The sequence below is a fragment of the Streptomyces sp. NBC_00207 genome, from assembly GCF_045160965.1.
Taxonomy (GTDB): domain Bacteria; phylum Actinomycetota; class Actinomycetes; order Streptomycetales; family Streptomycetaceae; genus Streptomyces.
The window spans coordinates 3,618,289-3,674,755 of sequence record NZ_CP130715.1; the positions used below are offsets into that span (position 1 = coordinate 3,618,289).

Consider the following 56,467-nt stretch of genomic DNA (forward strand, 5'->3'; position numbering starts at 1 on the left):
ACCTCGGCCGGCGCGTACTGGGTCGGCAGTTCGGAGTTGGGGCTGCTGGGTGTCTGCGTGTTCTCGGTCACGGAGCACAGTTTAGGGCCGTAACAGTCCAGTCATGAAACCGGTAATGAGGGGGCCCGCTGCCCCGGGTGTCACCGGCTTCCGCCAGGATGTGTGGAACGGATAAGCAGACAGAGAAGCAACCTCATTGGGGGACGCGGGATGAGCTACAACCAGCCAGGGCCCTACGGGCAGCAGCCTCAGCAGCCGGGACCGTACGGGCAGCAGCCCCAGCAGCCCGGTCCGTACGGGCAGCAGCCCCCGCCGCCGGGTCCGTACGGCCAGCCTGCCCCCCAGCCCGGTTACGGCTACCCGCAGCAGCCGGGCGTGCCGCCGCAGGGCTACCCGCAGCAGCCCCCGCAGCAGCCGGGCTACGGCTACCAGCAGCAGCCCCCGTACGGCGCGGTGCCTCCGCAGCAGCCGAAGAAGTCCAAGGCCGGCGTGATCATCGGCGTGGTCGTCGCGGTCGCGGTCGTCGCGGGCGCCGGCTGGTACTTCACGCAGGGCGGCGGCGGCGCGGGCGGCGACATCGCTGCCGACACCAAGGGCTACAAGCTGGTCGCCCCGGAGTCGGTGGACGACTTCAAGAAGGACCCGAAGCACAAGGAATCGGCTTTCACTCCCGCGGAGAAGAAGGAAGTCGAGGGGGTGGGCATGAAGGACCCCGCCAAGGTGAACATGGGCTACCAGTCGGGCGACCCGAGCAACCCGCTGGCAGGCAAGATCCTCAACTTCTCCGGCTTCTACGGCGAGCTCGCCGACCCGGAGAAGGCGGTGGACGCGTACTTCGCCCTGGCCAAGCTGGAAGCCGCCAAGGAAGAAAGCAAGATGACGGTCGATCTCGTCGGGAGCCCCAAGACGATGAACCCGGCCGGCTTCAAGGGCGGCGTGATGAAGTGCCAGGAAGCCAAGTTCACCTCGAAGGACCCGGCGTACAAGGGGCCCAAGGAGTTCACGCTCCCGATCTGCATCTGGGGTGACTACAGCACCCTGGGCACGGCCACTCCCATGGAGATGGCCTCGCTGATCTCCGGCAAGTCCGGCTACACCCTGGACCAGACCGCCGAGATCACCGCGAAGTTCTACAACACCGCCCGCGTCAAGAAGTAGCGGAACGGCAGGACATGCAGAAGGGGCGCCCCCGGCCGGGGGCGCCCCTTCTGTCTGCTGCTCTGCGGGCTACGCGGACTTCTCGTGCGGGCCCTGGTCCTTCGGGACGATCCTCGGGACCAGCGTCGGGTTGACGTTGGAGCGGACCACGTCCGAGGTGATGACCACGCGGGCGACGTCCTTGCGGGACGGGACCTCGTACATCACCGACATGAGGACCTCTTCCATGATGGCGCGCAGGCCGCGCGCGCCCGTCTGGCGGAGGATGGCCTGGTCGGCGATGGCCTCGAGGGCCTCGCGCTCGAAGTCCAGCTCGACACCGTCGAGTTCGAACAGCCGCTGGTACTGCTTCACCAGGGCGTTGCGCGGCTCGATCAGGATCTGGAGCAGGGCCTCGCGGTCCAGGTTGTGGACGGAGGTCAGCACGGGGAGGCGGCCGATGAACTCGGGGATCATCCCGAACTTCACCAGGTCCTCCGGCATGACCTCCTGGAACTGGTCGCTGGCCTCGATCTCGCGCTTCGAGCGGATCGTCGCCCCGAAGCCGATGCCCTTGGCTCCCGCACGCGACTCGATGATCTTCTCCAGGCCGGCGAAGGCGCCGCCCACGATGAAGAGCACGTTCGTCGTGTCGATCTGGATGAACTCCTGGTGCGGGTGCTTCCGGCCGCCCTGCGGCGGGACGGAGGCGGTCGTGCCTTCCAGGATCTTCAGGAGGGCCTGCTGGACGCCTTCACCCGAGACATCGCGCGTGATCGACGGGTTCTCGCTCTTGCGGGCCACCTTGTCGATCTCGTCGATGTAGATGATCCCGGTCTCGGCCTTCTTGACGTCGTAGTCGGCGGCCTGGATCAGCTTCAGCAGGATGTTCTCGACGTCCTCGCCGACGTACCCGGCCTCCGTCAGCGCCGTCGCGTCGGCGATGGCGAACGGGACGTTCAGCATGCGGGCCAGGGTCTGCGCGAGCAGCGTCTTGCCCGAGCCGGTGGGGCCCAGCAGCAGGATGTTGGACTTCGCGAGCTCGATCGCGTCGTCCCGGCCCTGCGCGCCGCCGTTCTCGCCGGCCTGGACCCGCTTGTAGTGGTTGTAGACCGCTACCGAGAGGGCCTTCTTCGCCGGCTCCTGGCCGACGACGTAGCTCTCCAGGAACTCGTAGATCTCACGGGGCTTGGGGAGTTCCTCCCACCGGACCTCGGAGGTCTCCGCGAGCTCTTCTTCGATGATCTCGTTGCAGAGGTCGATGCACTCGTCGCAGATGTACACACCGGGTCCTGCGATGAGCTTCTTCACCTGCTTCTGGCTCTTTCCGCAGAACGAGCACTTGAGCAGGTCGCCGCCGTCACCGATGCGTGCCACGAGGTGCTTCCCCTTCGCCTGGGAGACGCCTGGTTCAGCGCTCCTGGTGCCTCATATCCGACGGTACCTTGCCGGGGGCCCCGTGCGGGGCCCCCTTGACGTGGTTCACATCGCCGAATCCGGCGGCGGTTCCACGTCAACTGACGGCAAGGATCAGTGGGAGTTCTTGCGGGTCGAGACGATCTGGTCGATCAGGCCGTACGCGAGCGCGTCCTCGGCCGTGAGGATCTTGTCGCGCTCGATGTCGTCGCGGATCTTCTCGATCGGCGTCGTGGAGTGCTTGGCCAGCATGGTCTCCAGCTGGTCGCGCATGCGCAGGATCTCGTTGGCCGCGATCTCGAGGTCCGAGAGCTGCTCACGGCCGGTGCCGCCGGACGGCTGGTGGATCAGCACGCGGGCGTTCGGCAGGGCCATGCGCTTGCCGGGGGTGCCGGCGGCGAGCAGGACCGCTGCGGCGGAGGCCGCCTGGCCCATGCAGACCGTCTGGATGTCCGGCTTCACGAACTGCATCGTGTCGTAGATCGCCGTCAGCGCGGTGAAGGAGCCGCCGGGGCTGTTGATGTAGATCGAGATGTCGCGGTCCGGGTCCATCGACTCCAGGCACAGCAGCTGCGCCATGACGTCGTTGGCGGAGGCGTCGTCGATCTGCACGCCGAGGAAGATCACGCGCTCCTCGAAGAGCTTCGCGTACGGGTCGTACTCGCGCACGCCCTGCGAGGTGCGCTCGACGAAGCGCGGGATGACGTAGCGGTTGTCCACCTGCGGGCCGGTGTAGAGGCCGCTCGCGGAGAAGTTGTTCTGCATCTGGGTGTTCACCATCCTGGTGGCGTTCTGCGGGCTGTCGGCTGCGGGGTACTGACGGTGGTGCCGGGATCAGGCCCCGGTGCCGCCGCCGCCCGGAACGTTGGACGCGGCCGAGATGATCTCGTCGATGAGGCCGTACTCCTTGGCCTCCTCGGAGGTGAACCAGCGGTCGCGGTCACCGTCGCGGATGATCGCCTCGACGGTCTGGCCCGAGTGGAACGCGGTGATCTCGGCCATCCGCTGCTTGGTGCGCAGCAGGTACTGGGCCTGGATCTTGATGTCCGACGCGGTGCCACCGATGCCGGCGGAGCCCTGGTGCATCAGGATGTCGGTGTTCGGCAGGGCGAAGCGCTTGCCCTTGGCGCCACCGGTGAGCAGGAACTGCCCCATCGAGGCCGCCATGCCCATGCCGATGGTCACGACGTCGTTGGGGATGTACTGCATGGTGTCGTAGACGGCCATGCCGGCCGTCACCGAGCCACCGGGGCTGTTGATGTAGAGGTAGATGTCCTTCTCCGGCTCGGCGGCCAGGAGCAGGAGCTGCGCGGTGATCTTGTTGGCGATGTCGTCGTCGACCTGCTGGCCGAGGAAGATGATGCGCTCGCCGAGCAGCCGGTTGTAGACATGGTCGCCGAGGCCGCCACCGATGGACGGCTCACCCGCGGCGTAAGGCTTCAGATTCGTCACGTATCCACCTGCTCGTCTCCGACGGCCATGTGCCGTCTCAGCGTCTCGTTCTGGGGCGCGGTCCGGCCGGTGCGGACGAGTCCGCCGGCATCCGGGTACTCACGTGCCCTCGTATTCATGGACCCTAACGCGCAGGTCGGACAACGCCATCCCGCTTCCCGAACTGTTCGCTCGGAGCGCAAGGTGCCGGGGCCTTTCGGGCACCAGGCCGAAGGGCCCGGACGCGGCTGCGTCCGGGCCCTTCGGGGCACTGCTCAGCGGGCTTCGCCCGGGGTGTTACTTGGCCTCGTCGGCCTTGACCTCGTCGTCACCGTCGACGGCGGCCTCGACGGTCTCGGCGGCCTGCTCGACCTCGTCCTCGTCGTCGGACAGGTCCACGACGTCACCGTTGGTGTCGACGACCTTGGCGGCCTCGACGACGACCGCGAGGGCCTTGCCGCGGGCGACCTCGCCGACCAGCATCGGAACCTGGCCACCCTCGACGACCGCCTGGGCGAACTGGTCGGGGGACATGCCGGAGGACTGGGCACGGCGCATGAGGTGCTCGGTGAGCTCCTCCTGGTTGACGCCCAGCTTCTCCTTGTTGACCAGCGCGTCGAGGACGAACTGGGTCTTGATGCCCTTGATCGCCTGCTCGGAGGTCTCGGCGTCGAACTCCTCGACCGTCTTGCCCTGGAACTCCAGGTACTTCTCGATGGTCAGACCCATCTGGCCGAGCTGGTGGTGCTCCAGGTTGTGCTTGCGGGTCTGGACCTCGTCCGCGAGGAGCTTCTCGGGGATCGGGACCTCGACGAGCTCCAGCAGCTTCTCCAGGACGCGCTCCTGGGCCTGCGTGGCCTGGTCGTACTGCTTCATGTTCTCGAGGCGCTTGCGGCTGTCCGCCTTGAGGTCCTCGAGGGTGTCGAACTCGCTCGCCATCTGCGCGAACTCGTCGTCCAGCTCCGGGAGCTCCTTGGCGGAGACCTTGGTGACCTTGACGGTGACCTCGGCGTCCTTGCCCTCGGCGGAGCCGCCCTTCAGCTGGGAGGTGAAGGTGGCCTCGCCACCGGCCTCCAGGCCCGTGACGGCCTCGTCGATGCCCTCGAGGAGCTCGCCCGAGCCGATGGTGTACGCGACGTCGGAGGCGACGCCGTCGGGCAGCACCTCGCCGTCGACCTTGGCCTCCAGGTCGATGGTGACGACGTCACCCTCGGCGGCGGCGCGCTCGACGTCCTTGGTGGAGCCGAAACGGCCGCGCAGCTGCTCGACCGACTTCTCGACGTCCTCGTCGGAGACCTCGACGGCGTCGACCTCGACCTCGATGCCGGAGTAGTCCGGGATCTCGATCTCGGGACGGACGTCGACCTCGGCGGTGAAGGCCAGCAGTTCGCCGTCCTTCAGCTCCGTGATGTCCACCTCCGGCTGGCCCAGCGGGTTCAGGTCGGCCTCGTTGACGGCCTCGGTGTAGAACTTCGGGAGGGCGTCGTTGACGGCCTCCTCCAGCACCGCACCGCGGCCGAAGCGCTGGTCGATGACGCGGGCCGGGATCTTGCCCTTGCGGAAGCCCTTCACCGTGACCTGCTGGTTGATCTTCTTGTACGCCGCGTCGAGGCTGTCCTTGAGCTCCTCGAAGGGCACCTCAACAGTGAGCCGAACCCGAGTCGGGTTCAGGGTCTCCACGGCGCTCTTCACGGTTCGGTCTCCTTGTGGCTGACTTCTGGGGGATCTGCCGTCTCGCTGCGATTCAGCGGTTCAGCGGACTTCGGCCCGGTACATCAGACACACGGGCACGCAGCTTGCATAGTAGCCGCAAGCGGCAATCAGCCCACAACGCGATCTTGCGGTCCGCCCTCGAAAGATCCCGAGGAGGACACTGATGGTGGTCGGGGTGGCCGGATTCGAACCGACGACCTTCCGCTCCCAAAGCGGACGCGCTACCAAGCTGCGCCACACCCCGTCGGTGCGACACGTAGGGTACATGCCCGGAGACCCTCTGATGTGCGGGGTTTCCCGATGCGTTTCGGGGCAGTCCCGGGTGTGGGCGCGAAATGTGGTGTGCGCTCCCCCTGTACGACCCGCTAGGATGCTGTCCGTGCCGCGGTCCTCGACCTACGGCGCGCGCGTTGCGGGTGTAGCTCAATGGTAGAGCACTAGTCTTCCAAACTAGCTACGCGGGTTCGATTCCCGTCACCCGCTCTGAAGACGGAAGGGCCAGGTCAGAGGATGTTTCCTCGACCTGGCCCTCCGTCGTTTCCGGGGTGTGCAGGCCGCGAACACAGGGGTGGCGGAACGTGGGCAGGACGAGCAGCGGGGCCGCCTGGGCGGCTGCCGCGGGGGTCGCGGCGCTCGCGGGCGTCCTCGCCGTCGGCGGGGCCCTCCTGGCCCCGGCCGAGGAGGGCGCCGGGGACGGCTGGATACGCGAGCCGGCAGGTGCGAAGGTCCCGGCGCGGGCCGGGGGCGACCCCTCGCGCGGCACGGTCGCGGCCGAACTCGCCGCCGCAGCCGCGGCGGCCGGGCTCACTCCGGGCGTCGCGTCCCCCGCCGAGGAGGGGGAACTCGCCGACTGCATCGCGGACTGGACGGGCGACGGCCCCGCCGACGACGGCCGGCTCGCGGCCCTCGAAACCGCCCTGGAGGAACGCGGCTGGCAGGTCACGGCCCGACAGGGCGATCCCGTTCCGGCGGTGGCCCTGACCAGCGGCTCCTGGCGGCTGAGGTTCACCAACGGGGGTCTCGTGGACACCCTTTCCCTGGTGGCCACCCGCTCCGGCCGGACCTGCGACGAGGCCTTCCGCCGCGCCGAGGCGACCCGGGGGCCGCGGGGTTGACCACACCCCCGCCCGCACCGCACGCGGCCGGGGCCGGGCCGTTCAGAGCTTGATGTTCGCGATCATCGTCGCGAGGGAGTTGAGGAAACGGTTCACGTCGTCCGCGATGGAGCTGGACGCCAGGAAGAAACCGAAGAGGGCCGCGACGATGGCGGGGCCCGTCTTGATGTGGTTGCCGCGGATCAGCACCACCAGGATGACCGCCAACAGAACCACCACTGACAGCGAAATGGCCACTACTGATCACACCTTCGGTCGTCCCCTGGTCGGCCCGGGGCGCACGGCCAGGCACACCCCCACATGGACCATCCTCCCACCAACGGGCCCCGGCTATCCGTCCCGTGACGAATCGCCGTCGTTCCGTTTCCGCCAACCACATGTGCGCCGGGCATGTTTCGGGCGCGTCCCCGGGTCATGGAGCGGTGAGGCCCAGCAGGGAACGGACATACGCATACTTCGCGGACAGCCGCTCGCGCGTGGGGCCGTCCAGTACGGAAAGGCGTACGGGGTCGGCGTTGTGCGCGAGGTCGGCCTCCTTGACGAGGAGGGCGCCGGGGGTGACGAGGATCCGGGCCGTGTACTGCTCGACCGGTTCGCCGGGCCGCTTGGTGACCGCGAGGACCATGTCCTTCACCGACTGCGGCAGGGCTGCGGAATCCAGCCAGGTGAGGCTGAGGGCCTCGTCCTCGATGGAGTCGTGGAGCCAGGCCGCCGCCTGCTGTTCGGGGGTGCCGCCGCGCAGGCGGACGCCTTCGGCGACGGCCGCGAGGTGCTCGGCGTAGGGCCGGCCGGCCTTGTCGGTCTGGCCTTCGTGCGCGGTGCGCGCAAGGGCCTCCACCTCGATGAGGGTCAGGGGGCTGTCCGTCATGCGATCTCCCTTGCCGCCGCGCCGAGGGCCTCCGCGGCCCGGCGCACATCCGCTTCCGTCGTACGCCAGTTGGAGAACGCTGCGCGCAGGGCCGCGGTTCCCCCGTACACGGTCGGAGTGACGAAGACCTCGGCCGCCGCCGCCTCGCGCAGGGCGGTCAGCCGGGCCGCCGTGGGGGCTTCGGCGAGGGTGAAGCAGACGACGTTGAGGCGGACCGGGGCGAGGAGGGTGAAGGCGGGGTCCTCCTCCAGCGCGGCGCCCAGCGCGCGGGCGCAGGCGATGTCGCGTTCGACGATCTCCCGGTGGCCTTCGCGGCCGTACGCGCGGAGGGTGAACCAGGCGGCCAGCGCGCGCAGCCGGTGGGAGTTCTCCGGGGTGAGGTGGACGAGGTCGGGGTGGTCGCCGAGGGGGCCGAGGTAGGCGGCGGAGTTCTGGAAGACGCGGGCCTGCAGATCACGTCGGCGGGTGAACTGGACGGCGCTGTCGTAGGGGACGTTGAGCCACTTGTGCAGGTCGACGCAGACGGAGTCGGAGGCGTCGAGTCCGGCGGCGAGGTGGGCGTGGTCCGGGGAGAGGGCGGCGAAGGCTCCGAAGGCGGCGTCGGTGTGCAGCCAGAAGTCGTGCCGGTCGCGGAGGGCGGTGATGGCGGGCAGGTCGTCGAAGTCGACGGTGTTGACGGTGCCCGCGTTGGCGACGACGACGGCCGGGCCGGGGGTGTCGGCCAGCGCGCGGTCCAGGGCGGCGGGGTCCACCGCCTCGCGGCCGGGCAGCGTCGGGACCGTGACGAGGGAGTTCCGGCCGAGGCCGAGGACCGAGAGGGCCTTGCCGATCGAGGAGTGCGGGGCGCCGGACAGGACGCGGACCGTGCCGAGGGCGGCGACGCCGTCCTCGGCCGGGGAGACGCCGAGGCGTTCGCCGAGCCATTCGCGGGCGATGGCGAGGCCGGTGGTGTTGGACATGGTGGCGCCGGAGACGAAGGTGCCGGTGTGGGCGGCGGAGAGGCCGAAGAGGTCGCGGAGCCAGCCGGTGGTCTCGCGTTCGAGGTCCTGGCCGGCGCCGTCGAGGGCGGAGTTGGAGTTCTGGTCGTGGGCGGCGGTGAGCCAGTCCCCGGCGAGGGCGGCGGGGGTGGCTCCACCGGTGACGAAGCCGAGGTAGCGGGGACCGGCGGAGGCCGACAGCCGCGGCTCCCAGCGCTCGCGGAAGGCGGCGAGGGCGGCGTCCGCGCCGGTGCCGTGCTCGGGGAGCGCTTCGGAGTCGAGGGGCTTTCCGGAGGGCGGTACGACGGGCCGCTCGTCCAGGGACGCGAGGGCGTCGGCGGCGGCGCGGCGGGTGGCGTCGAGGAGGTCGGGAAGCCGGGCGAGGTCGGCGGCGAGCGTGCGGTCCATGGGGGCACGGTAGGCGGGCCGCGCCCTGCCGGGGCGGGCCAATCCGCGCGGATTGGCCCGCGTGTCGGTGCCGCCGCGCCGGCCGGACCGCGGGGAGCGGCCCGCCTGCCGGACCCTCTGGGGCCCGCCGGGTCACGGGTGCGGCCGACGCGGCGGCTCGCGGCGGCGGCGCGGGCGGGCCGACCGGGCCGGGTGGCCCGCTCCCGCCCCGGTGGCGGCACGCACCGCCGTAGGCTCGGCGGATGATCGCGAAGCGGTGGACGGGTGGTGTTGTCGGGGGCGTGGTCCTCGCGGGGGTGCTGGCGGGCGTGGCTGGGTGCAGTACGCCGCCGGCTCCGCGGGCCGCGCCGGGGCCGGCCTTCGGGCCGCAGGTCGGGTCCACGCAGCAGGGCGCGGAACCGGACGCCACGCCGGGCACGGGGGCCTGGCCGGACCGGAACTCACCCGCCCCGCAGGCGCCGCCGGACGAGAAGTGCCCCGAAGGCGGGGTCCGGCTCGTCGAGACGGGCGGGGACGCGGCGATGGGACTGCGGGTGGAAGGCTTCCGGCTGGTCAACTGCGGTACGGAGCCCTACGCGCTGGAGGGCTACCCGGAGGTGTCGCTGCGGGACGGCCGCAACGATCCGCTGGAGGTCGCGGTGGAGCACGGCGCGGCGGGAATCACCACGGGCGTGCCGGACATCGACGCGGCCCCGCAGCGGGTGACGCTGGCGCCGGGACAGGCCGCGTCGTGGTCGGTGGTGTGGCGCAACCTCGTCACCGACACGACGGTTGCGGCCACGACGGTGCCGGTGCTGGAGATCGCGCCCCGCCCCGGAGCGCCCCGGCTGTGGCTGCGGCTGGCCCGGCCGTTCGACCTCGGGAACACCGGGAAGCTGGGGATCGGCCCGTGGACGGCGGCGACCCGGTGATCGTCTGGCTCAACGGGCCCTTCGGGGGCGGCAAGACGCAGACGGCGTACGAGATGCACCGGCGGCTGCCGGGAAGCGTCGTGTGCGATCCCGAGCACGTCGGGTTCGGGCTGCACCGGATGCTGCCGCCCGCGCTGCGCGGGGATTTCCAGGACCTGGCGGCCTGGCGCCAGGGGGTGTTCGAGGTGCTGGACCTCGCGGCGCGGCGGCATCCGGGCGTGGTGCTGGTGCCGATGACGGTCACCGAGCCGGCCTATTTCGCGCAGACCGTGGGGCGGCTGCGCGAACACGGGCACGACGTACGGCATTTCGCGCTGCTGGCGCAGCGGGAGACGGTGCTGCGGCGGCTGCGCGAGCGCGGGCTGGGACGCGGGCTGAAGCGGGAGAGCTTCGCGGTGTCCCGGCTGGACGGGTGCCTGGAGGCTTTGCGCGCGCCCGAGTTCGCGCAGCACCTGGCCACCGACCGGCTGACCGTGTCCGCGGTCGCCGACCGGGTGGCCGCCTCCGCGGGACTGGACCTGGCCCCGGACGGCGACGGCCCGCTGCGGGGCCGGATCCGGCGCGCGCTGATCGGCGTACGGCACATCCGCTTCGACTAGATCATCAGGCCGCCGCGGGAGCGGGGGTGCGGCGGGCGGTGAGTGTGGTCATCCGGGCGGCGACGGTCGTGGCGGGGCTGCGCGGGAGCCGGTCCGCGATCAGGCCGTCGGCGAGGAAGAGCACCTGGTCGGCATGGGCGGCGGCGGCCGGGTCGTGGGTGACCATGACGACGGTGGCGCCCATCGAGTCGACGGCGTCCCTGAGGAGTCCGAGCACCTCGGCGGCCGTGGTGGTGTCGAGGGCGCCGGTGGGTTCGTCGGCGAAGACCACGTCGGGACGGGTGACCAGGGCCCGGGCGATGGCCACGCGCTGCTGTTGGCCGCCGGACAGTTCGGCGGGGCGCCGGCCGCCCCTGCCCTCCAGGCCGACGCGGGCGAGCAGGTCGGCGGCGCGGGCCCGGCCCTGGTGCGCCGAGCGGCCGCCGGCCAGCCGCATGGGGAGCAGCACGTTCTGTTCGACGGTCAGCGACGGCAGCAGGTTGAAGGCCTGGAAGACGAAGCCGAGGCGGCTGCGGCGGAGCTCGGTGAGCTCGTTCTCGTTCATGCCGGTGATCTCGGTGCCGCCGAGGCGGACGGAGCCCTCGGTGGGCAGGTCGAGTCCGGCGGCGCACTGCAGGAAGGTGGACTTGCCGGAGCCGGAGGGGCCCATCACGGCGGTGAAGCTGCCGCGCGGCAGGCTGAGGTCGATCCCGCGCAGGGCGTGCACGGTGGTGGCGCCGCGCCCGTAGGAGCGCCGTACGCCGCGCAGTTCCACGGCCGGTTCGCCGTGGGGCGCCCGCGCCGCCGGAGTGTCCTCGTGCCGCCGCCCGCTGCGCCGGAACCCCATGGTGTGCCGCCTTTCGCCGTCGCCTTGATCGTGGTTCCGACGCTACGGATCGGGGTGGGCGGCCGGCCATGGCGCGGCCCGGCGGAGCGGGGGTGGGGCAAACCCCACCCCGGTCAGGCGGAGCGGCGGATGAGCAGCAGGGCGCGGTCGTCGTTGACGTCCTTGGCGACCTTTTCGATGAGGTGCCAGGCGGCGCCCTCCCAGCCGGAGGCGACGTAGCGGTCGGCCTCGCCCGTGAGGCGGTCGATGCCCTCGCTGATCTCGCGGTCGGAGGTCTCGACGAGGCCGTCGGTGAAGAGCATCAGGACGTCGCCGGGGCGGAGGTTTCCGCGGGCGGGGATGAATTCGGCGCCGTCGTAGACGCCGAGCAGCGGGCCCTCGCCGGACTTCTCCTGCCAGCGGCCGGTGCCCGCGGAGAGCTGGAGGGCGGGGAGGTGGCCGGCCGAGAGGAGTTCGTAGTCGCCGGTCTCCAGGTCGAGGACGAGGTGGATGGAGGTGGCGAAGCCCTCGTCCCAGTCCTGGCGGAGCAGGTATCCGTTGGCGGCGGGCAGGAAGCCGTGCGGGGGCAGGGCGCCGAGCAGTCCGCCGAAGGCTCCGGACAGCAGCAGGGCCCGGGAGCCCGCCTCCATGCCCTTGCCGGAGACGTCGGTCAGGACGATCTCCAGGGTGCGGCCGCCGTTGGTGCGGGCCGCGACGACGAAGTCGCCGGAGAAGGACTGGCCGCCGGCCGGGCGCAGGGCCATCTCGCGGTGCCAGCCGCGGGGCAGGCCGGGCAGTTTGCTCTGGACGCGGATCCGCTCGCGCAGGTCGAAGAGCATGGTGCCGCCGCGCCGCCAGGGCACGCCGACGCGGCTGCGGAACTGGGCGATGACCAGTCCGAAGAACCCGCAGGCGGCGACGACGAGGACGGTTCCGGGGGTGACGCGCGCCGGGCCCTGGGTGTAGGGGCCGAGCACGACGGCCTCGACGATCAGTGCGGCCGCGGAGGCGGCGTACAGGCCGAGCAGGCTGGCGGGGCGCAGCAGCAGCCCGCCGGCCACGATCGGCAGGACGAGCGCCGAGGGCGAGAACCAGACCGGCAGCATCATCGTGCCGCAGGCGATGGCGGGGACGGTCAGGAGCAGCAGGGCGAAAGCAAGCCAGTCGGAGGCATCGCCGCGGAAGTAGTCGACCGCGGATTTGCGCAGGGCGGTGCGGCCCCGGTGCGACAGCATGCGCATCCGGGCCATGAGGGTCTCCACGCGTGCTCCGGCCATTGCTTCGGGACCTTATCCATCCTGACTGTGGATGCGCAGGGGTACCCCCGGACCCGGGGCCTCCGGACGCCCGAAAACGCTTCGACTGGGACGGAATGCCCTGATAGGGATGGCCGCATGGCTCTTGAGATGCGCGTATTACAGGCTGATGAGTGGGATGTCTGGTACGACCACCTGGAACTGGCGTTCGGTGGTGTGCCCGAATCCCCCGAGGAGCGGAAACTCTACAAGTCGCTGACGGAAGCGGAACGCTCCCTCGGCGTCTGGGACGGCGACGCGTGCGTCGGCTCGGCCGCCGCCTTCAGCTTCCGCCTCTCCGTGCCGGGCGGGGCGATCGTCCCCGCGGCCGGCGTCACGATGGTGGGCGTCTCCCCCACCCACCGCCGGCGCGGGGTGCTCAGCTCCCTGATGCGCCGGCAGCTGGACGACGTCCGGGCGGGTGGCGAACCGCTCGCCGTGCTGACGGCCTCGGATCCGGCGATCTACGGGCGGTTCGGCTACGGCACCGCGACGTACGCGCTGGAAGTGGACATGGACAAGACCCGGGTACGGCTCTCCGTGCCGCCGGGGACGGACGAGGTGCGGCTGCGCCTCGTCGACCCGCGGGAGGCGCTGGCCGACTGCGAGCGGGTGTACGCGGCGCTGGTCCCGAGGCGGCCGGGCATGCCGGCCCGGCAGCCGGGGTGGGAGGGGCAGTCGCTGCTGGATCCGGCCGAAGGGCGCTCCGGCACGTCACCGCTGAAGTGCGTGGTCGCCGAGCGGGCTGACGGCGAGGTGGTCGGGTACGCCCGCTACCGGGTGAGGGCCGACTGGGACCGGTCCGGCTCGGACGGCAAGGTCGAGGTGAGCGACCTCGACGCGCTGGACCCGGCGGCGTGCGCGGCGCTGTGGCGCTTCCTCTTCTCGATCGACCTGACCTGGAGCGTACGGGCGTCCCGGCGGCCGGTGGACGATCCGGTGCTGCACCTGGTCACGGACATACGGAGGTCGCAGCCGCGGGTCCGGGACTCGCTGCACGTACGGCTGGTGGACCTGGCGGCGGCGCTGGAGGCGCGGACGTACGCGGCTCCGATGGATGTGGTCCTGAAGGTGGAGGACCACTTCTGCCCGTGGAACGCGGGGCGGTGGCGGCTGGTCGCCGACGGCAAGGGCGCAGCCCGCTGCACGCGGACCGAGGAGCCGGCGGACCTGGAGCTGTCGGTCCGGGAGCTCGGGTCGGCGTACCTGGGCGGGTTGGTCCTCACCTCGCTCGCCGCGGCCGGCTTCGTGCGCGAACTACGCCCGGGCGCCCTGACGGAGGCCTCGCGCGCCTTCGCCGGGGACGTGGCCCCGTGGCTCCCGCACGGCTTCTAGCGCCGGTGCCGGTTCACCTGCCGGTGCGGGCCTAGCGCTGCTGACAGCCCGGGCACCAGAAGAGGTTGCGGGCGGCGAGATCGGCGGTGCGGATCTCGCCCCCGCAGATGTGGCAGGGCAGGTTCGCCCTGCGGTAGACGTACACCTCGCCGCCGTGGTCGTCCACCCGCGGCGGGCGGCCCATCGCCTCGGGCAGGTGCTCGTCGCGGACGGTGTCGATCCGGTTGTTGCGCACGCCCTCGCGCATCAGGGCGGCCAGGTCCGTCCACATGGCGTCCCATTCGGCGCGGGTCAGGTCCTTCCCGAGCCGGTACGGGTCGATGCCGTGGCGGAAGAGGACCTCGGCGCGGTAGACGTTGCCGATGCCCGCGACGATCTTCTGGTCCATCAGCAGGGCGGCGACGGTGGTGCGGGACCGGGAGATCCGCTGCCAGGCCCGGTCGGGGTCGTCGGCCGGCCGCAGCGGGTCGGGGCCGAGCCGCTCGCCTATCGCCCGCTTCTCCTCGTCGGTGATCCATGCGCAGGTGGTCGGGCCGCGCAGGTCCGAGAAGTACGCGTCGTTGGCCAGCCGCAGCCGGACCGTGTCGGTGGCCGGCGGGGCGGGTGCGGGGCCGAGCGCGTACTTGCCGAAGAGTCCGAGGTGGATGTGGATCCAGCCGCTCTCCGCGAACCCCAGGAAGAGGTGCTTGCCGTGGGCGTCGACGCCGTCCAGGATCCGGCCGTCGAGCAGAGCCGCGCTCTCTGCGAAGCGCCCCTGGGGGCTGCTGACGGCGACCTCCCACCCGGCGAACCGTTGCAGGTGGTCCTGGGCGAGGCGGTGGATCGTATGCCCCTCGGGCACGGCGGACTCCTGGGAAGAATGAAAACGGCCGTGCCACCCCCGGAGGGAGCGGCACGGCCGGAAGCGGGATCAGCCCTGCGGGTGGTGGGCCGGGATCGGGGGGAGCTCGCCGGTCTGCTCGTAGGCGGAGAGCATGTCGATGCGGCGGGTGTGCCGCTCCTCGTCGGAGTACGGGGTCTTCAGGAAGGCGTCGATGAAGCTGACGACCTCGTCCTGGGTGTGCATGCGGCCGCCGACGGAGATGACGTTGGCGTTGTTGTGCTCGCGGCCGAGCTCTGCGGTCTGGACGCTCCACGCGAGGATGGCGCGGATGCCCTTGACCTTGTTCGCGGCGATCTGCTCGCCGTTGCCGGAGCCGCCGATCACGATGCCGAGGCTGCCGGCGTCGGCGGCGGTCTTCTCCGCCGCGCGGAGGCAGAACGGCGGGTAGTCGTCCACCGCGTCGTAGATGTGGGGCCCACAGTCGACGGGCTCGTGGCCGTTGTTCTTGAGCCAGTCCACCAGGTGGTTCTTGAGCTCAAAGCCGGCATGGTCGGATCCGAGGTACACGCGCATGGGACGAGTGTGGCACGAAGGGGCACGGCGGCCCGCAGGGGGTGTCGCGTAAGTCACTTCTAAAGCTCAAGTAAACCCAAAGAGCCCAGATGGGACACGGCGGGACCTTGATCCGGAACGTTCGCCCGAACGCAACGATCCGGATTGAGGTCTTCCGTCCCGCGTTCATCTCAGGTTTGAATGCCGGGGCTCGCAACCCGAGAACCTAAGGATCCGTCCATGAGCTCCACGACGACCCTCCAAAAAGAAGGCGACCCCACCGGTATCCCCGGTGAGGGCCAGCCCTCCGATGGTCTGAAGGCCGGTCTCAAGAACCGCCACCTGTCCATGATCGCCATTGGCGGCGTCATCGGCGCCGGCCTCTTCGTCGGCTCCGGTGGCGGCATCGCCAAGGCCGGTCCCGCCATCCTGATCTCCTACGCGCTCGTCGGCGCGATGGTGGTCTTCGTGATGCGGATGCTGGGCGAGATGGCCGCCGCCAGCCCGAACTCGGGCTCCTTCTCCGCCTACGCCGACCGGGCGCTCGGCCGCTGGGCCGGCTTCTCCATCGGCTGGCTCTACTGGTTCTTCTGGGTCGTCGTGCTCGCCGTGGAGGCCACCGCCGGTGCCGCCATCCTGGAGAGCTGGATCCCGGCCGTCCCGCAGTGGGGCTGGGCGCTGATCGTGATGGCGGTGCTGACCGCCACCAACCTCGGCTCGGTCGCCTCCTACGGTGAGTTCGAGTTCTGGTTCGCGGGCATCAAGGTCGTCGCCATCGGCGCCTTCGTGATCGTCGGCATGCTGGCCGTCTTCGGCCTGCTGCCGGGCTCGGACAACCCGGGCGCGGGCTTCGCGCACCTGACCGACGCCGGGGGCTTCTTCCCCAACGGCTACGGCGCGGTCCTCACCGGCGTGCTGATGGTCGTCTTCTCCTTCATGGGCAGCGAGATCGTCACCCTGGCGGCCGGCGAGTCGGAGAACCCCCGCAAGGCGGTCACCCAGGCCACCAACTCCGTCATCTGGCGGATCGGCGTCTTCTACCTGGGCTCGATCTTCATCGTGCTGACCCTGCTCCCGTGGAACGACAAGTCGATCACCGAGAAGGGCTCGTACGTCGCCGCCCTCGACTCGATCGGCATCGCGCACGCCGGCACGATCATGGAGGTCATCGTCCTGACCGCCGTGCTCTCCTGCCTGAACTCGGGCCTCTACACCGCCTCCCGCATGGCCTTCTCGCTCGGTGAGCGCGGCGACGCCCCCAAGGCGTTCGCCAAGGTCAACTCCCGCGGCGTGCCGGTGGCCGCGATCCTGGGCTCCACGGTCTTCGGCTTCGTCGCCGTCTACTTCAACTACGCCTTCAAGGACACGGTCTTCAACTTCCTGCTGAACTCCTCGGGTGCCATCGCGCTCTTCGTCTGGCTGGTGATCTGCTTCACCCAGCTGCGGATGCGCGGGATCCTCGTCCGTGAGGCCCCGGAGAAGCTGACCGTGAAGATGTGGCTCTTCCCGTGGCTGACCTGGGCCACCGCCGCCCTGATCACGTTCGTGATCGGCTACATGTTCGTGGACGACGCCAACCGCGAGGTCGTCACCCTGTCCACCCTGGTCGCCGGCGTGGTCGTGCTCGTCGGCGTGGTGCTGGACTTCCGCCGCAAGAAGGCCCTGCAGGGCTGATCGCACGTGCACGTACGCCGGAGCCCGGCCCGCCTTCACAAGGCGGGCCGGGCTCCGGTGCGTAGCGGGGGCCGCTCAGCCGCGGCGGCCGGCCAGCTTCCAGGCGGCCGGCAGGGCGCCCATGGCCAGCGCCGCCTTGAGGGCGTCGCCGATCAGGAACGGGACCACGCCCTTCGCAACGGCCACGCCGAGGGACATCCCGGTGGCGGCCATCAGGTACGGCACGCCCACCGCGTAGATCACGGCCGAGCCCAGCACCATCAGGCCGGCGGTGCGCAGGACCGAGCGGTCGCCGCCGCGCCGCGCGAGGGCGCCGACGACGGTGGCGGCGAGCAGCATGCCGAGCACGTAGCCGAAGGAAGCGCCGCCCGCGCCGGAGGTCCCGCCCGCGAACCACGGCACGCCGGCCATGCCGACGAGGGCGTACAACGCCAGCGAGAGGAAGCCGCGGCGCGCACCGAACGCGGTACCGACGAGCAGCGCGGCGAAGGTCTGGCCGGTGACGGGGACCGGGGAGCCGGGAACGGGAACCGCGATCTGGGCGGCCAGCCCGGTGAGCGCGGCGCCGCCGACGACGAGCGCGATGTCGCGGACGCGGCTCGCGGGCAGCAGATCGGCGAGGACGGCGCCGGGCCGGAGGGAGACGGAGGCAGTGCTCATCGGGAGGCTCCACGGGGTGGGGGTGGCAGGACGATCACCGACGCTAGTGCGCGCTCCGCCGCCGCCCCACCGCCGCCCGGGACAAAGCCGCGCTCCCCGCTTTGGTGGGGATTTCACAAACCCGATGCCTCACACTCGAGTCGGCGTGATCCTCGTCACGAGGAACATCAGACAGCACGTCCGTTTTGCACGAAAGACCGCTGCTCAGCGAGACTGTAGGATCCCGCCAATTCTGACGCGGGGCTCCCACCGCCACTGGGCCCGAACGAGAGCACGAGCACCCTTCATGCGTGAGCGCCTGGAAGAAGCACCTCACCCCTCGGGCGACCTGCCCGCGGAACCCCTCAGCCACAGCCTCAAGCAGCGCCACCTGACCATGCTGGGCCTGGGCGGCGTGATCGGCGCCGGGCTCTTCGTCGGCTCCGGAGCCGGCATCGGCATCGCCGGTCCCGCGATCATCTGCTCCTACCTGCTCGCGGGCGTCCTCGCGATGCTGGTGATGCGCGCGCTCGGCGAGATGTCGGCCGCGATGCCCGCCTCCGGCTCCTTCTCGGTCTACGCGGAGAAGGCGCTCGGCCGCTGGGCCGGTTTCTCGGCGGGCTGGCTGTACTGGTTCCTGCTGGTCGTGGTGCTGGCCGTGGAGGCCACCGGCGCGGCGAAGATCGCGAACGGCTGGGTGCCCTCGATCGACCAGTGGGTCTGGGTGCTGCTCTTCATGGTGGTCTTCACCGTGAGCAACCTGGCCGCGGTGAAGAACTTCGGCGAGTTCGAGTTCTGGTTCGCCGCCCTCAAGGTCGGCGCGATCGTGCTCTTCCTGATCCTCGCCACCCTCGCGATCTTCGGCGTGCTCCCGGACACGGAGCCGGTCGGCATGGCCAACCTCACCGGCCACGGCGGCTTCTTCCCCGAGGGCTTCGGCGGAGTGGTCGCGGGCATGCTCGCCGTCATCTTCGCCTTCGGCGGGCTCGAGGTCGTCACCATCGCCGCCGCCGAGTCGGACGACCCCGCACGGTCGGTGTCCCGGGCGGTGCGCAGCGCGGTGTGGCGCATCCTCTTCTTCTACGTCGGCTCGATGGTGGTCATCGTGACCCTGCTGCCGTGGGACTCGCTGAAGCCGGGCGAGAGCCCCTACGTCGCGGTCCTCGACTCGATCGGCATCCCGGCGGCCGGTCAGATCATGAACATCGTGGTGTTCGTGGCCCTGCTGTCGGCGCTGAACGCGAACCTGTACGGGTCCTCGCGCATGGTGTTCTCGCTGGCCGAGCGCGGCGAGGCGCCGAAGTCGCTGCTGAAGGTCTCGGGCGGCGGCGTGCCGCGCCGGGCGGTGTTCGCGTCGGTGGCCTTCGGCTTCGTGTCGGTGGTGCTGAACCTGCTGTGGCCGGACACGATCTTCCTCTACATGCTCAACGCGGTCGGCGCGGTGCTGCTGTTCGTGTGGGCGCTGATCGCGGTCTCCCAGCTGAAGCTGCGCCGGATCATCGAGCGGGACATGCCGGAGCGGCTGACGCTGCCGATGTGGCTGTTCCCGTACGCGACCTGGGCGGCGCTGATCGGGATGGCGGCGGTGCTGGTCCTGATGCTGTTCGACGACTCGGCCCGGCCGCAGCTGCTGTGGTCCACGGGTGCGGCGGCCCTCGTCCTCGTGGTGGCCTTCGTGCGGGAGCGGCGCACCCCGACGTCCTGACCGGCCCCCGGCCCCAGGCCGTGCGAAGGCCCCCCGCGCACCCGGCGCGGGGGGCCTTCGCGCGTCAGGTGCGCAGGTACGAGGCTCCGTTGACGTCGAGCACGGTGCCCGAGCTCCAGCGCGCGGCGGGCGAGGCCAGGTGCAGCACGGCGGCGGCGACCTCCTGCGGGGTGCCGACCCGGCCGAAGGGGCTCTGCGCGCGGATCCGCTCGCCCTCCTCCCCTTCGAGCCGCCCGGCGACCCGCTCGGTGGCCACGAAGCCGGGCGCCACGGAGGCCACGGCGATGCCGTGCGGGGCCAGGGAGACGGCGAGGGACTGGCCGAGTGCGTGCAGGGCCGCCTTGGTGGCGCCGTAGGCGGGGTGGTCGGGCTCGCCGCGGAACGCCCCGCGCGAGCCGATGTTGACGACGCGGCCCTCCCGCCGGCCGGCGATCATGCGGCGGGCGACGCAGTGGGTGAGGTTGGCCGGGGCGAAGAGGTTCACGGCGGCCGTCTGCCGCCAGGCCTCCTGCCAGTCGGCGTACGAGGTCGTGGGCAGCGGGTGCGCGACCATCACGGCGGCGTTGTTCACGAGGACGTCGATGCCGCCGAGCGCCTCATCGGCCTCGGCCGCGAGGGCTTCCACGCGGTCCGGGTCGGCGAGGTCGCCGCTGACGAGGACGTGGCCCTCGCCCGGCAGGTCCGCGAGGGTGCGCTCGGCGTCCGCCTGCCGGACCGTGCAGTGCACCGCCACCCGGTCGCCCCGCTCGGCGAAGGCCGTGGCGATGGCCCGTCCGATGCCCCGCGAGGCCCCGGTGACGAGCACCCCCCGGCCCGTGGCGGCCAGTTCCCGTATGCCGTGGTCCATGCGTCCGTCCACCGGTCCCCCCTGTCGTCGCGTCAGCCGCGTCCTGTCGGCAGCGTACGGGGATGATCACGGCCGGTCATCCGGCTGTCCGCATATCGGACGTCAACCATCCGAAGATCGGACAGAGGTGAGACTGGGGCACCTCATCACGTCCCCCCGCACACCGGACAGGCACACCCCAATGAGCCAGAGCACCCTGACACCCCTCGAACCCCCGCAGACCGGCGCCGGCTCCCCGCTCGGCAACGGGCTCAAGCAGCGCCACCTCTCGATGATCGCCCTCGGCGGGGTCATCGGCGCCGGGCTCTTCGTGGGATCCGGAGCCGGCATCGCCGCCGCCGGCCCCTCGATCGTGCTCGCGTACGCCGCGTCCGGGCTGCTCGTGATGTTCGTGATGCGGATGCTCGGCGAGATGTCCGCCGCCAACCCCGCCTCCGGGTCCTTCTCGGTCCACGCGGAGCGGGCGATCGGCCCGTGGGCGGGATTCACCGCCGGCTGGATGTTCTGGACGCTGCTCTGCGTGGGCGTGGCCATCGAGGGCATCGGCGCGGCGCACATCATGACGGGCTGGTTCCCGGGCACTCCCGCGTGGATGTGGGTGCTGGTCTTCATGGCGGTGTTCTGCGGCTCCAACCTGGCCGCCGTCTCGAACTTCGGCGAGTTCGAGTTCTGGTTCGCCGCCCTCAAGATCGGCGCGATCGGGCTCTTCCTCGGCCTGGGCGTCCTGGCCGTCCTCGGCCTGCTGCCCGGCACCTCCTCCCCCGGCGCCGCCAACCTGCTCCACGACGGCGGCCTGTTGCCCCACGGCGTGGACGGACTGCTGGTCGGACTACTGGCCTCGGTCGTCGCGTACGGCGGGCTGGAGACGGTGACCATCGCGGCCGCCGAGTCCGAGAACCCCGTCGCGGGCGTGGCCAAGGCCGTGCGGACCACCATGTGGCGGATCGCGATCGTCTACGTCGGCTCCATGCTGGTCATCGTCACCCTGCTGCCGTGGAACGACCCGGCGGTCACGGCGGACGGCCCGTACGCCGCCACCCTGGACCGCCTGGGCATCCCGGCCGCCGGCGAGATCATGAACGTGGTCATCCTGATCGCCCTGATGTCCGCGATGAACGCCAACATCTACGGCTCCTCGCGCATGGCCTACTCCCTCGTCTCCCGCGGCCAGGGCCCCAAGGCGCTGGGCAAGGTCTCGGGCGGGGTGCCGCGCCAGGCGGTGCTCGCCTCCTGCGGCTTCGGCTTCGTCACCGTGCTGCTGTCGTACTGGTACCCGGACACCCTGTTCGCCTGGCTGCTCAACATGGTCGGCGGGGTCATCCTCGTCGTCTGGGGCTTCATCGCCGTCTCCCAGTTCGTGCTGCGCCGGCGGCTGGAGCGGGAGGCCCCCGAGAAGCTCGTCGTGAAGATGTGGGGCTTCCCCCACCTCACCTGGGTGGCGCTGGCCGGCGTGGCCGGGGTCCTGGTGCTGATGGCGCTGGGCGAGGACACCCGGGTCCAGGTGGTCTTCACCGGCGGGCTCACCGTCGCCCTCGCGGTGACCGGATACGTGCTGCAGCGCCGGGCCGCGGCCGCGCGCTGACCCACGCTCCACCGCAGGCAGGCCCCGTGCGTTCGCACGGGGCCTGCCTGCGTTTTACAGAGGTAACCCTTACGTGTGAGGCGGAATAGATACTGCTAGCGTGCAGTTGCGCATTGATTGCAATAAGCAGTTGGCACGCTGAGGGGACCGGATAACACGCATGGCCATCTACACGCTTCCTGAGCTTCCGTACGACTACGCGGCGCTGGAGCCGGTGATCAACCCGCAGATCATCGAGCTGCACCACGACAAGCACCACGCGGCCTACGTCACGGGCGCCAACAACACGCTGGAGCAGCTGGCAGAGGCGCGCGACAAGGAGAACTGGGGCGCCCTCAACGGCCTCGAGAAGAACCTCGCGTTCCACCTCTCCGGCCACATCCTGCACAGCATCTACTGGCACAACATGGCCAGCCCGAAGACCGGCGAGGGCGGCGGCGAGCCCACCGCCGCCGACGGCCTGGGCGACCTGGCCGACGCGATCACCGAGTCCTTCGGCTCCTTCGCGAAGTTCAAGAAGCAGCTGACCTTCGCCTCCTCCGCCACCCAGGGATCCGGCTGGGGCGTGCTCGCGTACGAGCCCGTCAGCGGCCGTCTGGTCGTCGAGCAGGTCTACGACCACCAGGGCAACGTGGGCGTGGCCAGCACCCCGATCCTGGTCTTCGACGCCTGGGAGCACGCCTTCTACCTGCAGTACAAGAACCAGAAGGTGGACTTCATCGAGGCGATGTGGAACGTCGTCAACTGGCAGGACGTGTCCAGGCGCTACGCCGACGCCAAGGCGAACACCCCGCTGCTGATCCCCGCCAAGGGCTGATCGCAGCACGAGCCCTCCCCCAGCCTTCGGCCGGGAGGTGCCCCCAGCCTCGTGATCGTCTTCTCAAACATCACCTGCGGGGCACGTAGAACGGAAGACCCCCGTGAGGACGTGACTCACGGGGGTCTTCTGTGCGTACCGGCAGGCCCTACTCGAAGGACGGGCCCTTCGTACGGGTCCGCTTGATCTCGTAGAAGCCGGGCGTGGAGGCGACGAGCAGGGTGCCGTCCCACAGCCGGGCCGCGGCGTCGCCGCGCGGGGTCGGGGTGACGACCGGGCCGAAGAAGGCGACGTCGCCCTCGGCGCCCGGAACCGAGATCACCGGGGTGCCGACCTCCTGGCCCACGCGGTCGATGCCGTCGTTGTGGGAGGCCCGCAGCACCTCGTCGTACTCGTCCGAGTCGGCGTACGCGAGCAGCTCGGCCGGCAGGCCGACCTCGGCCAGCGCCTCGGCGATCACCTCGCGGGTCGGGCCCTTCTCGTCGTTGTGGATGCGGGTGCCGAGCGCGGTGTACAGCTTGCCGGTGATCTCGTCACCGTGCTTCTGCTGGGCCGCTATGACCACGCGGACCGGCGCCCAGCCCTTGGGGCCGAGCAGCTCGCGGTAGGTCTCGGGCAGCTCGTCGAGCTTGTTCTCGTTGAGGACGGCGAGGCTCATCACGTGCCAGCGGACCTCGACGTCGCGGACCTTCTCGACCTCGACCATCCAGCGGGACGTCATCCAGGCCCAAGGGCAGAGCGGGTCGAACCAGAAGTCGACCGGGGTCTTCTCGCGCACCTGGGTCTCGGTCATGTCTCTCCTCGGTCTCGTCTCAGTCGGAAAAAGGGCATCACTGGCGCATGTTCTCCGTGGCCAACCAGTACGCCGTCGCACGCATTCCCCTCGTGCGAGGATTCGACTCAAGAACGCGATCACGCACGAAGGAGTGCACGTGCCCGGTGAGAATCTGTCCCGCGACGAGGCCCGCGAGCGGGCCGAACTGCTGTCCGTCGACGGGTACGAGGTGGTCCTCGACATCAGGTCCGCGGTGGACGAGGCCGAACCGGCCGAGGGCCCCCGGACCTTCCGTTCGGTGACGACGATCCGCTTCCGGGCCGCAGCCGCCGGCGGCTCCACCTTCGCGGACCTGATCGCCCCCTCGGTGAACTCCGTGACGCTCAACGGCCGGGCGCTGGACGTGGCCGCCGTCTTCGACGGGGCGCGGATCGCCCTGGACGGCCTGGACGCCGAGAACGTCCTGGTGGTCGACGCGAACTGCGCGTACAGCCGGACCGGCGAGGGCCTGCACCGCTTCGTGGACCCGGAGGACGGCGAGGTCTACCTCTACACCCAGTACGAGCCGGCCGACGCCCGGCGGGTGTACGCGAACTTCGAGCAGCCGGACCTGAAGGCGCCGTACCGCTTCGAGGTGGCCGCCCCCGAGGGCTGGCAGGTGTGGAGCAACGGCGCGGAGGAGTCGCGCGAGGCCGGGGTCTGGCGCTTCGCCGAGACCCAGCCGATCTCCACGTACATCACGTGCGTGGTCGCGGGCCCCTACCACTACGTCACGGACACCTACACGCGCGGGGACCTGACCATCCCGCTGGGTGCGATGTGCCGCAAGGGCCTGGCGAAGCACTTCGACGCGGACGACGTCTTCCTGGTCACCAAGCAGGGCTTCGACCTCTTCCACGAGATCTTCGACTACCCGTACCCCTTCGGGAAGTACGACCAGGCCTTCGTGCCGGAGTACAACCTGGGCGCGATGGAGAACCCGGGGATGGTGACCTTCCGGGAGGAGTACATCTTCCGCGGCAAGGTCACGCAGGCCTCGTACGAGCGGCGCGCGAACGTCATCCTGCACGAGATGGCGCACATGTGGTTCGGCGACCTCGTCACCATGAAGTGGTGGGACGACCTGTGGCTGAAGGAGTCCTTCGCGGACTTCATGGGCTCCTTCGGGCTCGTCGAGGCCACCCGCTTCGACCAGGCGTGGGTCACCTTCGCCAACAACCGCAAGGCGTGGGCCTACCGCGCCGACCAGCTGCCCTCCACGCACCCGATCACGGCCGACATCCGTGACCTGGAGGACGCGAAGCTGAACTTCGACGGCATCACCTACGCCAAGGGCGCGGCGGTGCTGAAGCAGCTCGTGGCGTACGTGGGCCGGGAGGCGTTCCTGGAGGGCGCCCGGCGCTACTTCAAGGCCAACGCGTACGGCAACACCACCCTGGACGACCTGCTGTCGGTGCTCGCGGAGGTCTCCGGGCGGGACATGGCCGAGTGGTCGCGGGCCTGGCTGCAGACGGCCGGCGTGAACGTGCTCACCCCGGCGGTGACGTACGACGCCGCCGGGCACGTGACGGAGCTGGCGGTCGTGCAGGAGGGCGGCGAACTGCGGCCGCACCGGGTCGCGGTGGGCCTCTACCGGCTGGAGTCCGACGGGACCCTGGTCCGCTACGCGCGGGCCGGGGCGGACGTGTCGGGCGCGCGCACCGTGGTCGCGGAACTGGCGGGCGCGGAGCGGCCCGACCTGGTCCTGGTCAACGACGAGGACCTCACCTACTGCAAGATCCGCTTCGACGAGGGCTCGCTGGCCACCCTGCGGGGCCACCTCGGCGACCTGACGGACCCCCTCGCCCGGGCCCTGAGCTGGTCGGCGCTGTGGAACCTGACGCGGGACGGCCTGATGCCGGCGCGCGACTTCGTCTCGCTGGTCCTGGCCCACGCGGGCCGCGAGACCGACGTCGGCGTCCTGCAGCAGCTGCACGCGCAGGCCCTGACCTCGGTCACCCACTACGGGGCACCGGACTGGCGCGAGCAGGGCAGCCGGGAGCTGGCGGCGGGCGCCCTGCACCAGCTGCGGCTGGCGGCGCCGGGATCGGAGCACCAGCTGACCTGGGCCCGCTTCTTCGCGGCCGGCGCGGCGACGGAGGGCGACTTCCAGCTGCTGCTGGGGCTGCTGGAGGGCTCGGCCCGGATCGACGGACTGGACGTGGACCAGGAACTGCGCTGGGACTTCCTGCTGCCGCTGGCCGCGCACGGGGCGGTGGACGAGGCCGTGCTCACCGCCGAACTGGCGCGGGACGACACGGCGTCGGGCAAGCGGCACCAGGTGCGGTGCCTGGCGGCCCGACCGTCGGAAGCCGTGAAGGACCAGGCGTGGGCGGCGGTCGTCGAATCGGACGCGCTGTCCAACGCGCTGGTGGAGGCGACGATCGCGGGCATGCAGCAGTCTTCGCAGCGGGGCCTGCTGGCGGCTTACGCGGGGCGCTACTTCGAGGTGATCGAGCGGGTGTGGGCGGACCGTTCGATCCAGATCGCGATGGACGTGGTGAAGGGTCTGTACCCGTCGCTGCAGAGCGACGCGGCCACGCTGGACGCCACCGACGCGTGGCTCGCCGCGCATGCCGATGCGGCTCCGGCCCTGCGCCGCCTGGTGCTGGAGGCCCGCGACGACCTGGCCCGGGCCCTGCGCGCCCAGGCCTGCGACGCGGCAGCGGGCAACTAGCCTGCGGCACCGCTGCCGGGGCGCTGCCCCCGAACCCCCGCGCCTCAAACGCCGGCGGGGCTGGAAGATCCAGCCTCGTCGGCGTTTGAGGCGCGGGGTCTGGGGCGGAGCCCCGGCAACGGCGCGGCGGTAGCCCACACGGGCGCACCCCATCGGCAGTCGAACGCCCGTACTTTAGCCCCAGCTTGTCCGGATTTGTCGACGGGCGTGTAACAGGGGTTAGCAAGGCCATGGCCTGAGGGAATCACCGCGTCATGAACCACAACGCACCCCTCCCCCTCGCCCACCTCACCGGCAGCCGCCCCCGCGTGCTGACCCTCGCCCAGCTGCGCGAGCACGGCGTCACCGCCTCCGACGCCGCCGAGCGGCCCTGGCAGCAGATCCTGCCGGGGGTGTTCCTGCTCCACTCCGGGCCCGCGACCAGCGAGGAGCGGCTGCACGCGGCGCTGCTGTACGCGGGGCGGCGCGGGGCGGGCGAGGCCATGATCACCGGGCTGGCGGCGCTCGCCCTGTACCGGTTCGCCTCCGCGCCCGCCCTGCTCGCCCTCTCGCACATCGACGTACTGGTGCCCGGGACCCGGCGGCTGCGGTCCACCGGGGACGTGCGGATCGTGCGTGCGCACACCCCGCCGCGCTCCCAGGAGGTGACCGGCCTGCCGGTGGCGCCCGTCGCGCGGGCCGTCGCCGACGCCGTCGCCCAGCTCTCCGACGCCGGCACCGTACGCCGCCTGCTCAGCGAGGCCGTCCGCGGCGGGCACTGCGAACCGGCCGCCGTCGTACGGGAGCTGACGGTGGCCCGGCTGCTGAACCGGCCGCACGTGGTCGACGCGGTCGAGTCGCTCCTCGCCGAGGGGCGCGCCATGGCCGAGGACCGCCTGTACCACCTCGTACGGGGCTACGAGCTGCCCGAGCCCGTGTGGAACGTGGACCTGCGGCTGCCCGGCGGCCCGCACCTCGGCGGGGTGGACGCGTTCTGGCCCGAGCAGTCCGTGGCCCTGGAGATCGACACGCGCGCCCCGCGCCAGGGCGAGGACGAGGAGTGGTCGGAGTCCGTCCGCAAGCGGGAGACGCTGGAGCGGCTCGGGGTGACCGTCATCCACATCACCCCGCGCAAGCTGCGCGACTGGCCCGAGCAGCAGGCCGCGGTCGTCCGGACCGCCCTGACGGCGTCCGGCGACCGCGAGCCCGCCGCCTATCTGGTGGTACTGCCCAGGTGAGGCGAGTACTCCGGGGTGCTCCAGAGCAGCCGCCCCGGATGCAGGCTCTCCACCACCGACTCCACCCGGAAGCGGGTGCGGCGGCTCCCGTCGGCCCCGAACTCCGTCTCGGCCCGGCCGCTCAGCTGGAGGACCGCCCCGCTCTCCCAGTCCGGGAAGAGCAGCCCCGCCCGCGGGTCGGCCGTCAGGTTCCCCAGGGTCAGGAACATGGCGTTGCCCGCGTAGTCCGGCCAGGCCAGCTCGGTGGGCGAGAGCACCTCGACGAAGCCGGGCAGTCCGCCGCGGTGACTGGCGTCGACTCCGTCCGCCTCCGCCGTGGTGGCGACGAAGAAGGTGTCGGCGGCGCGGACGGCCCGTTCCTGGCCGGGGGTGAGCGCGGGCCCGCGCCACAGGACGCCCGCTCCTTGCGCGGCCGGCTCCAGGGGCTGCCGTTTCTGCAGGTACTTGGGGCAGTTGGCGAAGACCTGCTCGGCCCGGACCGCGAATCCGCGACCGGTCGTCTCCAGGGTCCCGTTCAATCTCATCCGGCGCCGGGTGCGCGGGTCGAGCGCGATGGTGCCGACCCGGGTCCCGTCCGTGGCCAGCGCGCCGGCGAGCGGATCGCCGGCCGGCGGTCCGCCGGCGACCGTGATCCGGTCCGGCCCGGTGGCCCGTACGAAGCCCGGCGGACCGGTGAGCAGGGAGGCCCACATCCGCCCCGAGGCGTCGGCCGCGCCGACGACGAGGTGCGGCTGGAGTCCGAGGAAGGCCGCGGCGACGTCACGGATTCCCGCGCCGATCGAGCGGCCGACGTGCTCGGCGAGCTCGCGCACACCGACCCGCTCCTGCACGGCCAGTGCGCCCCAGTGGTACGCCTGCGCCCCGGACATCAGAAGAAGCCGCAGGTCGGTGCGGATTCCACGGGGGCGGGTGCGCCCTCGACCCCGGCCGGTACGGAGATCTCCAGGCGGGTCCCGTCGGGGTCGTGGAAGAAGATGCCGCCGGACGCCGCCCCCTCGCCGTGGGCGACGACGCCCTCGTAGGCGAACTCGACGCCCAGCTCGCGCAGCCGCGCCTCGTACCCCCGTACCTCCTCGATCGCACCGGCGGACAACGCCAGGTGGTGCAGTCCGGCCACGGCCGGGTCGTACGCCCCGCCGGCCTGCTGCCACAGGGTGAGGACGAGCTCGCCGTCCCGGCCGAGGAAGGCGAAGCGGCGGTCCTCCTCCTTGCCCTCGCCGAGCACCTGGAAGTCGAGGGCGTCCCGGTAGAAGGCGAGCGAACGGTCCAGATCGGTGACGTTGAGGCCCACGTGTCCGGTGCGGAGCCTGCTGATGGCGGTCGTCATGACGGGTCCTTCCCCGAAAGCGGCATGCGGAGATTTCTAACCTTCTAAATCGAGATTAAAGGTTAGGTGGGTAGGTGTCAACCGTTCACGTACCCTTGAGGGGTTAGCGACCTGCCCAGGAGACGAGACGGACATGACGGCGGCGGACCCACGACCCCTGACCGGGGAGCCGGTCGCGCTCGACCTGCTCAACACCCGATGGGTGAGCGACGGCGAGCCGCAGGACCTGTTCGCCGGAGCCGCCGGGCTGACCCGGGTGCAGGGGCTCGCGGTCTGGCTGGAGAGCACCGGCCTGGCCGGCCGCTTCCGCGCCGACGCCGCGACCCTCGTCCACCTGCTGACCGCGCGCGAGGCGCTGGCCCGCGCGGTCGCGGACCCGGCCGACGAGAGCGCCCGTACGCTGGTCGACGCCGTGCTGGAACACGGCCGGATCCGCGCCACCCTGACCGCCGAAGGCCCCGGCGAGCGCGCCGAGTTCGACGACCCGACCTGGGGTCCGGCCTGGACGGCGGCCCGGGACTACCTGGAACTGCTGGGCTCCGCGCCCGAGCGGATCCGCAAGTGCGCGTCCGAGACCTGCGTCCTGCACTTCCACGACGTCTCGCGCAACGGCACCCGGCGCTGGTGCTCGATGGCCGCCTGCGGAAACCGGGCGAAGGCCTCGCGCCACTACGCGCGCACGCGCGAGCGCTGAGCGGGCGAAATCTGTCACACCGGGGCTGGGACGCGACCGCGCTCCGGCACTGACGCATGGCCGCCAAGTCGATAAATCAACTCTCCAGCCCCTGAGGTTCGCACCACTATGCCCCGGTACGGTCGCGCTGGCGCATACTCCGCACTGGCGAGAGTCCGCCATGACAGGTCTCGGTCAATGACAACTCTCCCCAAAGAGCTGTCGCGTGAGGAAAGCTGACCGGTCATCCGGCACCGAAATCCGGACCGTATCTTTCACTTACCAGGGATGCTGATGACCCTCGAATCCCCCAGCTCCATACCCGGGGCCAGACGCGTAGCCCGCGTCGCGGCCGCGGCCGGTCTGGTCGCCGCCCTCGCGGCCACCGGCGCCGGCCCCGTGTTCGCGGTGACCGGCGCGGACACCCCGGGCACCACGCCGGCGGTCAAGTCCGCCGACCAGAAGCTCGGTTCGGCCGACGCCGAGCTGCTCCAGGAGGCCAAGGCCAAGGGTGACGCGAACGTCACCGTCATGGTCGCGACCGCCCCCGGCCAGACCAAGCAGGTGGCCGACCAGCTCGACGCCGTACAGGGCGCCTCGGTGGGCCGGACGTACGACAACCTCGGTTACGTGCGCGCCACCCTGCCCACCGGCAAGGCGGAGGCCGCGCTGAAGGCGGCCGCCAAGCTGTCCTCGGTGCACGGAATCGACCTGCGGCACGAGATCCAGCTGCCGGACCCCCGTCCCGACGCCAAGGGCGAGTCGGGCGCGGTCAAGAAGACCGCCGCCGAGACGTACGCGGCGCCGGACAAGAACACCCCGGCGAAGAACCCGTACAACCCGTCCTTCGAGACGGGCGCGGTCGATTTCGTCAAGGACAACCCGCAGGCCGACGGCCGCGGCGTGACCATCGGCATCATGGACTCGGGCGTCGACCTCGGTCACCCGGCCCTGCAGAAGACCACCACCGGCGAGCGCAAGATCGTCGACTGGGTGACGGCGACCGACCCGATCACCGACGGCGACGCCACCTGGCGCGCCCAGATCACCCCGGTCACCTCCGCCGGCGGCACCTTCACCGCGGGCGGCCAGAGCTGGAAGGCCCCCGAGGGCAACTTCCAGTGGAGCCGGTTCAGCGAGTCGATCACCGCCAACGGCGACATGAAGGGCGACGTCAACCGGGACGGGGACACCACCGACCGGTTCGGCCTGCTCTACGACGTCGCCGCCGGCACCGTCCGCGTCGACACCGACCAGGACGGCGACTTCACGAACAACGAGCCGATGAAGCCGTACAAGGACGGCTACCAGATCGGCTACTTCGGCACGGACAACCCGGCGACCGACGTCGCCGAGCGCATCCCGTTCGTGATCGAGATCCGCAAGGACGTCCCGATGGACCCGCTGGGCGGTGACTGGGTCGGCAAGAAGGCCGACTTCGTCAACGTCGGCATCATCGAGTCCGAGCACGGCACGCACGTCGCCGGCATCACCGCCGCCAACAGCCTCTTCGGCGGCAAGATGAACGGCGAGGCGCCCGGCGCGAAGCTCGTCTCCTCGCGCGCCTGCTCCTGGTCCGGCGGCTGCACCAACATCGCGCTGACCGAGGGCATGATCGACCTCGTCGTCAACCGCGGCGTGGACATCGTCAACATGTCCATCGGCGGTCTGCCGGCGCTGAACGACGGCAACAACGCCCGCTCCGAGCTCTACAAGAACCTCATCGACACCTACGGTGTCCAGCTCGTCATCTCGGCGGGCAACGAGGGCCCCGGTGTCAACACCATCGGCGACCCCGGTCTCGCGGACAAGGTCATCTCCGTGGGCGCCGCGGTCTCCAAGGAGACCTGGGCCGCCAACTACGGCTCCGGCGTGACCAAGAAGTACAACATGTTCCCCTTCTCCTCGCGCGGTCCGCGTGAGGACGGCGGCTTCACGCCGACCATCACCGCCCCCGGCGCGTCCATCAACACCATCCAGACCTGGCTGCCGGGCGCGCCCGTGAAGGAGGCCGGCTACACCCTGCCGGCCGGTTACGGCATGCTCCAGGGCACCTCGATGTCCTCGCCGCAGGCGGCGGGCGCCAGCGCCCTGCTGATCTCGGCCGCCAAGCAGCAGAACATCAAGCTCACCCCGGCGAGCCTGCGCGTGGCGCTCACCAGCACCGCGAAGAAGATCGACGACGTCCCGGCGCACGCCCAGGGCTCCGGCCTGATCAACGTCCCCGGCGCGTGGGAGTCCATCCAGCGCGACGCGAAGGCCAACGAGTTCACCGTCAAGGCGCCGGTCGACACCGCGATCGACCAGTTCCTGAAGACCCCGGGCTTCGGCACCGGCCTCTACGACCGCGAGGGCGGCCTCAAGGTCGGCCAGAAGAAGGTCTACAACGTCGTCGTCACCCGCACCACGGGCGTGAAGTACGGCACCCGGCACAACCTGAGCTGGCGCAACAACGACGGCACCTTCAAGGTCATCGGCGGCTACGACTACGTCACCCTGCCGCTGAACAAGCCCGTCACCATCAAGGTCGAGGCCAACGCCAAGTCGGGCGGCGTCCACAGCGGCATCCTGCAGCTGGACGACGAGACCACCGAGGGCATCGACAAGCAGATCCTGACGACCGTCGTCGCGGCCAGCCCGCTGACCGCGCCGCAGTACACGCTGTCGGACACCTCCTCCGTGCAGCGCAACAGCCACAAGTCGTACTTCGTCACCGTGCCGCAGGGCGCGAAGACGCTGGAGGTCGCCCTCGGCGGTCTCCAGCCGGGCAGCCAGACGCGCTTCATCTCGATCCACCCGTACGGTGTGGGCGTCGAGGACAGCGCGACCACCCAGTGCTACCCGAACTACGACAACCCGGCCAACACCTGCCGCCCCGACCTGCGCTCGTACGCCGACCCGCAGCCGGGCGTCTGGGAGATCGAGGTCGAGTCGCGCCGTACGTCGCCGCTGCTCGACAACCCGTTCAAGCTGGACGTCTCCGTCCTCGGCGCGGGCTTCGACCCGGCGGTCAAGGTCCTCCCCGAGGTCAAGCAGGGCACCCCGGCGCCGGTCCAGTGGACCATCAAGAACGACGCCGCGGCCATCTCCGGCGGCAAGCTCAAGGGCGGCCCGCTCGGCTCCGCGAAGGTCGCCAAGCCGACCATCGCAAACGGTGAGACCCAGACCTCCGAGGTCACGATCGGCGAGGGCGTCTCCCGCCTCGACATCGCCATCGGCAAGGTCTCCGACACCGGTGCGGACCTCGACCTCGAGGTCTACAAGGACGGCGTCAAGGTCGGCTCCTCCGCCGACGGCGACTCCGAGGAGGCCGTGAGCCTGGCCAACCCGGCCGCGGGCACCTACAGCGTCAAGGTCATCGGCTACGCGATCCCGGCCGGCACCACCACGTACGACTACCGCGACGTGTTCTTCTCGGCCGCCCTGGGCTCCGTCCAGGTCGACGAGAGCGCCGCGGTGAACCTCGCCAACGGCGCCTCGGCGTCCGTCTCGGCGAACGTCCTGGTCAACAGCGCGGCCCCCGAGGGCCGTCAGTTCTTCGGCCAGGTCCAGCTGCTCAACGCCCGCGGCACCGCCGCCGGCACGGGCAGCGTGCAGATCGAGAAGGTCCTCCCGTAACCCGGTAGGAACCCGAGACGACAGCGGGGGCGGTGCTCGTACGAGCACCGCCCCCGCCTGTTTCCCCCGGCCCCGCTCCGGGCCTAGCTGCCCAGCGAGCGCAGCGACTCGGCGTAGGTGCCGACCGCGTGCGCGATCACGTCCAGGTTGGTGTCGAAGGCCCGCAGGTCCAGGTTCTTCAGGTTGTCGCCCGCCCCGTGGTAGTTCGGGTCGTACGGGGCCCCCGCGGTGCCGCCGTAACGCTTGGCCTGCTCGGCGGTCTTGATGCCCTCGGCGCCGGTGAAGGTGCCGCCGGCCGGGATGCCGTTCGCGATGAAGGGGCCGTAGTCGGAGCGGCCGTCGAAGTCACTGCCCTCGTGCGGCTTGCCCTTCTTGTCGAGGAAGCCGTTGATCAGCGCCTCGATCTGCGCCGAGCCCGCCGGGCCGGCGCCCGCGCCCGTCTTGTCGGAGTCGTCGCCGTCGTAGACGAACTGCACCGGGTTCGGCGAGGCGATCATGTCGAAGTTCAGGTAGAGCGCGATGTCCTTCTTCTGCTTCTCGGACAGCTGCGCGACGTAGTGCTCCGAGCCCAGCAGGCCCAGCTCCTCCGCCGACCACCAGGCGAAGCGGACCTTGTTGGCGGGGCCCCTGCCCTTCTTGTTGGCGCCCTCGTCGGCCAGCTTCAGCGCCACCTCCAGCAGACCGGCCGAGCCGGAGCCGTTGTCGTTGATGCCCGGGCCCTCGGGGACCGAGTCCAGGTGCGCACCGACGGTCACCACCCGGTCGGAGCGGCCGCCCCGGGTCTCGGCGACCACGTTGCGGGTGGTCTTCTTCACGTGCTCCTGGTCCAGGTCCAGGCGTACGGTGACCTCGCCCCGGGCCGCGGCCGCGGTCAGCGCCTCGCCGTCGGCCAGCGTGATGCCGGCGCTCGGGATGACCCCGTCGGCGGGCGAGGAGAACCCGCCGCGCACCGGGGTGGTGCCGCTGTGGTTGTAGACGATGACGCCGAGTGCACCGGCCGCGGCGGCCGCCCGCTGCTTCTCCACGAAGGTGCAGGCACCCCGCTTGACCAGGGCGATCTTCCCGGTGAAGGCGCCGGCCGGGTAGTCGTCCGCCGTGCAGCCGGGGGTCTCGTCGACCCGCGCGAGGGCGAGCGGGGCGGCCAGGCCGCCGGCCGGGGTGGACTTGGTGAAGGTGAAGGCGGCGGTGGCCAGCTCGCGGCCCCCGGCGCCCAGGACAGTGGTCTTCTCCGTCTTCGTGTGCGCCTCGTGGATGTCGAAGTCCTGGTACGCGACCTGGTACCCGGCCTTCTTCAGGGTGTCGTGCACGTAGGCGGCGGAGGCGGCGTGGCCGGGCGTGCCGGCGGCGCGGTTGCCGCCGTTGGCGTCGGCGATCTGCTGGAACCTCGCCAGGTGGCGGTAGGCCCCGCGGGCGGTGACCTCCTCCACCAGCTCCTTGGCGAGCCTGCCCTCCCGCGGGTGGGCGGCCGCCGGAGTGGCGGTCAGCAGGACGGGTGCGGCGACGGCGGCGGCCGCGAGGGCGGCGAGCGCCGGTATGGACCGGCGGCGGTGGCGGATGGCGCGCACGGTGGATCTCCCCGAGTCGGATGTTCGTTCTGCGGTCGGCCATGTCCGGAATGCGGGTCATGGCAGATCGGACGCTAACCGGCTTTGACCTGGCAAAACGGATGTTCAGAGGCCCTGCAACACGCCCGCCACGGACTCGTCACACACGTTCACGTTCGGGACACCGTCCGTTCCTCGGACAATGGATTGGACAAGGCTCGTGGGGTCGAACGCATGATGGCTCCACGCGCGCCCGCGTCGTACGTACCAAAGGAGTCACCGTGAGGGTCGGAATCGTCGGAGCCACCGGACAGGTCGGCGGAGTCATGCGCGGCATCCTCGCCGAGCGGAAGTTCCCGGTGGACGAGCTGCGGCTGTTCGCCTCGGCCCGTTCCGCGGGCTCCACCCTCGTCTGGGAGGGCCGGGAGATCACCATCGAGGACGCGTCCACGGCCGACTACTCCGGCCTGGACATCGTGCTCTTCTCCGCGGGCGGCGCCACCTCCAAGGCCCTGGCCGAGAAGGTCGCCTCGCAGGGCGCCGTCGTGATCGACAACTCCTCCGCCTGGCGCAAGGACCCCGAGGTCCCCCTCGTCGTCTCCGAGGTCAACCCCCACGCGATCAAGAACCGTCCCAAGGGCATCATCGCGAACCCGAACTGCACCACCATGGCCGCGATGCCGGTGCTGCGCCCGCTGCACGACGAGGCCGGCCTGTCCGCGCTGATCGCCACCACCTACCAGGCCGTGTCCGGCTCGGGCCTGGCCGGCGTCGCCGAGCTGCGCACCCAGGCCTGCGCGGTCTCCGAGGCCGCCGACCAGCTGACCTTCGACGGCGGCGCGGTGGACTTCCCGGAGCCGGCCGTCTACAAGCGCCCCATCGCCTACAACGTCGTCCCGCTCGCGGGCTCGATCGTCGACGACGGCTCCTTCGAGACCGACGAGGAGCAGAAGCTCCGCAACGAGTCCCGCAAGATCCTGGAGATCCCGGAGCTCAAGGTCTCGGGCACCTGCGTGCGCGTGCCGGTCTTCTCCGGCCACTCCCTCCAGATCAACGCCCGCTTCGACCGCCCCATCAGCGTCGAGCGCGCCTACGAGCTCCTGAAGGACGCCCCGGGCGTCGAGCTGTCGGAGATCCCGACCCCTCTCCAGGCCGCCGGCAAGGACGCCTCGTACGTGGGCCGCATCCGCTCCGACGAGACGGTGGAGAACGGCCTCGCGCTGTTCCTCTCGAACGACAACCTCCGCAAGGGCGCGGCCCTGAACGCGGTCCAGATCGCGGAGCTCGTCGCGGAGGAGCTCCGCCAGGGCTGATCCCGGCGCGCGTACGGCTGAGGGGCGGATGACGGACGGCACCCGCCCCTCCCGCACGTCACGGCCTGCGGACCTCGAACAGGAAGCAGCCGAACTCGGCGGCGCGCACGTGCGCGAGGACCACCGCGGGGTCCGCGAAGGCCTCGTCGAGGGCCCGCTCGATCATCCCGTCGGGATCCGTGCCCAGTTCCAGGACCTGCCCGCCGAGAATGTGCCCGCGGGCGTCGTACCGCCGGAGGGTGCGCCGCACGCCGGGCCGGGCGAACGGGTAGCCCTGCCCGTCCGACGGTCCGCCGCAGTCCTCGGCGTGGACGAAGACGGGCCCCTGCTCGTCGTAAGCACCCGGATCCACACCCGTGGCGGCGGCCCAGCGCCGCAGCGGTGCGTACGAGACGAGCGCGATCAGCTCACCGGCCGTGCCGGGTCGCAGGCAGCACCGCAGCGGCGCCCCGCCCTCGTCGTCGGTGAACGGGACGCAGTCCCGTCCTGCGTCGTCGCGGTCGCGGAGCTCCTTGAGCGCCGCCTCTTTTATGGGGATCGCCCGGTATGCACTGTTCATGCCCATCAGCATGGCGCAGCCGACCGCCGCAATCCGGCAGGTTTCCGACCTCGTGTTCGCCGGTGGATTACTCCGCGGCGGCGGCGCTCCCCTCGTGGAAGGATGACGGGGCAACGTCACCATCAAAGGAGATGACCGCGTGCCAGGCACGAATCTCACCCGTGAAGAGGCTCAGCAGCGGGCAAAGCTGCTCACCGTCGACTCCTACGAGATCGAACTCGATCTCAGCGGAGCGCAGGAGGGTGGCACCTACCCGTCCGTGACCACCGTGCGCTTCCAGTCGGCCGAGGCCGGGGCCGAGACCTTCATCGACCTGGTCGCACCGGCCGTGCACGAGGTCGTCCTCAACGGCAGGTCGCTGGATGTGGCGGCGGTCTTCCGGGACTCCCGGATCGCACTCGACCAGCTGGCGGCCGGGGCCAACGAGCTCCGGGTCGTCGCGGACTGCGCGTACACGAACACCGGTGAGGGCCTCCACCGCTTCGTGGACCCGGTCGACCAGCAGGCCTACCTCTACACCCAGTTCGAGGTGCCGGACGCGCGGCGGGTCTTCGCCAGCTTCGAGCAGCCCGACCTGAAGGCCACGTTCCAGTTCACCGTGACGGCCCCCGAGGGCTGGACGGTCATCTCGAACTCCCCGACGCCGGAGGCCGCGGACGTCAAGGACAACGTCTGGCGCTTCGAGCCGACCCCGCGCATCTCCTCGTACATCACGGCGCTCATCGTCGGCCCGTACCACGCGGTGCACAGCTCGTACGAGGGCAAGGACGGCCAGTCGGTGCCGCTCGGCATCTACTGCCGGCCCTCGCTCGCCGAGTTCCTCGACGCGGACGCGATCTTCGACGTGACCCGGCAGGGCTTCGACTGGTTCCAGGAGAAGTTCGCCTACGACTACCCCTTCGCCAAGTACGACCAGCTCTTCGTCCCCGAGTTCAACGCGGGCGCCATGGAGAACGCGGGCGCGGTCACCATCCGCGACCAGTACGTCTTCCGCTCGAAGGTGACGGACGCGGCGTACGAGGTGCGCGCGGAGACCATCCTCCACGAGCTCGCGCACATGTGGTTCGGCGACCTGGTCACCATGGAGTGGTGGAACGACCTGTGGCTGAACGAGTCCTTCGCGACGTACACGTCGATCGCCTGCCAGGCGTACGCCGAGGGCTCGAAGTGGCCGCACGCGTGGACCACGTTCGCCAACTCCATGAAGACGTGGGCGTACCGGCAGGACCAGCTGCCGTCCACGCACCCGATCATGGCGGACATCCGTGACCTCGACGACGTCATGGTCAACTTCGACGGCATCACGTACGCCAAGGGCGCCTCGGTGCTCAAGCAGCTCGTCGCCTACGTCGGCATGGACGCCTTCTTCAAGGGCGTGCAGGCGTACTTCAAGGCGCACGCCTTCGGGAACACGCGCCTGTCCGACCTGCTGGGCGCCCTGGAGGAGACCTCCGGCCGCGACCTGACCGCCTGGTCCAAGGCGTGGCTGGAGACGGCCGGCATCAACGTCCTGCGCCCGGAGGTCAGCACCGACGCGAACGGTGTGATCACCGCCTTCGGCATCCGCCAGGAGGCGCCCGCGCTGCCCGCCGGCGCCAAGGGCGAGTCCACCCTGCGCCCGCACCGCATCGCGGTCGGCCTGTACGAGCTCCAGGACGGCGCCCTCGTGCGCACCGACCGGATCGAGCTGGACATCGACGGCGCGCTCACCACGGTGCCGGAGCTCGTCGGGCGGGCCCGCCCGGCGGTCTTCCTGCTGAACGACGACGACCTGTCGTACGCGAAGGTCCGCCTCGACGAGGAGTCCCTCGCCACGGTCACGGCGCACATCGGCGACTTCGCGGAGTCCCTGCCGCGCGCCCTGTGCTGGGCTTCCGCCTGGGACATGACGCGCGACGGCGAGCTCGCCACCCGCGACTACCTCGCGCTGGTCCTCTCGGGCATCGGCAAGGAGTCCGACATCGGCGTCGTCCAGTCGCTGCACCGCCAGGTGAAGCTGGCCGTGGACCTGTACGCCGACCCGGCGTGGCGGGAGCAGGGCCTCGCGGCCTGGACCGAGGCCACGCTGGAGCACCTGCGCGGCGCCGAGGCGGGCAGCGATCACCAGCTGGCGTGGGCGCGGGCCTTCGCGGCCACCGCCCGCACCGAGGGGCAGCTGACCTACCTGTCGGCGCTGCTCGACGGCGCGGCGGAGATCGAGGGCCTGGCCGTCGACACCGAGCTGCGGTGGACCTTCCTGGAGCGGCTCGCCGCGACGGGCGTCCTGGACGAGCCGGCCATCGCGGCGGAGCTGGACCGGGACCCCACGGCGGCCGGTGAGCGCCACGCGGCGACCGCGCGGGCGGCGCGGCCGACGGCGGAGGCCAAGGCTCAGGCGTGGGCCTCGGTGGTGGAGTCCGCGGACCTCCCCAACGCCGTGCAGGAGGCCGTGATCGGCGGCTTCGTCCAGACCGACCAGCGCGAGCTGCTGGCCCCGTACACCGCGAAGTACTTCGCGGCGGTCAAGGAGGTCTGGGACACCCGCAGCCACGAGATCGCCCAGCAGATCGCGGTGGGTCTGTACCCGACGCTCCAGGTCTCCGCGGACACCCTGGCCGCGACGGACGCGTGGCTGGCCTCGGCCGAGCCGAACGCGGCCCTGCGCCGCCTGGTCTCGGAGTCCCGCGCGGGCGTCGAGCGCGCACTGAAGGCCCAGGCGGCCGACGCCGCTGCCGCTGCCGCTCAGGTCTGAGGGCCTCCGGGCTCTGCCCGTACCCAGGGGCCGGCCCGGCCCCTGGGGCTCAAACGCCGGCGAGGCTGGAAATCCAGCCCGCCCGGCGTTTGAGGGCACGGGCGCGCAGCGCGCGTACGGGGGCTGGGGCGGAGCCCCAGGACCGGGGTCCGGGCGGAGCCCGGGTGGGGCCCCTCCCAGACGAGGTCTGGGGGAGGTGAAGGGGCGGGGCGGGGAGACGGCTCCGCGCAGCGGCCCACCCGCGGTCAGCGGGCGGCGGCCACGGCGCGCAGGGCTGCCAGGACGTGGGACAGGGCGGGCGCGGCTTCGGCGCCCCGCCGGACCGCGGCGATGACGTGCCGCGTCGGCCGGTCCCGCGACAGGACCCGCACGGCCACCCCCGAGGCCCGGCTCGACACCATGCGCGGGACCAGCGCCACCCCCATCCCCGCCTCGACCATGGCCAGGATCGCCGTCCAGCCGGAGGCCGAGTGGGCCTGCTCCGGGACGAAGCCCGCCGCCTCGCACGCGGTGCGGGTGATCTCCGACCAGGGGCCGCTGCCCCCGTAGATCCACCGGTCTCCGGACAGGTCCGCCAGCCGCAGGCCGGCCGCCGCCGCCAGGGGATGCCCCGGCGGGAGCGCCACGTCCAGCGGGTCCTCCAGGAGCGTCACCCGGGTGAACCGGGCGTCCCGCGCGGTCGGCGCATGGGCCGCCAGTGACAGCGCCAGGTCCACTCCCCCGGCCGACAGGAGCTCGTACGACTCCGCCGCCTCGGCCTCCCGGACCCGTACCTCCACCCCCGGACGGGTCGTGCGCAGCGCCGCCACCGCCGGGACCACGAGCGCCGGCACGGCCGTCGAGAAGGCTCCGACCCGTACCTCCCCCGCGTCTCCGGCCAGATAGCCGGCCAGTTCCGCGTCGGCCGCCTCCAGCTGTGCGAACACCGCCTCCGCGTGCCGCAGGACGAGGTGGGCCGCGTCGGTGAGGCGGACCCGCCGGCCCTCGGCCTCCAGCAGCGTCACCCCCAGCTGCCGGGCGAGGTTCGTCAGCTGCTGCGAAACGGCCGAGGGCGTCATGTGGAGCGCCTCGGCCGTCGCGGTCACGGTCCCCTGTTCGGCGAGGGCCCGCAGGATCCGCAGCTTCTTGATGTCCCACTCGGTCATGGGCCCGAACCTACCGCCGTGCACCGAGCCCGACACCGCCCAGGATCAGCGCCATGCAGAGCAGCTGCGCGGGTCCCGTCTGCTCGCCCAGCAGGAGGAAGCCGAGCCCCGCCACGCACACCGGCTGGAGGTAGTAGACGACTCCGGCGCGGGCCGCCCCGATGATCGAGATCGCCTTGTTCCAGGCGAAGAAGGCGACGGCCGAGGAGAACACTCCGACGTACAGCAGCGGGCCGACGGTCCCGGTGGTGATCTCGAAGCCGCCCTGGACGGTGAGGGAGACGGCGTAGACGGGTGCCAGCATCAGCGCGCCGAGGACGAAGGTGGTGATCAGGAAGGCGAGTCCGCCCAGTTCGGCGGGCTTGCGCCGCAGCAGGGCGCTGTAGGTGGCGAAGGAGAGGGCGGCGCCGAACATCCACAGGTCGCCGGCGGCGAAGTCGAAGCCGAGGGAGCCGTCACCGACGAGCAGCAGCACGCCGAATGCGGCGAGCAGCATGCCGAAGGTCCGCCTGGGACCGAGCCGTTCGCCGCCGAGGCGGGCGTAGAGCGCCATGATGACGGGCGAGGCGGCCATGATCATGCCCATGTTGGAGGCGGAGGTGGTCAGTCCGGCCTGGTGCACGAGCGTGTTGTAGAGGGCGACGCCGAACAGCGAGGCGAGGGCGATGAAGCCGAAGTGCCGCCGGATCAGGGCCCGCTGCTGCCAGGCCTGGCGGGCGGCGAAGGGGGCGACGGCGATCAGGGCGATGATCCAGCGCCAGAAGACCGCCTGCACGGGCGGGACGGTCTCGGCCATTCCGCGGGTGGCCACGAAGCTGCCGGACCAGACGACCGTCGCGGTCAGGGCGAGGAGGACGCCGAGTCCGGCGGCGCCCTTCTTCCCCGTGCTGCCGGGCTCGGCGTGCGAAACGGTACGGACGCGGTCGCGGTCCATGACGGCCACTGTGTGTCTCCCCCTCGGAGTCGGTCGGGCTCTTTGTCGTCGGACTACCGTCGCACCCTCCCATCGGTCAGGTCCATCGAAATGTTTTGATTGTTCTTTTCAGTAGAACTGAACGGTCGGGGCGTGCGGGCGGCTGCCAGCTGGCCGGCGACCGTGGCACCGAAGGCGATCGCCATGCCCACGAGCTGGACGGGCGACAGTGCCTGGCCGAGGGCGGACCAGCCGATGACGGCGGCGGTGAGCGGGGAGAGCGGTCCGAGCAGGGTGACCGAGGTGGCGGTGAGCTGTCCGATGCCGCGGAACCAGAGCCAGTACGCGATACCGGTGTTGATCAGCATCATGTAGCCGTAGCCGAGGAAGGCCTTGCCGTCGAGGGCGGGCGGGGCTCCCTCGACGAGGGCGGCGACCGGGATGATGAACAGCCCGCCCGCGGTGAGCTGCCAGCCGGTCATCGCCAGCGGTCCGACGCCTTCGGGGCGGCCCCAGCGCTTGGTCATCACGGTGCCCGCGCCCATCGAGGCCGAGGAGATCACACCGGCGATGATGCCGACGGCGTCGAGTCTCGCCTCGGCGGTGAGGACGACCATGCTCACGCCGAACGCCCCCACGACGGCCGCCAGTACGGTGCGCAGGCTCGCCCGCTCCCCGAGGACGAGGGCGGCGAGTCCCACGACGAACAGCGGACCGGCGGCGCCCAGCACGGCGGCGACACCGCCGGGGAGCCGGTAGGCGGAGAGGAAGAGGAGCGGGAAGAAGGCGCCGATGTTGAGGATGCCGAGGACGGCGGACTTCCACCACCACTCGCCCTTGGGCAGGGTGCGGGCCAGGGCGGTCAGCAGCAGGCCGGCGGGCAGGGCACGCATGACCCCGGTGAACAGCGGCCGGTCGGGCGGCAGCAGTTCGGTGGCCACGGCGTAGGTGGAGCCCCAGGAGATGGGGGCGAGGGCGGTCAGGGCGACGGTGGCGAAGCGCTTCATGGCGGGTGGCTCCTCGATCGGGTGAGGAAGGCGGGACCGGGCGGGACGGTTCAGGCGACGGCGGCCGGCCGGCGCTCAGGGGCCGCCCCGCTCCCGGCGGTGACGGCCGCGGCGGCGACGGCCGGCGGCTCGGCGTGCACGGCCTCGGCCGGCAGGTGCCGCTCCAGCCGGACCAGTGCCAGGGCGGCGCCGAGTGCGGCGACGGTGAGGACGGCCCAGGGAAGGCGGCCGTCGACGGCGAGCAGGGCGGTGAAGAGGGACGGGGCGAGCGCGCCGGCCAGCGAGTAGGACAGCTGGTAGGTGGCCAGGTAGCGGCCGCGGACGGCCTCGGGGGCGGCGGAGACCGACAGGGCGCCGCCGGAGGGGCTGTGCACGAGTTCGCCGAGGGTGTAGACGACGACGATGACCAGCAGGGCGACCAGGGTCACGGTCTGGCCCGGACGCAGCGTGCCGAGGACGATCTGTCCGACGAAGGCGGCGGCGAAGAGCAGGGCGCCGAGGGCGGCCGAGCGGGTGCGGCGGGCACCGGAGCGGCGGACGCGGCCCGCGATGAGCACGCCGATCCCGGCGCACAGGACGGTGTTGACGGTGAAGGCGGCTCCGGTGAGGGAGTCGGGGGCCGCCAGCCAGGTGGAGAGGTAGAGCGGGAAGAGGACGGAGAGGGCGGAGTAGCCGAGCGCGGTGAGGAAGTTGGCGGCGGTGAGTCCGAGGAAGGGGCGGTCGCGCAGGACCATCCGGTACCCGGCGGACCCGGTCGCGGCCGCGCCGACCGCGCCCGTCGTGCCGACCGCGCCCGTCGTGCCGACCGCCCGGACCCGGCTGACGAGCAGTCCGGCGAGTGCGAAGGCCAGGGAGTTGCCCCAGGCGGTGTACGTGAATCCGCCGGTCCCCCACAGCGCCAGCACTCCGGAGACGAGCAGGGCGCCCGCGCCCATCCCGGCGTTCTGCAGGGCCCGGGTGGATGCCTGGAGCCGGTCGCGGGCGGCGCCCCGCGCCACCTCACCGATCAGGGACTGCTGGACGACGCCGAAGGAGCGGTCGGCGAGCGCGGTGACGAGGGCGACGGCCGCGAAGGCGGGCAGGGAGCTCGCGAAGGGGTAGAGGGCGAAGCCGAGCGCCCGGATCCCGTAGAGCACCAGGTTGACCTTCTTGGCGCCGAAGCGGTCGACGGCCGAGCCGGCCAGCGGCATGAACGCCAGTCCGGCCAGCCCGGTGACCGTCATGACCAGGCCGACGAGGGTGAGGGAGAGGCCGGTGACGTGGTGGAAGAAGACGAGCGAGAACGGGATGAACATGCCGATCCCGATCGCACTGATGCCGATGCCGAGGAGCAGCGACCGCTCCCCCGCGACCTTCGCCTCCCCGGCTGTCGCTGCCTTGCTCCTGAACACCGCCATGACGGCCCCTCCCCCAGTTCGATTGCTCGTAAGTAGCTTACCGCTAAGCTACTTTCCGTCAAGCAAGTTTCTTGCGAACGATCTCAGGGAAGCGGAATACTGCACTCATGAGTGACGACAAGGACGCCGTCGACGCGATCACGGCCCAGTGGTTCGCCGTGCGCCCCGACCTGGACACGGCCCCCATGGCCGTCTTCGGACGCATCTACCGGATCGCCAAGGCCATGGGCGACGCGATGGAAGAGCGCTACTCGCGCTTCGGCATCTCGCGCGGGGAGTTCGACGTCGTCGCCACCCTGCGCCGTTCGGGCGCCCCGTACACGCTCTCGCCCCGCCAGCTCTCGGCGACGCTCATGCTCACCACGGGCGGCATGACCGGGCGGCTGGACAAGCTGGAGAAAGCCGGGCTGCTCTGCCGCAAGCCCGATCCGCACGACCGGCGGGGGCTCCAGGTGACGATCACCGACCGCGGCCTCGCGCTCATCGACGAGGCGGTCGCCGCCGGCCTGGAGGTGCAGCGCGACGCGCTGACCGGGCTGAGCGACGAGGAGGTCGGCATGCTCACCGGCCTGCTGCGCAAGCTGCTGGCCGGCATCTGAGTCAGACTGGGCGTCTGCGGCGCCCGAGGACACGGCAAGGCGCCGGGGGTCGCCGCACGGCCGATGCGAATCGGCGGTGCGGACCCCCGGCGCCCGGAAAGTCCTGCGGTCCCGGCCGTGTGGGGCCGGACCTGCTCAGGCCTGCTTCTGCTGCCTGTCCGACTTGTCGAGGACCATCACGAGACCCGCGATGACCAGGAACAGCACGATCGGCAGGGCCACGTACAGGCCGAGCGTCTCGCCGACGGTCAGGCCCGGGCCCGGGTCGTCACCGTCGTCGCGGGTCAGCGCGAGGGCGGGAGACGTCATCAGCAGCATCATCAGCGTCGTTCCGGCCGTGACGGCGCCGGCGCGCAGAGCGTTCTTCTTGTCCACGGTGCAAACGTAGCGAACACCTAAACGGGGCGCGCGCCCGGGGGTGCCGTACGAGGTCGCACGCCCTCTGCCAGCGCCCCCAGCAGGGCGTTCGCCCGGGGCGAGGCGACCAGCTCCTCCAGCGTCAGCGGCCGCCCCCCGGCATCGGCCACCGGAAGCCGCCAATTGGGGTACTGGTCCCAGGTACCGGGCAGGTTCTGCGGCCGCCGGTCCCCCACCGCGTCCGGCAGCCATACGCCGACCAGCCGCGCGGGGGTGCGCAGCAGGAACTCGTACAGGGCCCGTACGGCGGCCTCCTCGCCCTTGGTCTCCAGGCCGAGCCGGTCCAGCAGCTCGAGCCACTCGGCGGTGTCGGCGGCGTCCTCGGCCCGCTCCTGCGCGGCCGGGCGGGTCAGCAGGCCGAGCCGGTCGCGCAGTTCCACGTGCGCCCCGGCGAGCTTGGCGGCCGTGGGCGGCAGGTCGTGGGTGGTGGCGGTGGCCAGGCAGTCGGCCCGCCAGGCCTGCGGCGGCAGCGGGCTCCCGGTGCCGGCCCAGTCCCGCTCGAACCAGAGCACCGAGGTGCCGAGCACCCCGCGCCGGGCCAGCTCCTGACGGACCCGCGGCTCCACCGTCCCGAGGTCCTCGCCGATGACCAGGGCGCCGGCCCGGTGGGCCTCCAGGACCAGGATCGCCAGCATGGCCTCGCCGTCGTAGCCGACGTAGGTGCCCTCGGCGGGCGGGGTCCCCTCCGGGATCCACCACAGCCGGAACAGGCCCATGACGTGGTCGATCCGCAGCGCGCCGGCGTAGCTGAACACCCCGCGCAGCAGCGACCGGAAGGGGGCGTAGGCGGTGGCGGCCAGCACGTCGGGGCGCCACGGCGGCAGCCCCCAGTCCTGGCCGCGCGCGTTGAAGGCGTCCGGCGGGGCGCCGACGGAGATGTGCCGGGCGTAGCAGGGCGACCCGAAGACGTCGGAGCCCTGCGGGTGGACCCCGACGGCGAGGTCGTGCACGATGCCGACCGTCATGCCCGCCTCCCGGGCGGCCCGCTGGGCGGCGGCGAGCTGGCCGTCCGTCAGCCAGACCAGCCAGCGGTGGAAGTCGCCGCGCTCCTCCGGGTCCTCTCCGGCGTGCCCGGCGCACCAGGCGGCGTGCACGTCCAGCAGTGCGCCCTGCCCGGCGAGGAACGCGCGGTAGGCGGCCTCGCGTTCGGGCGTGCGCGGGACGGCGTACAGCAGCTCCAGGGCCTGCCGCTTGAGGTCCCATACGGCGTCCCGGTCGATGAGCGCGCCCTTCTCCAGCACCTCGCGGCGCAGTTGCGCGCCCTGCCCGGCGAGTTCGGCGAGGGCCGCACGGTCGGGGCAGTCGGCGTACTCCGGGACGTCCTCGATCCGCAGGTGGACCGGGTCCGGGAAGCGGCGCGAGGACGGCCGGTACGGGGAGGGGTCGGTCGGGGTGCCGGGCACGGCCGCGTGCAGCGGGTTGACCTGGATGAAGCCGGCGCCGTGCGTGCGGCCGGCCCAGCGGGCGAGCGCGGCGAGGTCGCCCAGGTCGCCCATGCCCCAGGAGCGCTCGGAGAGCAGGGAGTAGAGCTGGACGAGCAGCCCGTGGGCCCGCCCGGGTGCGGCCGGCGCCCGCTCCGGGGCCACGACCAGGGTGGCCTCGGCGGTCCGCCCGTCGGACGCGCGGGCGGTGAGCCGGTGGACGCCCAGGGGCAGTCCGGGGCCCCACGCGAGCTCCTCCCCCGTCTCCTCGGCCACCACGCGGACCCGGGTGCCCGGCGGGAGGGCGGCGGGCCGCGGCGGCACGGGCTCCCCCTGCCAGAGCACCACCGTCGGCGGCAGGAGCCGCCGGGCCGCCTCCCGTGACTCCTCCTCGGCGGACGACCGGATGCTCTCGGCGTCGTCCGTGACCACCCCGAGCAGGCCGAGGACGGCCTTGACGGTGGCCTCCGGCACCGGGACGGTGACGTTCGCGGCGGGCTGGTAGGCGGTGGCGATGCCGTACAGGGCAGCGAGCCGGGCCAGGTCGTCCATCAACGGGCGCTCCTTCGTGCGTGCGGGCATGAGGGTGAGTCAGAAGCGTGGTGCAGAAGGGTGGGACGCCGCGGGGGAACACGCCAGCCATACCCACTCGGAGGGACCGCATTCCTGGCACATCCGGGGCAGATCACCCACCCGCATTGACACCCCAGCCGCACGAGTGGTGGGCTCGGGTCCATTCGTGCGAGTGGGGGACGTCTCGGGACGAGGAGGCTCTGTGCAGCTCAGGGGCAGGAAACGGTCGACGGCCGCCGCCATTGCGGTGATCGGGTCGCTGCTCGGCGGCGCCGTGGCCGCCGCGCCGCCCGGCACCCTCACGGCGCCCTCCGCCCCGGACGTGCCGACCCGCGCACCGGGCGGCGGCGCCGCTGCGCCCGCCGCCAACGGCACCGTCGGCCCCGTGCTCGACCCCGGCGCCGACACCCCCCGGACGGCCACGGACGGACCCGCCGTGTGGCCCCGGCCGCAGTCGATGACCGCCGATCCGGCGCGCGAGGTGCCGCTGGGCACGGAGGCCGTGCTGGTGGCACCGGCCGACGCCGATCCGTACGCGCTCCAGGTGGTGCGGGCCGCCCTGCGCCGGGCGGGCGTACGCACGCTCCACGAGCCGGCTCCGGGGGCGCCGGTGCCCGAGCGGGGCACGCTCATACGGCTCGACGACGCTGGTGCGGAGCAGGCACTGCGGGCCCTGGGCGCGGCCGCGGCGAAGGACCTGCCGGCCGGGGGCTACCGGCTGGCGGTCGGCCGGCCCGGCGGCCGGGACACGGTCGCGCTGGCCGGCGTGGGGGACGCGGGACTGTTCCACGCGGCGCAGACGCTGCGCCAGCTGCTCGAGGCGGGCCGCGGGAAGGTGCCCGGGGTCCTGGTGCGGGACTGGCCGATCGCGCCGGTGCGCGGGATCACCGAGGGCTTCTACGGGCAGCCCTGGACCAACGAACAGCGCCTGGCCCAGGTGGACTTCATGGGCCGCACCAAGCAGAACCGGCTGCTGGTCGCACCCGGGGACGACCCGTACCGGACGACGGGCTGGCGCACGGACTACCCGCAGGCGCAGCAGGAGGAGTTCCGCGCGCTGGCCGAACGGGCCCGCGCCAACCGGGTGGTCCTGGCCTGGGCGGTCACCCCCGGCCAGTCGATGTGCCTGTCCTCGGCCACCGACCGGGCGGCGCTCGCGCGCAAGCTGGACGCGATGTGGGACCTCGGCTTCCGCGCGTTCCAGGTGCAGTTCCAGGACGTCAGCTACTCGGAATGGGGCTGCCGCGCGGACCGGGAGCGGTACGGGAAGGGCCCGGCGGCGGCCGCGAAGGCGCACGCGGAGGTCGCGAACGAGCTGGCCGCGCACCTGACCGCCCGGTATCCGGGCGCGCCCGCCCTGTCGCTGCTGCCGACGGAGTACTACCAGGAGGGCGCCACCTCCTACCGGACGGCCCTGGCGGGCGCACTGGACGCGCGGGTGGAGGTGGCCTGGACGGGCGTCGGCGTGGTGCCGCGCACGATCACGGGCGGGGAACTGGCCGGGGCGCGCTCCGCCATGGGGCAGCAGCCCCTGATCACCATGGACAACTACCCGGTCAACGACTGGGATCCGGGCCGCATCTTCCTCGGCCCGTACGCGGGCCGCGATCCCGCGGTGGCGGGCGGCTCGGCGGCGCTGCTGGCCAACGCGATGCAGCAGCCCATCCTGTCGCGGATCCCGCTCTTCACGGCGGCGGACTTCGCCTGGAACCCGCGCGGCTACCGGGCCGGCGAGTCCTGGCAGGCGGCGGTGCGCGATCTCGCGGGCTCCGACCCTCGGGAGCGCGAGGCGGTGGCGGCGCTGGCCGGGAACACCGCGTCGTCGGGTCTGAAGCAGGAGGAGTCGGCCTATCTGAAGCCGCTGGTCGAACAGTTCTGGAAGGCCCGCGCCGCGGGCGATCCGGCGGCCGGGGCCGAGCTGCGCAAGGCGTTCACGGTCCTGCGCGAGGCCCCCGGCCGGCTGCCGGCCCTGTCGGACGAGGCGGGGCCCTGGCTGGAGCGGCTGGCGCGCTACGGAGCGGCCGGCGAACTGGCCGTGGACGTCCTCCAGGCCCAGTCCCGCGGGGACGGGGCCGCCGCCTGGCAGGCCTCCCGGTCCCTGGCCGAGGTCCGCAAGACGCTGGCCGAACCGGGGACGGCCCGAGTGGACAAGGCCGTCCTGGAGCCCTTCCTGGCCAAGGCGGCGGCGGAGGCGGACGCCTGGACCGGCGTCGCCCGCACCACGGGCACGGTGACGAAGGACCCGGAGGCATGGACGGTCCGGCTGGACGCCGCGCGCCAGGTGTCGGCGGTGACCGTGATGACGGAGCCGCTCCCGGCGGGGGCGCGGGGCGCGGCGGTGGAGGCGCACGTACCGGGCGAGGGCTGGCGCAAGGTCGCCGACGCCGCGGCCTCGGGCTGGACCCAGGTGGACACGGCCGGGCTGACCGCGGACGCCGTACGGCTGTCCTGGGCCGGAACGGGCGCCGCGCCCGTGGTGCACCAGGTCGTCCCGTGGTTCGGGGACGGCCCGCGGGCCCGCTTCGAGCTGGCGGACGGGGCCGCGACCGACGCCGAGATCGGCGGAGCCCCGCGGCGGCTCTCGGCGCAGCTGTCCGCGCTGGGCCCCGGCGAGGTCCGCGGGCCGCTGTCGGCGCGGCCCCCGGCGGGCATAGAGGTCCGCCTCCCGGAGGCCGCGGTGGCGCCGCGCGGCGGGCAGGTGTCGATCCCGCTGGAGGTCGTGGTGGCGCCGACCACCGCGCCCGGCACCTACCAGGTCCCGGTCATCTTCGACGGCGAGACCCGGACCCTGACCGTACGGGCCGTGCCCCGCACCGGCGGCCCGGACCTGCTGCGCACCGCGCGGGCGAGCTCCTCGGCGGACGAGACCCGCGATTTCCCGGCCTCGGCCGCAGTGGACGGCTCCGCGACCACCCGCTGGTCCTCACCGCCGGTGGACGGAGCGTGGTGGCAGGCACAGCTGCCCGCCCCGGCCCGGGTCGGCCGGCTGGAGCTGCACTGGCAGGACGCCCACCCGTCCGCCTACCGGGTGGAGACCTCCGCCGACGGCGTCACCTGGCGCCCGGCGGCCACCGTCACGTCCTCGGCGGGCGGGCGCGAATCCCTCCGCCTGGACGCGCCCGACACCCGCTTCCTCCGCGTCACGTGCGACCGCCGCGCCACCCGCTACGGCTGCTCGCTCTGGTCGGCGGAGGCCTACGCGGTCACGCCGTAGATCCGTCCGCCCCGCCGCCTCATCCAGCCCCGCCGGCGTTTGAGGCGCGGGGGCTGGGGCGGAGCCCCAGGAAGCCGGTCTGCAGGTCCCCGGCGGGCGCACCCCCACACGGAACCGGCGGCCCTGCGGAGCTACCCGGCCGCGACCCCGATGCGCTCCAGCGCGTCCTCGGCGCCGTACGGCTGGAGGTACGGCATCCACCGGGGGTCCCGGTGCCCCGTCCCGATGATCCGCCAGGCCAGCCCGGAGGGGGGCGCCGGCTGGTGCCGCAGGCGCCAGCCCAGCTCCAGCAGGTGCCGGTCGGCCTTGACGTGGTTGCAGCGGCGGCACGCGGCGACGACGTTGTCCCAGGCGTGCTGCCCGCCCCTGCTGCGCGGGATGACGTGGTCGACGCTGGTGGCGACGGCGCCGCAGTACATGCAGCGGCCGCCGTCCCGCGCGAACAGGGCCCGCCGGGTGAGTGGAACGGGCCCCCGGTAGGGGACCCGCACGAAGCGCTTGAGCCGTACCACGCTGGGAGCGGGGACGACCCTCGTCTCGCTGTGCAGATAGGCGCCGGATTCCTCCAGGGAGACCGCTTTGTTCTCCAGGACGAGGACGAGCGCGCGGCGGAGCGGTACGACGCCGAGGGGCTCGTACGACGCATTGAGGACCAGGACGTGCGGCACGGACTGCCTCCTTGTACGTCGGCGGCGCGTGGCTCGCGCCGGGACGATCTGCTCTCCAGTCTCTCCTTACGGCTGGTCGAAGCGCCACCACGTGCCCGTAACGGGTCCGAGGTGTTTTCAACCACAGTCAGTCATCCCCAGGTGAGTCTGGTCTCTCCCTCGAACACGGCACCAAGGTGAAGGGATTGCCCCGTTAGTGTGGTTGGTCTGGCCCGCACGACTTCCCCGGGACTCCGTCCGGGGGGACCCCAGCGGGCAGACCGCTATACATGGAGGTTCCCGTCGTGCCCTGGCCCGCCGCTCTGCTGCCGTTGGCAGCCGACGTTCCGGACGCGCCCGCTTCGGTCAAGGAGGCGCAGGCCAGCGTCACCGAGGCCGCGAGCTTCATCGAGCAGAACTGGGCCACCTGGCTGAGCATCGGTCTGCGGATCCTGCTGATCGTGGTGATCGCAGCGGTCATACGCTCGGCGGTCCGCAAGGCGCTGACCAAGCTGATAAACCGGATGAACACCAGCGCGGAGGCCGTGGAGGGCACCGCGCTCGGCGGGCTGCTGGTCAATGCCGAGCGGCGGCGCCAGCGTTCGGAGGCGATCGGCTCGGTCCTGCGTTCGGTGGCCTCGTTCCTGATCCTCGGCACGGCCGCGCTGATGGTCCTGGCCGCGCTGAAGATCGATCTGGCCCCGCTCCTGGCGAGTGCCGGTGTGGCCGGTGTGGCCATCGGTTTCGGCGCCCGGAACCTCGTCACGGACTTCCTGTCCGGCGTCTTCATGATCATGGAGGACCAGTACGGAGTCGGTGACAAGATCGACGCGGGCGTGGCCTCGGGCGAGGTCATAGAGGTCGGGCTGCGCGTGACCAAGCTGCGCGGGGACAACGGCGAGATCTGGTACGTGCGCAACGGCGAGATCAAGCGGATCGGCAACCTCAGCCAGGGCTGGGCGACCGCGGGCGTGGCCGTGCAGGTCAAGCCCACGGAGAACCTCTCGCGGATCCGCGAGGTGGTCCAGGAGGTCGCCGACACCCTGGCGAAGGAGTCCCCGTGGGACGAGCGCCTGTGGGGTCCGGTGGAGGTCCTCGGCCTGGACGAGGTGCTGCTCGCCTCGATGACGGTGAAGGTGTCGGCGAAGACGATGCCGGGCCAGCAGTTCGCGGTGGAGCGGGAACTGCGCTGGCGGATCAAGGAGGCCTTCGACGCCGCGGGCATCCGCATCATCGGCGGCGCGCCGGCCGCGGAGGACGGGGACGAGGCCCCGGCGGACCCGTCGGCCTCCGTCGCCGCGCCGTCGGCGCTGGCGAACCCGGCCTCCCCGCAGTCGCTGGCCACCACCCCGATCCCGCCGCCGGCCGGTCCGCGGATCACGAAGTAGCCGCTCCGCACCCGTTGCGTCCCCGCTGCCCCGCAGGTCATTCGCGAATGACCTGCGGGGCAGCGGCATTGACACCGATCACACAGTGATAGGAAACTTACCTAACAGATCGCCTCGGTGAGGGAGAGCCGCTCGATGCCCGCCGCCACGCCCGGAACACCCAGCCTGTTGCGCGCCATGAACGACCGGGCCGCGCTCGAACTCCTGCTGACGCACGGCCCGCTGTCGCGGACCCGCATCGGGCACCTGACCGGACTGTCCAAACCCACCGCCTCCCAGCTGCTGGCCCGCCTGGAAGCCGCCGGACTCGTCCTGGCCACCGGCACCGACGGCGGCCGCCCCGGCCCCAGCGCCCAGCTGTACGCGCTCAACCCCCGCGCCGCGTACGTCGGCGGGCTCGACGTCACCCCGGGGCGCGTGCTGGCGGCCGTCGCCGACCTCGCCGGGACGGTGATCGCCTCCCACGAAGTCCCGTACACCGAGGGCGCCCAGGCCGTGGACCAGGTGACCGAGGCCCTCGGCGGGGCCGTCAAGGCCGCCGGGCTGCACCGCTCCGACCTGCACCGGGTGGTCATCGCCACCCCGGGCGCCTTCGACCCGCAGAGCGGCCGGCTGCGCTACGCCAGCCACCTCCCCGGCTGGCACTCCCCCACCCTGCTCGAAGACCTGGCGGCGGCCCTGCCGATGCCCGTGGAGTACGAGAACGACGTCAACCTCGCCGCCGTCGCCGAGCAGCGCCTCGGCGCGGCCCGCGGCCACGAGGACTTCGTCCTGCTCTGGAACGAGGAGGGCCTCGGCGCCGCCCTGGTGCTCGGCGGCCGGCTGCACCGCGGCTGGACCGGCGGCGCGGGCGAGGTGGGCTTCCTGCCCGTGCCCGGCCGCCCCCTGGTCCGGCAGGTCACCCGGGCCAACTCCGGCGGCTACCAGGAGCTGGCCGGCGTGGAGGGACTGCCCCGGCTCGCCGCGGAACTGGGCATGGCGACCGCACCCGGGCCCGCCTCCGACGCTCCTGACGTCCCCGGCGGCCACGGCGGCCCGCACAGCCCCGAGGTCGCCGCCGCCGTCGCCCTGCTCGGGCGGGCCGCCGCCGCCCCCGAGGGCGCGCACCTGGCCTTCCTCCAGTCCTACGCCACCGCGCTCGCCACCGGTCTCGCCTCGCTCGTCGCCGTGCTGGACCCGGAGATCGTGGTCCTGTCCGGGGCCGCGATCAGCGCGGGCGGCGAGCCGCTGCGCGCACTTCTGGAGGCCGAACTCGCCGAACTGGCCCCTTCCCGGCCCCTCCTGGTCCCCGGCGAGGTACGGGAACGGCCGGTCCTGCACGGCGCGCTGGAGAGCGCACTGGCCGCGACCCGGGACGAAGTGTTCGACACCTCCCGCTGAACCACCCAGCCCCGACCGCCCCCGCACCTCCCGGTCCGGCACCCCCACGGGCCCCCACCGGGCCCCGCCGGCCCCGATCAGCCCCCCACCGGAAGTTTCGTCCTCCGCAGAGAGCGAGCCCCGCCATGCCCAGAACCGGACGCCTGACCACCGCAGCCGCCCTCCTCGCCGCGATATCCGCACTCGCCACGGCCTGTACGGGCCAGAGCGCGGACACGGCCTCCGACGACCCGAAGGCGGACGTCACCCTGAACTTCTGGCACGGCTGGTCCGCGCCGAGCGAGACCAAGGCGATCGAGGACAACATCGCCCGGTTCGAGCAGGCGCACCCGAACATCAAGGTCAAGGTCACCGGCAACATGACCGACGACAAGATCAACCAGGCCCTGCGGGCGGGCGGGGACAAGGCCCCCGACGTGGTGTCCTCCTTCACCACCGACAGCGTCGGCAAGTTCTGCAACTCCCGCGCCTTCGCCGACCTGAACCCCTTCCTCCAGAAGTCGGGGGTCGACAAGACGAAGGTCTTCCCCAAGACCCTGCTGGAGTACACCCAGTTCAACGGCAACCAGTGCACGCTGCCGCTGCTGCACGACGCGTACGGCCTCGTCTACAACAAGACCGCCTTCGCGGCCGCCGGCATCACCGAACCCCCCAGGACGTGGAGCCAGTTCACCGAGGTCGCGCAGAAGCTGACCAAACCCAAGGGGGACTCGTACGAGCAGGTCGGGCTGATGCCCACCTTCCACGGCTACGAGACCAAGCCGACGCGCCTCGCGGCTCAGTGGGGCGCCACGTACTTCGGAGCCGACGGCAAGTCCAACCTGGCCGGGGACCCGGCCTTCGCCAAGATGCTGACCGCGCAGAAGGACCTGGTGGACAAGCTCGGCGGCTACGAGAAGCTGGAGAGGTTCCGCAACACCTTCGGTGACGAGTGGAGCGCCGAGCACCCCTTCCACCTGGGGCTGGTCGCGATGCAGATCGACGGCGAGTGGCGGGCGCCGATGGCCGGGGAGGCGGGCGTCACGTTCGAGATCGGCACCGCGCCGCTGCCCGTCCCGGACGAGCAGGCCGCCGACTACGGCAAGGGCTACCTCTCCGGCACGATCATGGGCATCGCCTCCGGCAGCAAGAAGCAGAACGCGGCCTGGGAGCTGGTCAAGTACATGACCACCGACACCGAGGCGGTGGTGGCCTTCGCCAACGCCATCCACAACGTGCCCTCCACCGTGGCGGCCCTGGAGTCCCCGAACCTCAAGGTGACCCCGGAGTTCAAGACCTTCCTCGACATCGCCCGGCACCCGAAGTCCGGCACCACCCCGGCCCAGGCCGACGGCGGCACCTACCAGCTGACCTTCGAGGACTTCGCGTACGGGGTCGAGAAGGGCGATGTCACCGACATCCCGGCCGGACTCGCCAAGACCGACCAGCAGATCGACACGGACATCGCGAAGGCGAAGTAGCCCGGTGACCACGACGACCGGCGCAACCGGCGCGAGCGGCACGACGGGCACGAGCGGCACGACGGGCGCAACGGGAACGACGGGGACGACGGGCGCCACCAGCGCACGCCTCCTGCGGTCGAAGCGCCGCCGCTCCGCCCTGCGGACCGCGGCCTTCATGTCCCCCTGGCTCATCGGGTTCGCGGTCTTCTTCGCCTACCCCCTCCTGTCCACCCTGTACTTCTCCTTCACCCGGTACGACGGCTTCCGGCAGCCGTCCTTCAACGGCCTGGACAACTGGAGCTACGTCTTCACGGACTATCCGCTCTTCTGGCCGGCCATGCGCAACACCCTGTGGCTGGTGGCGGTGATGGTGACCTGCCGGGTCGCCTTCGGCCTCGGCGTCGGCCTGCTCGTCACGAAGATCAAGACGGGGGTCGGGATCTTCCGGACCCTGTTCTACCTGCCCTACCTGGCCCCGCCCGTCGCCGCGACCCTGGCCTTCGTCTTCCTGCTCAACCCCGGCACCGGCCCCGCCAACACCCTGCTGGACGCGGCGGGACTGCCCACCCCGGGCTGGTTCACCGACGCCGACTGGTCCAAGCCGGCGCTCACCGCCCTCGCCCTGTGGGGGGTGGGCGACCTGATGGTCATCTTCATGGCCGCACTGCTCGACGTACCGAAGGAGCAGTACGAGGCCGCCGAGCTGGACGGGGCCGGGGCCTGGGCGCGGTTCCGGCACATCACCCTGCCCAACATCTCGCCGATCATCGCCTTCGCGGTGGTCACCGGCGTCATCCAGGCCATGCAGTACTACGCCCAGCCGCTGGTGGCGGGAAAGGTCGCGGCCGGGGTCATCGGCGGCTCCGGCCAGCAGTTCGAGCCCGGCTACCCCGACAAGTCCACCCTGACCCTGCCGCAGCTCGTCTACAACCTCGGGTTCCAGCGCTTCGACTACGGCACGGCGTGTGTCGTCGCGCTCGTCCTCTTCGCCCTCTCCATGGCCTTCACCGCGCTCCTGATGCGGCGCCGTGGCGGACTGATCGGAGCAGGTGAGTGAGCACGCACGGACGCAAGGCCGTACTCCACTGGATCGGCGTCCACGCGCTCGGCGTGGCCGCGGCCCTCTTCTTCGTCCTCCCCTTCGTCTTCATCCTGCTCACCTCCCTGATGGGCGACCGGCAGGCGCTGACCCGCGACCTGTGGCCCGACCCCTGGGAATGGGACAACTACGCCACGGTCTGGAACACGCCCGGATTCCTGACCTGGTGGCGCAACACCCTGTTGTACGCCGGGCTCGGCACCCTGTTGACCGTGGTCTCCTCCGTGCCCGTCGCGTACGCGCTCGCCAAGTTCCGCTTCCGCCTGCGGCGGCTCTCGCTGCTGCTCGTGATCGCCATGATGATGCTGCCGCCGCAGGTGGTGGTGATCCCCATGTACCTCTTCTGGGCCAAGCAGCTCGACCTGTCCGGCACCCTGTGGCCGCTGATCGTCCCGATGGCCTTCGGCGACGCCTTCTCGATCTTCCTGCTCCGCCAGTTCCTGCTGACCATCCCCGACGAGTACCTGGATGCGGCCCGCGTCGACGGCTGCGGCGAGGTGCGCACCCTGCTGCGCGTGGTGCTGCCGATGGCCAAGCCCGGGATCGCCGCCGTCGCCCTGTTCCAGTTCTTCTCCGCCTGGAACGACTACTTCGGCCCGCAGATCTACGCCTCCGACAACCCGGCCGCCTGGACCCTCAGTTACGGGCTGGAGTCCTTCAAGGGGGCGCACCACACCAACTGGAACCTGACCATGGCCGCGAC

48 protein-coding genes and 2 tRNA genes (2 of these 50 running past the window's edge) are annotated in these 56,467 nt (G+C 71.7%); 23 read left to right on the top strand and 27 right to left on the bottom strand.

Annotated features, from left to right (window positions below; genetic code table 11):
• A protein-coding gene (locus tag OG472_RS17340; RefSeq protein ID WP_405830113.1) for a valine--tRNA ligase crosses the window boundary here: on the bottom strand, positions 1-71 show its beginning. It extends 2,551 nt beyond the left edge of the window; only the first 71 of its 2,622 coding nucleotides appear in the window; the start codon lies at positions 69-71; its stop codon lies beyond the left edge, outside the window.
• Positions 72-210: 139 nt separating this feature from the next.
• Here OG472_RS17340 and OG472_RS17345 point away from each other — a divergent pair, with 139 nt between their 5' ends.
• The gene (locus tag OG472_RS17345) at positions 211-1,158 is read left to right on the top strand and encodes a hypothetical protein (protein WP_401602008.1); all 948 of its coding nucleotides are present in this window, start codon (positions 211-213) and stop codon (positions 1,156-1,158) included.
• Positions 1,159-1,227: 69 nt separating this feature from the next.
• Here the strand turns inward: OG472_RS17345 and clpX are convergent, their stop codons facing one another.
• The 5 genes from clpX to OG472_RS17370 form a co-directional block, all read right to left on the bottom strand.
• Complete coding sequence (gene clpX / locus OG472_RS17350) at positions 1,228-2,514, bottom strand: ATP-dependent Clp protease ATP-binding subunit ClpX (RefSeq protein ID WP_301371147.1); 1,287 nt, start codon at positions 2,512-2,514, stop codon at positions 1,228-1,230.
• Positions 2,515-2,667: 153 nt separating this feature from the next.
• The gene (locus tag OG472_RS17355) at positions 2,668-3,333 is read right to left on the bottom strand and encodes an ATP-dependent Clp protease proteolytic subunit (protein ID WP_150257432.1); all 666 of its coding nucleotides are present in this window, start codon (positions 3,331-3,333) and stop codon (positions 2,668-2,670) included.
• Between the two features lie 54 nt (positions 3,334-3,387).
• Positions 3,388-4,005 carry an ATP-dependent Clp protease proteolytic subunit gene (locus tag OG472_RS17360; RefSeq protein WP_030649990.1) on the bottom strand — a complete coding sequence of 206 codons (618 nt, stop codon included), beginning with the start codon at positions 4,003-4,005 and terminating at the stop codon, positions 3,388-3,390.
• A 276-nt stretch (positions 4,006-4,281) separates the two neighbouring features.
• Positions 4,282-5,676 carry a trigger factor gene (tig, locus tag OG472_RS17365; RefSeq protein ID WP_401602011.1) on the bottom strand — a complete coding sequence of 465 codons (1,395 nt, stop codon included), beginning with the start codon at positions 5,674-5,676 and terminating at the stop codon, positions 4,282-4,284.
• Between the two features lie 188 nt (positions 5,677-5,864).
• A tRNA-Pro gene (locus OG472_RS17370) sits at positions 5,865-5,941 on the bottom strand.
• A 168-nt stretch (positions 5,942-6,109) separates the two neighbouring features.
• Here OG472_RS17370 and OG472_RS17375 point away from each other — a divergent pair.
• Positions 6,110-6,180 (top strand) — tRNA-Gly (locus OG472_RS17375).
• Between the two features lie 95 nt (positions 6,181-6,275).
• Complete coding sequence (locus OG472_RS17380) at positions 6,276-6,812, top strand: hypothetical protein (protein ID WP_405830116.1); 537 nt, start codon at positions 6,276-6,278, stop codon at positions 6,810-6,812.
• A 42-nt stretch (positions 6,813-6,854) separates the two neighbouring features.
• Here OG472_RS17380 and OG472_RS17385 read toward each other — a convergent pair whose 3' ends face one another.
• From OG472_RS17385 to OG472_RS17395, 3 genes are all read right to left on the bottom strand, one after another.
• On the bottom strand, positions 6,855-7,049 hold the full coding sequence (locus tag OG472_RS17385; RefSeq protein WP_030008564.1) for a membrane protein: 195 nt from the start codon (positions 7,047-7,049) through the stop codon (positions 6,855-6,857).
• Between the two features lie 175 nt (positions 7,050-7,224).
• On the bottom strand, positions 7,225-7,680 hold the full coding sequence (locus tag OG472_RS17390; RefSeq protein WP_405830118.1) for an HD domain-containing protein: 456 nt from the start codon (positions 7,678-7,680) through the stop codon (positions 7,225-7,227).
• Positions 7,677-9,065, bottom strand: a complete 1,389-nt coding sequence (locus tag OG472_RS17395; RefSeq protein ID WP_405830119.1) for a pyridoxal phosphate-dependent decarboxylase family protein — start codon at positions 9,063-9,065, stop codon at positions 7,677-7,679. The genes OG472_RS17390 and OG472_RS17395 overlap by 4 nt, the downstream gene beginning before the upstream one ends.
• 242 nt (positions 9,066-9,307) lie before the next feature.
• Between OG472_RS17395 and OG472_RS17400 the strand changes: the two genes are divergently transcribed.
• Both OG472_RS17400 and OG472_RS17405 read left to right on the top strand, forming a co-directional pair.
• Positions 9,308-9,976 carry a DUF4232 domain-containing protein gene (locus OG472_RS17400; RefSeq protein WP_405941700.1) on the top strand — a complete coding sequence of 223 codons (669 nt, stop codon included), beginning with the start codon at positions 9,308-9,310 and terminating at the stop codon, positions 9,974-9,976.
• Positions 9,973-10,575, top strand: a complete 603-nt coding sequence (locus OG472_RS17405) for an AAA family ATPase (protein ID WP_401602497.1) — start codon at positions 9,973-9,975, stop codon at positions 10,573-10,575. The genes OG472_RS17400 and OG472_RS17405 overlap by 4 nt, the downstream gene beginning before the upstream one ends.
• 4 nt (positions 10,576-10,579) lie before the next feature.
• Here the strand turns inward: OG472_RS17405 and OG472_RS17410 are convergent, their stop codons facing one another.
• Both OG472_RS17410 and OG472_RS17415 read right to left on the bottom strand, forming a co-directional pair.
• Entirely contained in the window at positions 10,580-11,401 is an 822-nt protein-coding gene (locus OG472_RS17410; RefSeq protein WP_401602021.1) for an ABC transporter ATP-binding protein, read from the bottom strand.
• Between the two features lie 113 nt (positions 11,402-11,514).
• Positions 11,515-12,657, bottom strand: coding sequence for a PP2C family protein-serine/threonine phosphatase (locus tag OG472_RS17415; RefSeq protein WP_383575710.1), 1,143 nt, complete (start codon positions 12,655-12,657; stop codon positions 11,515-11,517).
• A 117-nt stretch (positions 12,658-12,774) separates the two neighbouring features.
• On the opposite strand from OG472_RS17415, the gene OG472_RS17420 reads away from it, so the two are divergent.
• Positions 12,775-14,010: a GNAT family N-acetyltransferase gene (locus tag OG472_RS17420; protein WP_405941701.1), complete on the top strand. Its 1,236-nt coding sequence runs from the start codon at positions 12,775-12,777 to the stop codon at positions 14,008-14,010.
• 31 nt (positions 14,011-14,041) lie between these two features.
• Here the strand turns inward: OG472_RS17420 and OG472_RS17425 are convergent, their stop codons facing one another.
• Both OG472_RS17425 and OG472_RS17430 read right to left on the bottom strand, forming a co-directional pair.
• Positions 14,042-14,851 carry an Fpg/Nei family DNA glycosylase gene (locus tag OG472_RS17425; protein WP_401602026.1) on the bottom strand — a complete coding sequence of 270 codons (810 nt, stop codon included), beginning with the start codon at positions 14,849-14,851 and terminating at the stop codon, positions 14,042-14,044.
• Positions 14,852-14,920: 69 nt separating this feature from the next.
• The gene (locus tag OG472_RS17430) at positions 14,921-15,406 is read right to left on the bottom strand and encodes a ribose-5-phosphate isomerase (protein WP_112448590.1); all 486 of its coding nucleotides are present in this window, start codon (positions 15,404-15,406) and stop codon (positions 14,921-14,923) included.
• 219 nt (positions 15,407-15,625) lie between these two features.
• Here OG472_RS17430 and OG472_RS17435 point away from each other — a divergent pair, with 219 nt between their 5' ends.
• Positions 15,626-17,059: an amino acid permease gene (locus tag OG472_RS17435; protein ID WP_401602028.1), complete on the top strand. Its 1,434-nt coding sequence runs from the start codon at positions 15,626-15,628 to the stop codon at positions 17,057-17,059.
• Positions 17,060-17,134: 75 nt separating this feature from the next.
• On the opposite strand, the gene OG472_RS17440 is transcribed toward OG472_RS17435, so the two are convergent.
• On the bottom strand, positions 17,135-17,719 hold the full coding sequence (locus OG472_RS17440) for a biotin transporter BioY (RefSeq protein WP_383575724.1): 585 nt from the start codon (positions 17,717-17,719) through the stop codon (positions 17,135-17,137).
• Positions 17,720-18,005: 286 nt separating this feature from the next.
• Here OG472_RS17440 and OG472_RS17445 point away from each other — a divergent pair, with 286 nt between their 5' ends.
• Complete coding sequence (locus tag OG472_RS17445) at positions 18,006-19,403, top strand: amino acid permease (protein ID WP_405941702.1); 1,398 nt, start codon at positions 18,006-18,008, stop codon at positions 19,401-19,403.
• Positions 19,404-19,467: 64 nt separating this feature from the next.
• Here OG472_RS17445 and OG472_RS17450 read toward each other — a convergent pair whose 3' ends face one another.
• Positions 19,468-20,250, bottom strand: a complete 783-nt coding sequence (locus OG472_RS17450) for an SDR family NAD(P)-dependent oxidoreductase (RefSeq protein WP_405943189.1) — start codon at positions 20,248-20,250, stop codon at positions 19,468-19,470.
• Between the two features lie 181 nt (positions 20,251-20,431).
• Between OG472_RS17450 and OG472_RS17455 the strand changes: the two genes are divergently transcribed.
• Together OG472_RS17455 and OG472_RS17460 are read left to right on the top strand one after the other, a co-directional pair.
• Positions 20,432-21,832, top strand: coding sequence for an amino acid permease (locus OG472_RS17455; RefSeq protein ID WP_405941703.1), 1,401 nt, complete (start codon positions 20,432-20,434; stop codon positions 21,830-21,832).
• Between the two features lie 160 nt (positions 21,833-21,992).
• A complete protein-coding gene (locus OG472_RS17460) occupies positions 21,993-22,649 on the top strand; it encodes a superoxide dismutase (RefSeq protein WP_030384709.1) in 657 nt (218 codons plus the stop codon).
• A 148-nt stretch (positions 22,650-22,797) separates the two neighbouring features.
• Here OG472_RS17460 and OG472_RS17465 read toward each other — a convergent pair whose 3' ends face one another.
• Positions 22,798-23,442, bottom strand: coding sequence for a DsbA family protein (locus OG472_RS17465; protein WP_351303809.1), 645 nt, complete (start codon positions 23,440-23,442; stop codon positions 22,798-22,800).
• A gap of 139 nt (positions 23,443-23,581) precedes the next feature.
• On the opposite strand from OG472_RS17465, the gene pepN (OG472_RS17470) reads away from it, so the two are divergent.
• Together pepN (OG472_RS17470) and OG472_RS17475 are read left to right on the top strand one after the other, a co-directional pair.
• Positions 23,582-26,140, top strand: a complete 2,559-nt coding sequence (gene pepN, locus OG472_RS17470; RefSeq protein ID WP_401602034.1) for an aminopeptidase N — start codon at positions 23,582-23,584, stop codon at positions 26,138-26,140.
• Between the two features lie 254 nt (positions 26,141-26,394).
• Positions 26,395-27,357 carry a hypothetical protein gene (locus OG472_RS17475; RefSeq protein WP_401602036.1) on the top strand — a complete coding sequence of 321 codons (963 nt, stop codon included), beginning with the start codon at positions 26,395-26,397 and terminating at the stop codon, positions 27,355-27,357.
• Here the strand turns inward: OG472_RS17475 and OG472_RS17480 are convergent.
• Complete coding sequence (locus OG472_RS17480) at positions 27,333-28,226, bottom strand: pyridoxamine 5'-phosphate oxidase family protein (RefSeq protein WP_401602038.1); 894 nt, start codon at positions 28,224-28,226, stop codon at positions 27,333-27,335. The two genes, OG472_RS17475 and OG472_RS17480, sit on opposite strands and share 25 nt — an antisense overlap.
• Positions 28,226-28,684 (bottom strand): VOC family protein, encoded by a 459-nt coding sequence (locus OG472_RS17485; protein ID WP_401602040.1) that lies wholly within the window; start codon positions 28,682-28,684, stop codon positions 28,226-28,228. Before OG472_RS17485 ends, OG472_RS17480 begins: the two co-directional genes overlap by 1 nt.
• 133 nt (positions 28,685-28,817) lie before the next feature.
• Here OG472_RS17485 and OG472_RS17490 point away from each other — a divergent pair, with 133 nt between their 5' ends.
• Positions 28,818-29,378, top strand: coding sequence for a CGNR zinc finger domain-containing protein (locus OG472_RS17490; protein ID WP_401602042.1), 561 nt, complete (start codon positions 28,818-28,820; stop codon positions 29,376-29,378).
• 273 nt (positions 29,379-29,651) lie between these two features.
• Positions 29,652-32,975 carry a S8 family serine peptidase gene (locus tag OG472_RS17495; protein ID WP_401602044.1) on the top strand — a complete coding sequence of 1,108 codons (3,324 nt, stop codon included), beginning with the start codon at positions 29,652-29,654 and terminating at the stop codon, positions 32,973-32,975.
• Positions 32,976-33,058: 83 nt separating this feature from the next.
• Here OG472_RS17495 and OG472_RS17500 read toward each other — a convergent pair whose 3' ends face one another.
• A complete protein-coding gene (locus OG472_RS17500; RefSeq protein WP_401602046.1) occupies positions 33,059-34,540 on the bottom strand; it encodes a M28 family metallopeptidase in 1,482 nt (493 codons plus the stop codon).
• 260 nt (positions 34,541-34,800) lie between these two features.
• Between OG472_RS17500 and OG472_RS17505 the strand changes: the two genes are divergently transcribed.
• Entirely contained in the window at positions 34,801-35,832 is a 1,032-nt protein-coding gene (locus OG472_RS17505; RefSeq protein ID WP_401602048.1) for an aspartate-semialdehyde dehydrogenase, read from the top strand.
• A 58-nt stretch (positions 35,833-35,890) separates the two neighbouring features.
• On the opposite strand, the gene OG472_RS17510 is transcribed toward OG472_RS17505, so the two are convergent.
• Positions 35,891-36,391, bottom strand: a complete 501-nt coding sequence (locus OG472_RS17510; RefSeq protein ID WP_401602050.1) for a DUF1203 domain-containing protein — start codon at positions 36,389-36,391, stop codon at positions 35,891-35,893.
• 139 nt (positions 36,392-36,530) lie between these two features.
• Between OG472_RS17510 and pepN (OG472_RS17515) the strand changes: the two genes are divergently transcribed.
• Positions 36,531-39,122 carry an aminopeptidase N gene (pepN, locus tag OG472_RS17515; RefSeq protein ID WP_401602052.1) on the top strand — a complete coding sequence of 864 codons (2,592 nt, stop codon included), beginning with the start codon at positions 36,531-36,533 and terminating at the stop codon, positions 39,120-39,122.
• A 245-nt stretch (positions 39,123-39,367) separates the two neighbouring features.
• Here pepN (OG472_RS17515) and OG472_RS17520 read toward each other — a convergent pair whose 3' ends face one another.
• The 4 genes from OG472_RS17520 to OG472_RS17535 are packed head-to-tail and all read right to left on the bottom strand — an operon-like array spanning position 39,368 to position 43,584.
• Entirely contained in the window at positions 39,368-40,267 is a 900-nt protein-coding gene (locus tag OG472_RS17520; RefSeq protein ID WP_405830139.1) for a LysR family transcriptional regulator, read from the bottom strand.
• A gap of 10 nt (positions 40,268-40,277) precedes the next feature.
• Positions 40,278-41,201 (bottom strand): DMT family transporter, encoded by a 924-nt coding sequence (locus tag OG472_RS17525; RefSeq protein ID WP_401602056.1) that lies wholly within the window; start codon positions 41,199-41,201, stop codon positions 40,278-40,280.
• Between the two features lie 53 nt (positions 41,202-41,254).
• On the bottom strand, positions 41,255-42,187 hold the full coding sequence (locus tag OG472_RS17530) for an EamA family transporter (RefSeq protein WP_405941704.1): 933 nt from the start codon (positions 42,185-42,187) through the stop codon (positions 41,255-41,257).
• Between the two features lie 50 nt (positions 42,188-42,237).
• Complete coding sequence (locus tag OG472_RS17535) at positions 42,238-43,584, bottom strand: MFS transporter (protein ID WP_405830143.1); 1,347 nt, start codon at positions 43,582-43,584, stop codon at positions 42,238-42,240.
• 107 nt (positions 43,585-43,691) lie between these two features.
• Between OG472_RS17535 and OG472_RS17540 the strand changes: the two genes are divergently transcribed.
• Positions 43,692-44,183 carry a MarR family winged helix-turn-helix transcriptional regulator gene (locus OG472_RS17540; protein WP_383575771.1) on the top strand — a complete coding sequence of 164 codons (492 nt, stop codon included), beginning with the start codon at positions 43,692-43,694 and terminating at the stop codon, positions 44,181-44,183.
• 135 nt (positions 44,184-44,318) lie between these two features.
• On the opposite strand, the gene OG472_RS17545 is transcribed toward OG472_RS17540, so the two are convergent.
• Complete coding sequence (locus tag OG472_RS17545; RefSeq protein ID WP_401602061.1) at positions 44,319-44,558, bottom strand: hypothetical protein; 240 nt, start codon at positions 44,556-44,558, stop codon at positions 44,319-44,321.
• A 20-nt stretch (positions 44,559-44,578) separates the two neighbouring features.
• Positions 44,579-46,603 carry a 4-alpha-glucanotransferase gene (locus tag OG472_RS17550; protein WP_405941705.1) on the bottom strand — a complete coding sequence of 675 codons (2,025 nt, stop codon included), beginning with the start codon at positions 46,601-46,603 and terminating at the stop codon, positions 44,579-44,581.
• A gap of 193 nt (positions 46,604-46,796) precedes the next feature.
• On the opposite strand from OG472_RS17550, the gene OG472_RS17555 reads away from it, so the two are divergent.
• Positions 46,797-49,808, top strand: coding sequence for a beta-N-acetylglucosaminidase domain-containing protein (locus OG472_RS17555; protein ID WP_405941706.1), 3,012 nt, complete (start codon positions 46,797-46,799; stop codon positions 49,806-49,808).
• A gap of 131 nt (positions 49,809-49,939) precedes the next feature.
• Here the strand turns inward: OG472_RS17555 and OG472_RS17560 are convergent, their stop codons facing one another.
• A complete protein-coding gene (locus tag OG472_RS17560; RefSeq protein WP_383575782.1) occupies positions 49,940-50,476 on the bottom strand; it encodes an HNH endonuclease in 537 nt (178 codons plus the stop codon).
• Positions 50,477-50,745: 269 nt separating this feature from the next.
• Between OG472_RS17560 and OG472_RS17565 the strand changes: the two genes are divergently transcribed.
• From OG472_RS17565 to OG472_RS17585, 5 genes are all read left to right on the top strand, one after another.
• Positions 50,746-51,843: a mechanosensitive ion channel family protein gene (locus OG472_RS17565; RefSeq protein WP_405941707.1), complete on the top strand. Its 1,098-nt coding sequence runs from the start codon at positions 50,746-50,748 to the stop codon at positions 51,841-51,843.
• 135 nt (positions 51,844-51,978) lie between these two features.
• On the top strand, positions 51,979-53,223 hold the full coding sequence (locus OG472_RS17570; protein WP_405941708.1) for an ROK family protein: 1,245 nt from the start codon (positions 51,979-51,981) through the stop codon (positions 53,221-53,223).
• Positions 53,224-53,348: 125 nt separating this feature from the next.
• Positions 53,349-54,683 (top strand): extracellular solute-binding protein, encoded by a 1,335-nt coding sequence (locus tag OG472_RS17575; RefSeq protein ID WP_405830151.1) that lies wholly within the window; start codon positions 53,349-53,351, stop codon positions 54,681-54,683.
• A gap of 157 nt (positions 54,684-54,840) precedes the next feature.
• Positions 54,841-55,722: a carbohydrate ABC transporter permease gene (locus OG472_RS17580; protein WP_401602500.1), complete on the top strand. Its 882-nt coding sequence runs from the start codon at positions 54,841-54,843 to the stop codon at positions 55,720-55,722.
• Positions 55,719-56,467, top strand: the 5' portion of a protein-coding gene (locus tag OG472_RS17585; RefSeq protein ID WP_383575793.1) for a carbohydrate ABC transporter permease. Its footprint extends 91 nt past the window's final position; 749 of the gene's 840 nt are visible here — the first part of the coding sequence; the start codon lies at positions 55,719-55,721; its stop codon lies beyond the right edge, outside the window. The genes OG472_RS17580 and OG472_RS17585 overlap by 4 nt, the downstream gene beginning before the upstream one ends.

What these genes read in the sequence shown, in the direction of transcription:
- OG472_RS17480 (WP_401602038.1), bottom strand. Translation starts at nt 28,226, where the DNA reads ATGTCCGGGGCGCAGGCGTACCACTGGGGCGCACTGGCCGTGCAGGAG.
- OG472_RS17485 (WP_401602040.1), bottom strand. Translation starts at nt 28,684, where the DNA reads ATGACGACCGCCATCAGCAGGCTCCGCACCGGACACGTGGGCCTCAAC.
- OG472_RS17550 (WP_405941705.1), bottom strand. Translation starts at nt 46,603, where the DNA reads ATGCCCGCACGCACGAAGGAGCGCCCGTTGATGGACGACCTGGCCCGG.
- OG472_RS17510 (WP_401602050.1), bottom strand. Translation starts at nt 36,391, where the DNA reads ATGAACAGTGCATACCGGGCGATCCCCATAAAAGAGGCGGCGCTCAAG.
- OG472_RS17420 (WP_405941701.1), top strand. Translation starts at nt 12,775, where the DNA reads ATGGCTCTTGAGATGCGCGTATTACAGGCTGATGAGTGGGATGTCTGG.
- OG472_RS17445 (WP_405941702.1), top strand. Translation starts at nt 18,006, where the DNA reads ATGCGTGAGCGCCTGGAAGAAGCACCTCACCCCTCGGGCGACCTGCCC.
- OG472_RS17495 (WP_401602044.1), top strand. Translation starts at nt 29,652, where the DNA reads ATGACCCTCGAATCCCCCAGCTCCATACCCGGGGCCAGACGCGTAGCC.
- OG472_RS17345 (WP_401602008.1), top strand. Translation starts at nt 211, where the DNA reads ATGAGCTACAACCAGCCAGGGCCCTACGGGCAGCAGCCTCAGCAGCCG.
- OG472_RS17400 (WP_405941700.1), top strand. Translation starts at nt 9,308, where the DNA reads ATGATCGCGAAGCGGTGGACGGGTGGTGTTGTCGGGGGCGTGGTCCTC.
- OG472_RS17525 (WP_401602056.1), bottom strand. Translation starts at nt 41,201, where the DNA reads ATGGACCGCGACCGCGTCCGTACCGTTTCGCACGCCGAGCCCGGCAGC.
- OG472_RS17355 (WP_150257432.1), bottom strand. Translation starts at nt 3,333, where the DNA reads ATGGTGAACACCCAGATGCAGAACAACTTCTCCGCGAGCGGCCTCTAC.
- OG472_RS17575 (WP_405830151.1), top strand. Translation starts at nt 53,349, where the DNA reads ATGCCCAGAACCGGACGCCTGACCACCGCAGCCGCCCTCCTCGCCGCG.
- OG472_RS17455 (WP_405941703.1), top strand. Translation starts at nt 20,432, where the DNA reads ATGAGCCAGAGCACCCTGACACCCCTCGAACCCCCGCAGACCGGCGCC.
- OG472_RS17395 (WP_405830119.1), bottom strand. Translation starts at nt 9,065, where the DNA reads ATGGACCGCACGCTCGCCGCCGACCTCGCCCGGCTTCCCGACCTCCTC.
- OG472_RS17415 (WP_383575710.1), bottom strand. Translation starts at nt 12,657, where the DNA reads ATGGCCGGAGCACGCGTGGAGACCCTCATGGCCCGGATGCGCATGCTG.
- OG472_RS17450 (WP_405943189.1), bottom strand. Translation starts at nt 20,250, where the DNA reads ATGGACCACGGCATACGGGAACTGGCCGCCACGGGCCGGGGGGTGCTC.
- OG472_RS17410 (WP_401602021.1), bottom strand. Translation starts at nt 11,401, where the DNA reads ATGGGGTTCCGGCGCAGCGGGCGGCGGCACGAGGACACTCCGGCGGCG.
- OG472_RS17390 (WP_405830118.1), bottom strand. Translation starts at nt 7,680, where the DNA reads ATGACGGACAGCCCCCTGACCCTCATCGAGGTGGAGGCCCTTGCGCGC.
- OG472_RS17440 (WP_383575724.1), bottom strand. Translation starts at nt 17,719, where the DNA reads ATGAGCACTGCCTCCGTCTCCCTCCGGCCCGGCGCCGTCCTCGCCGAT.
- OG472_RS17520 (WP_405830139.1), bottom strand. Translation starts at nt 40,267, where the DNA reads ATGACCGAGTGGGACATCAAGAAGCTGCGGATCCTGCGGGCCCTCGCC.
- OG472_RS17540 (WP_383575771.1), top strand. Translation starts at nt 43,692, where the DNA reads ATGAGTGACGACAAGGACGCCGTCGACGCGATCACGGCCCAGTGGTTC.
- OG472_RS17565 (WP_405941707.1), top strand. Translation starts at nt 50,746, where the DNA reads ATGGAGGTTCCCGTCGTGCCCTGGCCCGCCGCTCTGCTGCCGTTGGCA.
- OG472_RS17530 (WP_405941704.1), bottom strand. Translation starts at nt 42,187, where the DNA reads ATGAAGCGCTTCGCCACCGTCGCCCTGACCGCCCTCGCCCCCATCTCC.
- OG472_RS17580 (WP_401602500.1), top strand. Translation starts at nt 54,841, where the DNA reads ATGTCCCCCTGGCTCATCGGGTTCGCGGTCTTCTTCGCCTACCCCCTC.
- OG472_RS17535 (WP_405830143.1), bottom strand. Translation starts at nt 43,584, where the DNA reads ATGGCGGTGTTCAGGAGCAAGGCAGCGACAGCCGGGGAGGCGAAGGTC.
- OG472_RS17570 (WP_405941708.1), top strand. Translation starts at nt 51,979, where the DNA reads ATGCCCGCCGCCACGCCCGGAACACCCAGCCTGTTGCGCGCCATGAAC.
- OG472_RS17490 (WP_401602042.1), top strand. Translation starts at nt 28,818, where the DNA reads ATGACGGCGGCGGACCCACGACCCCTGACCGGGGAGCCGGTCGCGCTC.
- OG472_RS17460 (WP_030384709.1), top strand. Translation starts at nt 21,993, where the DNA reads ATGGCCATCTACACGCTTCCTGAGCTTCCGTACGACTACGCGGCGCTG.
- OG472_RS17475 (WP_401602036.1), top strand. Translation starts at nt 26,395, where the DNA reads ATGAACCACAACGCACCCCTCCCCCTCGCCCACCTCACCGGCAGCCGC.
- OG472_RS17435 (WP_401602028.1), top strand. Translation starts at nt 15,626, where the DNA reads ATGAGCTCCACGACGACCCTCCAAAAAGAAGGCGACCCCACCGGTATC.
- OG472_RS17430 (WP_112448590.1), bottom strand. Translation starts at nt 15,406, where the DNA reads ATGCGCGTGTACCTCGGATCCGACCATGCCGGCTTTGAGCTCAAGAAC.
- OG472_RS17465 (WP_351303809.1), bottom strand. Translation starts at nt 23,442, where the DNA reads ATGACCGAGACCCAGGTGCGCGAGAAGACCCCGGTCGACTTCTGGTTC.